45 protein-coding genes and 1 pseudogene (1 of these 46 running past the window's edge) are annotated in these 57,671 nt (G+C 40.3%); 4 read left to right on the top strand and 42 right to left on the bottom strand.

Going from position 1 to position 57,671, the window contains the following annotated elements:
- The 14 genes from B2V22_RS03710 to B2V22_RS03645 form a co-directional block, all read right to left on the bottom strand.
- Nucleotides 1-578, bottom strand: the 5' portion of a protein-coding gene (locus B2V22_RS03710; RefSeq protein ID WP_290490637.1) for a LysR family transcriptional regulator. The gene continues 367 nt to the left of window position 1, outside the view; the window shows 578 of its 945 coding nt (coding positions 1-578); the start codon lies at nt 576-578; its stop codon lies beyond the left edge, outside the window.
- Nucleotides 579-628: 50 nt separating this feature from the next.
- A complete protein-coding gene (locus B2V22_RS03705; RefSeq protein ID WP_290490636.1) occupies nt 629-1,414 on the bottom strand; it encodes an enoyl-CoA hydratase/isomerase family protein in 786 nt (261 codons plus the stop codon).
- 84 nt (nt 1,415-1,498) lie between these two features.
- Nucleotides 1,499-2,686 (bottom strand): thiolase family protein, encoded by a 1,188-nt coding sequence (locus B2V22_RS03700; RefSeq protein ID WP_290490644.1) that lies wholly within the window; start codon nt 2,684-2,686, stop codon nt 1,499-1,501.
- 30 nt (nt 2,687-2,716) lie between these two features.
- Nucleotides 2,717-4,975: a 3-hydroxyacyl-CoA dehydrogenase/enoyl-CoA hydratase family protein gene (locus B2V22_RS03695; protein ID WP_290490635.1), complete on the bottom strand. Its 2,259-nt coding sequence runs from the start codon at nt 4,973-4,975 to the stop codon at nt 2,717-2,719.
- A gap of 99 nt (nt 4,976-5,074) precedes the next feature.
- Nucleotides 5,075-6,280 (bottom strand): acyl-CoA dehydrogenase family protein, encoded by a 1,206-nt coding sequence (locus B2V22_RS03690; protein ID WP_290490634.1) that lies wholly within the window; start codon nt 6,278-6,280, stop codon nt 5,075-5,077.
- 368 nt (nt 6,281-6,648) lie between these two features.
- A complete protein-coding gene (locus B2V22_RS03685; protein ID WP_290490633.1) occupies nt 6,649-8,184 on the bottom strand; it encodes a class I adenylate-forming enzyme family protein in 1,536 nt (511 codons plus the stop codon).
- A gap of 240 nt (nt 8,185-8,424) precedes the next feature.
- Nucleotides 8,425-11,268 carry an FtsX-like permease family protein gene (locus B2V22_RS03680; protein WP_290490632.1) on the bottom strand — a complete coding sequence of 948 codons (2,844 nt, stop codon included), beginning with the start codon at nt 11,266-11,268 and terminating at the stop codon, nt 8,425-8,427.
- Nucleotides 11,269-11,278: 10 nt separating this feature from the next.
- On the bottom strand, nt 11,279-11,980 hold the full coding sequence (locus B2V22_RS03675) for an ABC transporter ATP-binding protein (protein WP_290490631.1): 702 nt from the start codon (nt 11,978-11,980) through the stop codon (nt 11,279-11,281).
- A gap of 350 nt (nt 11,981-12,330) precedes the next feature.
- Nucleotides 12,331-13,164, bottom strand: coding sequence for an S-formylglutathione hydrolase (fghA, locus tag B2V22_RS03670; protein WP_290490630.1), 834 nt, complete (start codon nt 13,162-13,164; stop codon nt 12,331-12,333).
- 6 nt (nt 13,165-13,170) lie between these two features.
- On the bottom strand, nt 13,171-14,286 hold the full coding sequence (locus B2V22_RS03665) for an S-(hydroxymethyl)glutathione dehydrogenase/class III alcohol dehydrogenase (protein ID WP_290490629.1): 1,116 nt from the start codon (nt 14,284-14,286) through the stop codon (nt 13,171-13,173).
- Between the two features lie 562 nt (nt 14,287-14,848).
- Complete coding sequence (locus B2V22_RS03660) at nt 14,849-16,069, bottom strand: class I SAM-dependent rRNA methyltransferase (protein WP_290490628.1); 1,221 nt, start codon at nt 16,067-16,069, stop codon at nt 14,849-14,851.
- On the bottom strand, nt 16,062-16,712 hold the full coding sequence (locus B2V22_RS03655; RefSeq protein ID WP_290490627.1) for a VanZ family protein: 651 nt from the start codon (nt 16,710-16,712) through the stop codon (nt 16,062-16,064). The genes B2V22_RS03660 and B2V22_RS03655 overlap by 8 nt, the downstream gene beginning before the upstream one ends.
- A 41-nt stretch (nt 16,713-16,753) precedes the next feature.
- On the bottom strand, nt 16,754-18,196 hold the full coding sequence (locus tag B2V22_RS03650) for a sensor histidine kinase (protein ID WP_290490626.1): 1,443 nt from the start codon (nt 18,194-18,196) through the stop codon (nt 16,754-16,756).
- A gap of 2 nt (nt 18,197-18,198) precedes the next feature.
- Nucleotides 18,199-18,924, bottom strand: coding sequence for a response regulator transcription factor (locus B2V22_RS03645; RefSeq protein ID WP_290490625.1), 726 nt, complete (start codon nt 18,922-18,924; stop codon nt 18,199-18,201).
- Nucleotides 18,925-19,185: 261 nt separating this feature from the next.
- On the opposite strand from B2V22_RS03645, the gene B2V22_RS03640 reads away from it, so the two are divergent.
- Together B2V22_RS03640 and B2V22_RS03635 are read left to right on the top strand one after the other, a co-directional pair.
- On the top strand, nt 19,186-19,566 hold the full coding sequence (locus B2V22_RS03640) for a single-stranded DNA-binding protein (protein WP_290490624.1): 381 nt from the start codon (nt 19,186-19,188) through the stop codon (nt 19,564-19,566).
- Nucleotides 19,567-19,735: 169 nt separating this feature from the next.
- The gene (locus tag B2V22_RS03635; RefSeq protein WP_290490623.1) at nt 19,736-20,161 is read left to right on the top strand and encodes a DUF1772 domain-containing protein; all 426 of its coding nucleotides are present in this window, start codon (nt 19,736-19,738) and stop codon (nt 20,159-20,161) included.
- A gap of 340 nt (nt 20,162-20,501) precedes the next feature.
- Here B2V22_RS03635 and whiA read toward each other — a convergent pair whose 3' ends face one another.
- The 28 genes and pseudogenes from whiA to B2V22_RS03495 form a co-directional block, all read right to left on the bottom strand.
- Nucleotides 20,502-21,446 (bottom strand): DNA-binding protein WhiA, encoded by a 945-nt coding sequence (gene whiA / locus B2V22_RS03630; protein ID WP_290490622.1) that lies wholly within the window; start codon nt 21,444-21,446, stop codon nt 20,502-20,504.
- A gap of 24 nt (nt 21,447-21,470) precedes the next feature.
- A complete protein-coding gene (locus B2V22_RS03625; protein WP_290490621.1) occupies nt 21,471-22,502 on the bottom strand; it encodes a gluconeogenesis factor YvcK family protein in 1,032 nt (343 codons plus the stop codon).
- Nucleotides 22,499-23,386, bottom strand: coding sequence for an RNase adapter RapZ (rapZ, locus tag B2V22_RS03620; protein ID WP_290490620.1), 888 nt, complete (start codon nt 23,384-23,386; stop codon nt 22,499-22,501). Before rapZ ends, B2V22_RS03625 begins: the two co-directional genes overlap by 4 nt.
- A 72-nt stretch (nt 23,387-23,458) precedes the next feature.
- Nucleotides 23,459-25,183 carry a phospho-sugar mutase gene (locus B2V22_RS03615; RefSeq protein WP_290490643.1) on the bottom strand — a complete coding sequence of 575 codons (1,725 nt, stop codon included), beginning with the start codon at nt 25,181-25,183 and terminating at the stop codon, nt 23,459-23,461.
- 223 nt (nt 25,184-25,406) lie between these two features.
- Complete coding sequence (gene trxB / locus B2V22_RS03610; protein WP_396159403.1) at nt 25,407-26,288, bottom strand: thioredoxin-disulfide reductase; 882 nt, start codon at nt 26,286-26,288, stop codon at nt 25,407-25,409.
- Between the two features lie 202 nt (nt 26,289-26,490).
- Nucleotides 26,491-27,363 (bottom strand): UTP--glucose-1-phosphate uridylyltransferase GalU, encoded by an 873-nt coding sequence (gene galU, locus B2V22_RS03605; protein WP_016897951.1) that lies wholly within the window; start codon nt 27,361-27,363, stop codon nt 26,491-26,493.
- A gap of 58 nt (nt 27,364-27,421) precedes the next feature.
- The gene (locus B2V22_RS03600) at nt 27,422-28,501 is read right to left on the bottom strand and encodes an NAD(P)H-dependent glycerol-3-phosphate dehydrogenase (RefSeq protein ID WP_290490618.1); all 1,080 of its coding nucleotides are present in this window, start codon (nt 28,499-28,501) and stop codon (nt 27,422-27,424) included.
- 5 nt (nt 28,502-28,506) lie between these two features.
- The gene (gene lgt / locus B2V22_RS03595; protein WP_290490617.1) at nt 28,507-29,349 is read right to left on the bottom strand and encodes a prolipoprotein diacylglyceryl transferase; all 843 of its coding nucleotides are present in this window, start codon (nt 29,347-29,349) and stop codon (nt 28,507-28,509) included.
- Between the two features lie 73 nt (nt 29,350-29,422).
- The gene (gene hprK, locus B2V22_RS03590; protein ID WP_290490616.1) at nt 29,423-30,349 is read right to left on the bottom strand and encodes an HPr(Ser) kinase/phosphatase; all 927 of its coding nucleotides are present in this window, start codon (nt 30,347-30,349) and stop codon (nt 29,423-29,425) included.
- Between the two features lie 317 nt (nt 30,350-30,666).
- Nucleotides 30,667-31,020 carry a phage holin family protein gene (locus B2V22_RS03585; RefSeq protein ID WP_290490615.1) on the bottom strand — a complete coding sequence of 118 codons (354 nt, stop codon included), beginning with the start codon at nt 31,018-31,020 and terminating at the stop codon, nt 30,667-30,669.
- Nucleotides 31,021-31,022: 2 nt separating this feature from the next.
- The gene (locus B2V22_RS03580) at nt 31,023-31,355 is read right to left on the bottom strand and encodes a PspC domain-containing protein (protein ID WP_290490614.1); all 333 of its coding nucleotides are present in this window, start codon (nt 31,353-31,355) and stop codon (nt 31,023-31,025) included.
- Between the two features lie 19 nt (nt 31,356-31,374).
- Nucleotides 31,375-31,563 (bottom strand): PspC domain-containing protein, encoded by a 189-nt coding sequence (locus B2V22_RS03575; RefSeq protein ID WP_111857554.1) that lies wholly within the window; start codon nt 31,561-31,563, stop codon nt 31,375-31,377.
- 2 nt (nt 31,564-31,565) lie between these two features.
- Nucleotides 31,566-33,029, bottom strand: a complete 1,464-nt coding sequence (locus B2V22_RS03570) for a DUF4097 family beta strand repeat-containing protein (protein WP_290490613.1) — start codon at nt 33,027-33,029, stop codon at nt 31,566-31,568.
- Between the two features lie 111 nt (nt 33,030-33,140).
- Nucleotides 33,141-36,314: an AAA family ATPase gene (locus B2V22_RS03565; protein WP_290490612.1), complete on the bottom strand. Its 3,174-nt coding sequence runs from the start codon at nt 36,312-36,314 to the stop codon at nt 33,141-33,143.
- Entirely contained in the window at nt 36,314-37,468 is a 1,155-nt protein-coding gene (locus tag B2V22_RS03560; protein ID WP_290490611.1) for an exonuclease SbcCD subunit D, read from the bottom strand. The genes B2V22_RS03565 and B2V22_RS03560 overlap by 1 nt, the downstream gene beginning before the upstream one ends.
- Nucleotides 37,469-37,571: 103 nt before the next feature.
- Nucleotides 37,572-40,391: an excinuclease ABC subunit UvrA gene (uvrA, locus tag B2V22_RS03555; protein WP_290490610.1), complete on the bottom strand. Its 2,820-nt coding sequence runs from the start codon at nt 40,389-40,391 to the stop codon at nt 37,572-37,574.
- 332 nt (nt 40,392-40,723) lie between these two features.
- Nucleotides 40,724-41,491, bottom strand: coding sequence for a phosphate ABC transporter ATP-binding protein PstB (pstB, locus tag B2V22_RS03550; protein ID WP_290490642.1), 768 nt, complete (start codon nt 41,489-41,491; stop codon nt 40,724-40,726).
- 32 nt (nt 41,492-41,523) lie between these two features.
- Entirely contained in the window at nt 41,524-42,339 is an 816-nt protein-coding gene (pstA, locus tag B2V22_RS03545; RefSeq protein ID WP_290490609.1) for a phosphate ABC transporter permease PstA, read from the bottom strand.
- Nucleotides 42,339-43,214, bottom strand: coding sequence for a phosphate ABC transporter permease subunit PstC (pstC, locus tag B2V22_RS03540; RefSeq protein ID WP_290490608.1), 876 nt, complete (start codon nt 43,212-43,214; stop codon nt 42,339-42,341). Before pstC ends, pstA begins: the two co-directional genes overlap by 1 nt.
- Before the next feature lie 212 nt (nt 43,215-43,426).
- Nucleotides 43,427-44,329, bottom strand: a complete 903-nt coding sequence (locus B2V22_RS03535) for a substrate-binding domain-containing protein (RefSeq protein WP_290490607.1) — start codon at nt 44,327-44,329, stop codon at nt 43,427-43,429.
- Between the two features lie 205 nt (nt 44,330-44,534).
- Complete coding sequence (locus B2V22_RS03530) at nt 44,535-46,388, bottom strand: sensor histidine kinase (protein WP_290490606.1); 1,854 nt, start codon at nt 46,386-46,388, stop codon at nt 44,535-44,537.
- The gene (locus B2V22_RS03525) at nt 46,388-47,155 is read right to left on the bottom strand and encodes a response regulator transcription factor (protein WP_290490605.1); all 768 of its coding nucleotides are present in this window, start codon (nt 47,153-47,155) and stop codon (nt 46,388-46,390) included. Before B2V22_RS03525 ends, B2V22_RS03530 begins: the two co-directional genes overlap by 1 nt.
- Nucleotides 47,156-47,304: 149 nt before the next feature.
- Nucleotides 47,305-48,415, bottom strand: a protein-coding gene (prfB, locus tag B2V22_RS03520) for a peptide chain release factor 2 (RefSeq protein ID WP_290490604.1) whose coding sequence is annotated in 2 segments (ribosomal slippage) — nt 47,305-48,342 and nt 48,344-48,415 — 1,110 coding nt in all. Because the reading frame shifts where the segments join, the coding sequence is not laid out codon by codon here.
- Nucleotides 48,416-48,516: 101 nt separating this feature from the next.
- Nucleotides 48,517-50,889: pseudogene (gene secA / locus B2V22_RS03515) on the bottom strand (preprotein translocase subunit SecA); the annotation flags it as partial.
- Between the two features lie 274 nt (nt 50,890-51,163).
- Nucleotides 51,164-51,748, bottom strand: a complete 585-nt coding sequence (gene hpf / locus B2V22_RS03510) for a ribosome hibernation-promoting factor, HPF/YfiA family (protein WP_290490602.1) — start codon at nt 51,746-51,748, stop codon at nt 51,164-51,166.
- Between the two features lie 121 nt (nt 51,749-51,869).
- Nucleotides 51,870-52,637: a ComF family protein gene (locus tag B2V22_RS03505; RefSeq protein ID WP_290490601.1), complete on the bottom strand. Its 768-nt coding sequence runs from the start codon at nt 52,635-52,637 to the stop codon at nt 51,870-51,872.
- The gene (locus tag B2V22_RS03500) at nt 52,630-54,003 is read right to left on the bottom strand and encodes a DEAD/DEAH box helicase (RefSeq protein WP_290490600.1); all 1,374 of its coding nucleotides are present in this window, start codon (nt 54,001-54,003) and stop codon (nt 52,630-52,632) included. The genes B2V22_RS03505 and B2V22_RS03500 overlap by 8 nt, the downstream gene beginning before the upstream one ends.
- Before the next feature lie 128 nt (nt 54,004-54,131).
- Nucleotides 54,132-54,995 (bottom strand): DegV family protein, encoded by an 864-nt coding sequence (locus tag B2V22_RS03495; protein ID WP_290490599.1) that lies wholly within the window; start codon nt 54,993-54,995, stop codon nt 54,132-54,134.
- 226 nt (nt 54,996-55,221) lie between these two features.
- Between B2V22_RS03495 and B2V22_RS03490 the strand changes: the two genes are divergently transcribed.
- Together B2V22_RS03490 and B2V22_RS03485 are read left to right on the top strand one after the other, a co-directional pair.
- Entirely contained in the window at nt 55,222-55,860 is a 639-nt protein-coding gene (locus B2V22_RS03490; RefSeq protein ID WP_290490598.1) for a YigZ family protein, read from the top strand.
- Nucleotides 55,861-55,962: 102 nt separating this feature from the next.
- Nucleotides 55,963-57,291: an FAD-binding oxidoreductase gene (locus tag B2V22_RS03485; protein WP_290490597.1), complete on the top strand. Its 1,329-nt coding sequence runs from the start codon at nt 55,963-55,965 to the stop codon at nt 57,289-57,291.
- The last annotated feature ends 380 nt before the right edge of the window (nt 57,292-57,671 follow it).

The following is a 57,671-nucleotide window of genomic DNA, read 5'->3' as shown; positions in this document are numbered from 1 at the left end:
TAGCCATCTAGATGTAACCATTTAAGTAGGCGTTTCGTCCTTAAAGGATGGTCTGGTCCCATAAAAGCCACAATTTCTGTTCTCACTAATTGATGTGATTCATATTTATTTTCATCTAATATCTCAGGTGGTACTAGGACTGCCATATGAATCATATTATCTTGTAGCATCTGGTATAAATCATTGGTCCCAGCTTCCACAATTTCAATGTGGGCATCTGGATTTTCAATGAGGAATTGTGGAATAAACTTATTAAAGAAAAACCTTAAGTAAGTTGGGTGAATCCCAATCTTGATGCGCCCCTTGTGGACGAGCGATTCTTTCTCAATCACTTGTTCTAGATTGCTGTATTGATTCAGGACCTTTAAGGCTGAACTATAAACGCGCATCCCCGATTCTGAAACGCTTACAATTCTTCCGTTCTTTCGGTTAAAGAGAGACACACCTTGCTGTTTTTCAAAGTTTTTAATAAATTGGCTTAGCGCTGACTGTGAGACAAAAAGGTTATCTGCGGCAACTGTTAAATTACCATTTGATTTTACAATTTCCACAAAATACTGCATTTGGTTGATGTCCATATTTATTGGCCCCTTTACGTTTCTTCTTGCCAATAGTTTAACATACCAGGCTATTTTCCTTTAAACTGAGGCTTTCTTTTCGCTAAGAAAGCAGTTACTGCCTCGCGGTGATCTTCAGTTAAGGAAGCCTTACGCATATATTTCGCTTCTAATTGGTTATTCTCTAAAGCTTGTGGATATTGTAGGTCATACATTATTGCTTTTTGATAAGCTATAGCTACAGAAGGACTAGCAACAAAACAACTAGCCAAGTCCAAAGCGGATGCTAGTAAATCTGCATCCGGCACTACTTGATAGGTTAGGCCATATTTTTCAGCTAACTCAGCTGTGATGGGTTCATTTAACATAACATGACGATTGGTACGGTAGGTCCCAATTGACTCACTCAAATTAAACAGTAAGCTAGTATCCCCTGGAAAAGCCATCTGAATGAAGGCTGTCACTAATTGTGCGTTTTCTCCCATCAGGATAAAATCACAAGCTAAGGCTAAGCCTAACCCAGCACCAGCTGCTACACCGTTTACAGCCGCAATCACTGGTTTAGACGACCTACGAACTGCTGCAACCATTTCTCCCGTTTTAATCACACCTGATTCGGGAATACCTTCACCAGACGCCGCCAAGTCTTTAAATTGGCGAATATCACCACCAGCGCAGAAGTATTTTCCAGCCCCTGTAATTACAATCGCCTTTACATCTGGGTTCTCTTCGACGGATGCTACAGCATCAATCACTTCCTGATAAGTTGTTTCAGAAAAGGCATTGCCGGAAGCTTCACGATTAAAGGTAATCCTTGCAATTTGGTTCTCGATGGTAAATAAAATTGTTTCAAACATTGATTTACTCCTTTGCAAAATGGGCGAAGGACTAGCCAAGCTAATAGAATTCCAATAACTTAGCGAGTCCTTATACCATCTTGTCTAGTGAATATACTCAAAGATACCAGCAGCACCCATACCAGCACCTATACACATAGACACCATGCCGTACTTACTATCTTCACGCTTGCCCATTTCAGCTAGTAACCTTGATGTTAAAATCGCACCTGTTGCCCCTAAAGGATGTCCCAGGGCAATCGCTCCACCATTCACATTGGTGATGGATTGATCAATACCTAATTCACGAATTGACGCTAAAGCTTGGGAGGCAAAGGCCTCGTTTAACTCAATTAAATCTAAATCATCTAAAGTTAAGCCAGTAAGTTCTAAGACCTCTGGAATGGCATAGGCTGGGCCAATCCCCATATATTTTGGATCAACGCCAACAGCCTTAAAGCCAACAAAACGAGCAATTGGTTTAACCCCTAATTCTTTAACTTTATCGCCTGACATTAAGACAACAAAACTTGCACCATCAGAAATTTGTGAAGCTGTTCCTGCTGTTACAGAGCCATCTGCCTTAAAGATTGTCCGTAATTTTCCTAAAGTTTCCATTGAAGACTCTGGTCGAATCCCTTCATCTTGATCAAATATTTTTTCTTCTACTCGTGGACCATGTTCTGTATAGCGCACTTTATGGGTAGTAACCGGTATAATCTCATCCTCAAAACGACCAGAAGTTTGTGCTTTGTGGGCCCGGCGATGACTTTCTACACCAAATGCATCCTGGTCTTCGCGACTAACCTTGTATTTACTTGCTACATTTTCAGCAGTTAACCCCATTGGATAAGACACACCCGAATCTTCTGTTTGTAAGGTTGGGTTATTTGTTGGTTCATTCCCACCCATCGGAACTGCACTCATAAACTCAACACCACCAGCTACTAGCACATCTGATTGGCCAGCCATAATAGCATTAGCTGCTATAGCAATTGTTTGCAATCCCGATGAACAATAGCGGTTCACTGTTTGACCAGCAACTGTATAAGGTAATCCCGCCCGTAAGGCAATTGTACGGGCAAAGTTCATCCCTTGCACACCTTCTGGAAAGGCTGATCCGACAATGACATCCTCAATTAAAGCTGGATCAAAGTCACCTTCAATACGGTCAATGACCCCTTTTAATACTTCAGCAGCAACATCATCTGGACGATCATTGGCTAGGGCCCCATTCGGCCGCCCTTTACCAATCGCTGATCGGCCATAAGAAACGATATAAGCATCTTGCATCATTCGTTCATTCCTTCCTAATTTCATCCACTAGTTTCGTAATGGTTTACGTGTTTCTAACATATAGGCAATCCGTTCATATGTTTTTTGGTTGTTCGCTAATCTAAGGAAATGCATTTTTTCTAGATGTTGTAACCAATCTTGGTTAACAAATGTTCCCTCAGGTAAGTCCCCACCTGTCATAATTTCTGCAACGGTTAACCCTAATTCCATATCATAGTCACTGATAAAATGGCCTAGTCGCATCGCATCTAATTGACCTTCCACAACCGCTTTGAAGCTAGTACCTAGAATTGGGAAGTTCACTTTAGTTCGTGGAATATAGTTCGTTTTAGCTAAATAAGTTAACTTGTCTAAGGCAATCTCCACTACGCTATCACTAGCTGCCACAATATCATCAGACTGTCTTAGATAGTATTTATCTCTGGCTTCATAAGCTGACATCGATACATCACCAGAAGCTACGCGCGTAATGACATCGCCTAGAATACGCATTTTCGCATCTTTTTGGATTGGCATATTCATTACACGTTCAGTTAATTCCGCTAATCCACCGCCACCAGGGATTAGACCAACACCCACTTCAACTAAACCAATATAAGATTCAGCCGCTGCTACAACATAAGGTGAAGCTAGAACTAGTTCTGCCCCTCCACCAAGTGCACGCCCACGGACAGCCGTTACAATTGGTTTTGATGCGTAACGAACGCTATTAACCGCTTTATGTAATTCACTAATCGTTTGGCCAATTAACTCATCAACCCCGTCAGATTCAATTGCTTCCTTCATCATATTCAAATTAGCTCCTGGACTGAAATGCGGCCCATTTGAATAGATCACCATACCAACATAGTCGCCAGACTCTAATTCATCGACTGCTTTAATCAATTCAGTCGATAAATCCCCTGTGATTGTGTTATTTGGTGTATGGAAATTAAATAATAACTGATCTCCATTTATAACACTTAAAGTAGATGCATCTGTTTGCCAAATATTTTCATCTGTTTTTTCACTCATTGGCGTAATATTCTCAAGTATTTCCCCTTTTTGGTAGAATGGCTCATCTCGATGATCTACCCATTCAGGTAGGGGACCAATCTCTTTTTCAATACGTTTTTTAACCCGTTCAAAGCCCATTAAATCCCAGAGTTGGAAGGGACCCATTTTCCAATTGTAACCCCAAACCATTGCCCGGTCGATATCTTTGTAATCTGCTGCCGCTTTAGGTATATTATTGGCTGCATAATAGAAGGTACTCGCTAAAGTTTCCCAAAGTAACTTACCAGCTGTATCTGTAGATTTAAAAATGATATCCATATTATTTTTTAAATTACTTGAAAACTCAGCTAAAATTGGTAAGTTAGGTTTTTCAACTGGTTTATAAGTCAATGTTTCTGGATCTACCACTAAACGTTGACGCCCTTCTTTCTTATAAAAACCATGACCAACCTTATTACCTAAAGCCCCTGCTTCAACCAATTTGCCAATTAAAGTAGGTTGGTTGAAATATGGTTGTTCGCTTGGATCTTGCGTCAAGCCTCCAACTACAAAAGTACCCACATCATTCCCTACTAAGTCGGATAAACCATAAGTCCCAGTGCGTGGTCGCCCAAGTACTTTTCCTGTTAAGGCATCTACTTCCGTGATTGACAAGCCGTCACGTTCAGCTCGGTACATAATGTCATTCATAGAATGGGTGCCCGTTCTATTAGCGATGAAGGCTGGTACATCATTGGCTATAACTACCCCTTTACCTAATTTTTTCTCAGTAAAGACTTTTAATTGATTAACCGTCGCTTCAGAAGTGAATTCAGTTGGAATCAATTCCACCAATTTCATATAGCGTGGTGGATTAAAGAAGTGCATACCTAAGAATCGTTCACGTTCAGCCCCTTTAAAAACTTTAGCAATTGCCTCAATTGGGATACCAGAAGTATTTGTCGCTAGAATGGCTTCTGGTTTAGCAACGGCAGCAATCTTTTCCCAAATTGCGTGCTTAATCTTGATATCTTCTTTAACTGCTTCAATAAAAATATCGGCATCTGAAGGTTCCTTTAAGTCATCATCAAAATTCCCGTAAGTTAAGTTACCTTGAAATTGACTTTGATATAACATCGGTTTCTTGCGGTCAGTGATACGGTCATAGCCAGACTTAGAAAGTTTATTGGGTTCATTTTCATCGATGACAACATCTAATAATTGTACTTTCAATCCCGCATTTACGAGTAAGGCGGCAATTTGACTCCCCATGACACCAGCTCCGAGAACGGTCGCTTTTGTAATTGTCATTGTATTTCCCTCCATCTTTGATCAATTTTCTAAAAATAAGAGATTGGGCAGATTATTTGAACTGTCTACCCGGCTCTTTATTATTGTCAGTTTAAATTACTAATTAAATGCTGCTTGTCCGGTTAAGGCACGACCAATGACTAAAGCATTTACTTCGTGCGTTCCTTCATAGGTGTAGACGGCTTCTGCATCTGCAAAGAATCGAGCAATATCATTGTCTACTACAATCCCGTTACCTCCACAGATTCCGCGTCCCATCGCCACTGTTTCCCGAAGTCTTAATGCATTCATCATTTTACCGACTGAAGTTACTACCTCGTTGTAGTCACCTTCCTCTTGTTGACGTGCAATTTGTGAACATAGAGCCATTGCAGCAGTTAAATTTCCTTGCATCATGGCTAATTTTTCTTGTACTAATTGATAATTCGAAATTTCTTTACCAAATTGCTTACGCTCAGTGACATATTTCAAGCTAGCTTGTAATGCCCCAGCCATCGCACCGGTGGCCATGTTGGCAACTCCTGCACGTGTTGAATATAAAACTTTCGCAATATCTTTAAATGAATTGATATTTTGTAGTCGATCACTTTCAGCTACTTCAACATCTTTCAAATGGATATTAGCATTTGGCACAATTTTTAGAGCAATTTTATTTTGAATTACATCAATATCCAAACCAGCTTGTCCCGCCTTAACAATGAAGCATTTTGGTTTCCCAGTTTCTTCATCACGGGCAAATACTGGAATCACATCAGCAACGGATGCCCCCCCAATCCAACGTTTCTCACCATTAATGATCCACTTATCTCCTTCACGTCTAGCACTCGTTTCTAGACCCCAGGCTACGTCAGAACCGTGGTTTGGTTCGGTTAAAGCGAAGCAAGTACGTAATTGGTGGCTAGCTAATTGTGGAATGTATTTTTGGACTTGCTCTGGGCTCCCACCAAATAGGAAGGTATTAAAACCTAAACCAGTATGTACACCCAATAAGGTATTCAAGGAAACATCAAAGCGTGATAGGGTAAAAGCGAAGAAGAATTGGAATAATTGACTAGTTGTCTTTTTACCTTCACGACCTTCAAATAACAGCGGGTTATCAAAATATCTTAATTTCCCCATATCTTCAAAGAATCCTTTTGGCTCCGTTTCACTTACCCACGCCTCATTTAATCCACTACGGTATTTACTTTCTAATAATTCAACCAACTGTCTTAAAATTTCAATTTCTCCATCAGTTAAACCACTTGAAATCTTTAAGATATCTTCTGGGAATAACGCTTTTAATACTGCTTCTCTATTTTCCATGAGGTAAACACTCCTTATTATTTATATATAGATCAATTGTCACGCTGGTTTTGCTTAATTGAATATTTTCTAGTAAAACTAACAAAGATGATATCGCTTACAAGTTCATGATAATACCAACAAGGTGTAAAGAAAAATAAGCCTCATTAATACGGACTATGAGCAATACTAATAGTTATTGTAAACGCTTTCTTAAAAGGCATTATTAACAATAGCTATAAGTTGAACTAATAATTATTATTAAAAAACGGAATACAAAATCCTCTATATAGTTGATTTTTACAAGCAATCATTATTAGATAAATTTAAAAGCAAATAAAAAAAGCACTAGGAAAATAAGCCTCCTAGTGCCTAAATGAATGTTTATTTTAGCTACCTGCGCTTGCTGTCAAATTTTCTTTAGCGTGTGCTGCCATCATACGGCTAAGTTCTAGACGGTCTGGTTTACCAACTGAGTTAACTGGAATTTCATCAATTTCCATGTAAAGTTTTGGTGTCTTATAACCGGCAAGTTTTTCCAAGCAGAATTGATCTAGTACCTCTTGGAACTGGTCTGCGCCTTCAACCTCTTTATTGACCATGATCGCTGCTGAAACAGATTCACCAAATTTTGGATGTTCAAATCCAAGTACAATAGCTGATTTAACCAATGGATGCTGGGTTAATACAGCCTCAACTTCAGACGGTAGGACATTTTCCCCACCAGTAATAATCAATTCTTTCAAACGATTGACTAAAGTCATTTCACCATGTTCGTTTAAGTAAGCTAAATCCCCAGTTCTAAAATAGCCATCGTGGAAAGCTTTGGCATTTTCTTCAGGCAGCTTCCAATAACCAGGTGTTACGTTCTTCCCTTTCACCAACAATTCACCAATTTCACCTTGCGGTAATGGGTGCATCTCATCATCTACAACGATCATTTCATCAAATAAAAGAGGAGAACCAATTGTAGCTGGGCGCTCATTAGCGCGTTGACTAGTATTAAATGTTAGTAAAGGCGCTTCGGTTAAGCCGTAGGCATTAATAATCATTTTACCCATTTGTTGGAAAACTTTTTGCACAGCTGGTAATGGTGGTGACCCCCCTGCGACTAATAAGTCTACGCTCATTAAGTTTTCTGGTTTAAAGTCAGGTGACGCGATAATACCGTAGTACATGGTTGGAATCATGACCAGTACATTTGGTTTGTAGGTACGGATCCAATCGTTAATGGTTTCATAGTTGAAGTAGCGTTCTAAGACTAATTGACCACCTACAACTAACATAGGTATTGCAATATCAATAAAACCTAAAATGTGGAACATTGGTGTTGACCCAATTGTTACCCAGTCTTCACTCATTCTCCAAGAAGTGATTTGATTAAATACATTATTTAAATAGCTTTCATGGGTATGGATGACACCTTTTGGACGACCAGTTGATCCGGAGGTATAAATTAATAAAATCGGATCTTGCCAATCAACAGACACACTATCAAAAGCTTGATGGTTACTTACATCCATCATTTGATTGTATTCAGCCTCGTCCACATTGTACTTGATGTAAGCGTCAGGTACTTCTGAAAGGCGGTCTAAATGGTTCGTGGCATATAAAATATATTCAATACCTGCATCTTCTACCACTCGGGCGATTTCTACTGGTTTTAACCGCCAGTTGAGTGGCACAAAGACTGCACCAATCTTAATTGCCGCTAACAACATATCAATAATAGCAATATCGTTAGGAGCAAAAGTGGCAATCCGGTCTCCCTTTTTGATGCCTGCATCCTCTACCAAGTGCCGAGCTAAAATTTCCGCTCGTTGATTTAAATCTTGATAGGTAAATTCCGTGTGTTTCAATGGATCAATCACCGCCACCTTTTCAGGGGAAGTAATTGCGCGCGTTTTAATCCAGTCCAAATTCATTGTTTATCTCTCCTTAAACATTAGAATTTGTAAGCGCTATCATCTTTTGTTACTCTCATTTTACTAAAAACTCAAGCCATGTCTAGAAAATCCTTTAATTTTTAAGGAATTAAAGGAGAAGATGAGACACAAAAGCCTAATATTAGGGGTTTACTTAAAACAATATTGTATGAAATTTGGTAGATTTAATGATTTTGCCCATAAAAAATAAGACCGGAATTAAATCCGGTCCTACTTTTATTAATCTTCTTCTTTTAGTGCTGATACCATTTCCACTTTCTTCAATTTGTAGTGCATGAAGATCATGACCACAAGGGAAAATGCTAAGGTAATCAGACTTGCGTATAGGTAAGATTGCCATTGTATCACAATCGGGAAGAATACTTGATCGATTGCCACTGTATTTAAGATATAGCCTAGTAAGCCGTAACCTAAGAAATTCCCAATGATAATCCCAACCATGGTTAAGAATAAGGTTTCTCGATAAACATACATGCTGACTTCAAGTGACCGGAATCCTAGCACCTTAACTGTCGCCAATTCGTGCATACGTTCTGACACATTAATATTGGTTAATGAGTAAAGGACGATAAAGGCCAAGCCTCCTGCAGAAATAATCAAGACGACGGTAACCAAATCAAGGGCTGATAGGGTTTCTTCAAAGTCCGTGATTTGACTAGCGTTTAAACTTGTCCCAATGACGCCAGCTTTTTCTTTGACTTGGTCAAAGATTGCGGATTGGTCGCTAGTGGATAAGCCACTATCAAATTGAACAAGGGCTGTGTTGTCTTCATTTTCTTCATCGAATACCTCTTGATAGTAAGCGTCTGTCATGTACATTTCATGACCTAGATAGTTGGTAATAACGCCTTTTATAGAAAATTCATAAGGATCGCTATTGGTATCCACTAAGGTCACTGTATCTCCTGCTTGAACGCCTAACAATGAGGCTAGTTTAGCGGTGATAAGGACACCTTCTTCAGGTAAGGATAATTGATTCTCAGTGTCTAATTCCTGCATTTGGAAGTAGTCATGGTAGTTGCTGTCTGATTCAAAGGCCATAACACTTACAATTTGTTGGGTGATTGAATCGTCATCGGTCATCAGAACATCACGAGTCAGTGGTAAAACGTCCTCTACGTCGTCATTAGCTGTTAAATCGGTCACTACTTGGTCGCGATCTTCTTGACTGGCAACCATATTAAGCGAAAGGCTCCCGTCATACATTTTCACTTGGCTAAATTGTTCGTCCGGTAGACCTGAAATAGAGTCAGATAGACCGAATCCAGTGACAATCAACATGGCACATCCGGCAACCCCGATAATGGTCATCAAGTTACGCCCTTTATAGAGAAAGATGTTCCGCCAAGTGATTTTGCCTTGGAAACTCAAGCGGGACCAAAACCCTTTAAGTCTTTCTAGGAAAATGTGTTGGCCATTCTTACCAGTAATAGGTTGCAATAAGCGGGCGGTCTTCTCGTTCAGAGTCGTTCTAGTGGTCAACCAAGCTGGTACAACAGTCGTCAACAAGGAAATCCCTACTGCGATTGAGATGTCCATAATTTGCCAAGTGTACATCATGCCAGGTAAGGCGACGGTATTGGAGAAGGCAGTCACAATGATATTCGGGAATAGATAGTTACCGATTGAAATACCGATGACCATCCCTAAAATAGCAGCCACTCCCGCATACATAATATACTTGGTTTGAATCGTTCGTGGGCTATAACCTAAGGCTTTATATGTCCCAATTTGAACCCGTTGCTCCGTTACCATCCGTTGCATGTTGGTAAAGGAAACTAAAGCTGCAATCAGGAAGAAAATAATTGGGAAGGCTTGGCCAATTGTCGCCATGTTATCTGCATTATTTTCCCAAGCGGTGTAGCCTGAGACGGCAGAACGGTCGTTAATCGTATATGTCGGTTTATCTAAATCAGCCACTGTTGATTTAGCGTCCGCAATATCTGCTTCAGCGCTAGACAAGGATTCTTCAGCTTCCTGACTTTCACTTTCATATTCATTTCTTGCTTGGTTTAACTCACTTTGAGTTGAATCAAGACTTGCTTGACCAGCTTGTAATTGAGCGGCCACACTAGACATACCTGCTTGTTCTAAGGATACACCTTCTGGTAGTTGCGACTCTACTTGACTTTTCTGTTGGTCTAGTTGACTTTGGTTGTCATCAATTTCTGATTGTGCTCGGTTTAATTCACTTTCGCCAGACGCTAATTCTGATCTAGCAGAGTCAATTTCCGCTTCTCCAGAAGAGATTTCTGATTCTGCTTCAGATACAGTCTGGTTATAGACTTCACTTGGTCGGTCGGCGAATACGTCTTCAATTTCTGATTGCTTGTCTGCGATGACTTGATTGTACTCGTCTGAATAGGCCTCTAAATCATCTACAGAGGTCACGTCAATAGCGATACTGGTATAAATATCCCCATTAATCGCTTCAGGTGCAACCACCGCAAAACCGTTTAATTGCCCGTCTCCAAGCACTGTCGCACCGCGGCTAACATTTGAAATTTGCAGGGGTGAGTTCACATATCCAACAATGGTAAAAGTCTCACCTGAAAGAGCTGGCGCACCACTTTCATCATCTTCTGAATCAACGCCTAAAGCAGTTAAACTGATCTCTTGACCAATTTGGTAGTCTTCCTCATTGGCTAATTGGTTATCAATGGCGATTTCATCGGTCGCTTCAGGTAACCGTCCTTCTTGGACATCAAATTGGTTGATATCTGATGTTTCATTGAAGTTTGGATAGAAACGGATTAAATCATGACTCGTAGCAATCTGACGGTCAACATAGGCATAAGGTTGATATTCAATATCTTCCACATCTTCCAATAAGGCTAAATCATCCTCGTCTAGCCCCATGGTTGACTGAATAGACATATCTTCTAAGTTGGTTTTGTTAAAATACTTATCCGCTATTGCAATCATATCTGGTGCAGCAGCACGGATACCCACGAAGAAGCCTGTTCCCAAGGCGATAATCAGCAAGAGCGCTAAAAAACGCCCCAGAGTATTCTTAATCTCGCGAAAGCCGTCTAACCATATTTTTCGATTCTTCATTTTCATCAAGCACCACCTACCATTCAATATCTTGAATTGGCATTGGTTGTGCATTTAATTCCTGTGACGAGACAGTGCCATCATTGATTTTGATGACACGGTCAGCCATCGGTGCAATCGCCTGGTTATGGGTGATGACAACAACAGTTGTCCCCTGTTCATTGGTTAAATCTTGTAAGAATCCTAACACCTTTTTCCCAGTTTCATAATCTAAAGCACCCGTTGGTTCATCACATAGTAATAACTTTGGATTTTTCGCAATCGCACGGGCGATCGATACACGTTGCTGTTCCCCACCTGATAATTGTGAGGGGAAATTGTCCTTGCGGTGGTATAAGCCAACTCCTTGCAATGCATCCTTGGCCGCTAATGAATTATCCGAAATTTCTTCAGACACCTCTACATTTTCAATAGCCGTTAAGTTAGGGATTAAGTTATAGTTTTGGAAAATGAAGCCCACTTCGTCACGCCGGTATTCGGTTAACCCTTTCTCGTCATATGAAGCGATGTTTTTATCCGCTACTAAAACTTCACCCGAAGTGACTGCATCCATCCCACCTAGAATATTTAAAAGCGTTGATTTCCCAGCACCAGAAGGGCCTAGAATGACAACAAATTCCCCTTCTTCAATTTCTAAATTTACGTGGTCATTGGCTAAAATTGCGGTATTCCCTGTTCCGTATTGTTTTACAACATCCTTTAAGTGAATGTAAGCCACTATACAACACCATACTTTCCTTTTTAAATTACCCTAATTCTTCGTCTTTTCGCCCAATTCCTTTTAATCATATACTATTTGGTCAGGCAAAATCAAAGAATCGAAACATTTAATTTAAGTTATCAAAAAATACGATCTCATGAATTTTATGATTTTTAAATTAAATATTTCGTTCAATCCCCGGGGTGGTTTGCCGGTTGGGATGCGTTTTGAGGTTGTCTTATCATATTGATTCTTTCTGTTTAACGATTATTCATCCGTCCGATTTGAGCTAGCCCCTCTTTTTCCCAATCAAAAAACGCCCCTAAAGTAGCTTGTTCAAGTCTACTTCAAGGGACGTCATTGTTATGTTATTTTAAATGTTGTTTGTGGAAGGCGAAGTGTTCTTCTAAGAATGTTGCGATGAAGTAATAGCTATGGTCATAGCCTGCTACTTTTTGGTAATTGACTACTTGACCATTTTCCTCGGCGTTTTTGAGGAAATGGCTTTCGTCTAATTGTTCTGGATAGAATTCATCTTGGCTACCTTGGGTGATTAGAATTGATGGCGCGTCAACGTCTTTAATCAGTTCTGTAGCGTCCCATTCTTTCCAAGCGTCTTGATTTTCACCAAGATAAGTCGTGAAGGCTTTGATTCCCCACGGCACTTGGCTTGGGCTTAGAATTGGTGCAAAGGCAGAGATTGCTTTAAAGCGGTCGGCGTTTTTCAAGCCAATAACTAAGGCACCGTGTCCACCCATTGAATGGCCCATGATACTTTCTTGACCCGAATAATGAGGGATTAAATCGGCTGCGATTAGCCCCAATTCATCCACAAGATAATCATACATCTTGTAATGGTTGGCCCATGGTTCTTGTGTGGCGTTCAAATAGAATCCTGCCCCTTGACCAAGGTCATAAGCGTCGTCATCGGCAACATCGTCTCCGCGTGGTGATGTATCTGGAATCAAAACAGCTACTTGCTCTTTTTCAGCTAATCTTTGGAAACCACTTTTTTGACTAAAGTTATCGTCCGTACAAGTTAAACCAGATAAAAACCAAACGAGTGGGATTTCTTGCCCCTTTTCATTAGAGGGCAAGAATAGACTAAAAGTCATGTCGCATTGTAAGGTATTTGAGAAATGGCGGTATTTACGGTGTTCACCGCCAAAGGCACGATTGCTAGCAATCATTTCTAAAGTCAATTTTCATCACTCCCCGTAAGTCAACATGGTACGGATAGATTCACCTTTATGCAGCAGGTCAAACGCCTCATTGATGTCTGTGAAATCAAGGTTATGGGTGATAAACGAATCGATATCAATCTCACCGTTCATGTAATCTTGAACCATACCTGGTAGTTGCGTTCTACCTTTCACGCCACCAAAGGCAGACCCGCGCCATACACGACCTGTAACTAATTGGAAAGGACGTGTGTGGATTTCTTTACCTGCACCGGCAACTCCGATAATGACGCTTTCACCCCAACCTTTATGACAAGCTTCTAGGGCTGAACGCATCACGTCAACGTTTCCGATACACTCGAAACTGTAATCTACCCCACCGTCTGTCATTTCAATGATGACATCTTGGATTGGTTGGTCGAATTTAGATGGATTTAGGAAGTCAGTAGCACCCATTTTTTCAGCTAATTCAAACTTATCTTCGTTTAAGTCGATTACAATAATACGACTTGCTTTCGCTTGCACCAAACCTTGAATAGCCGCTAATCCAATAGCACCTAAACCAAATACAGCCGTCACAGCGCCTTCTTCTACTTTAGCGGTGTTATGGACTGCACCGATCCCAGTTGTGACACCACAACCAAATAGACCGACTTTATCAAGTGGCGCTTCCTTATCAATTTTCGCTAATGAAATCTCAGGAACGACTGTATACTCACTAAAAGTACTTGTCCCCATGTAATGGTAAATAGGCTTGCCATTATAAGAGAACCGCGTAGTACCATCGGGCATTAATCCTTTACCCTGCGTTTCACGGACAGCACTACATAAGTTTGTTTTACCAGAACGACAGAATTTACACTCCCCACATTCAGCCGTGTATAGCGGAATCACGTGGTCCCCTACCTCAACTGACGTCACTTCATCACCTACAGCAACAACCACACCAGCACCCTCATGGCCTAGTACAGCAGGGAATACACCCTCTGGATCATCACCCGATAAGGTAAAAGCATCCGTATGGCAAACAGAAGTATATAAAATCTTCACCAATACCTCTTTCGCCTTTGGTTCTTCAACATCAATTTCAACAATCTCCAGCGGTTCACCTGGATTAAATGCAACAGCAGCTCTACTTTTCACTCAAATTCCTACTTTCTGTTGTGTTTTTTCAGTTATTTATATTGTTATAATTACATACTACCATTTCTAGCACAATACTGACATTTATATCACTATCTCATTTTTTGGCAAAAGGGCTTCCGGATTTGAAGCTGATGAGTCATTTTACGAGAATTGAAATTGGTCAAGAATTGAGTCATTTAACCGACAACAATCTCTGGCCATTAATTTTACCCGGTACTTTCTAATGATGCACAAAAGTTCGCAAGCCAAAACGCGCTTCAAAATTTTTGAGCAGGTAATTTTCTACAAATTATATTTTAATTGAAACTTTTATGAGTAATTTTACCTTCAAGCTTAATCAAATGATAGTGTCTTTCTAGCCAAAGGATGAAGCTTTCCTAGCATGCCTTAACAGTGAAGACTCCAAGGTGCGAGAGCCGACGTCCAGAATGAGTCGTCAGAAAAGCCCTCAGAAATTTTTTCTGAGGGCGGTCCCACTACTAGTTGAGCTCTCTTCAAACGCATAGACATCCATATTCCCTACGTTCTGATTACAAATCTAGCAATGACTGAATGCTTATTATAATTTTTGGAAGATTTCTACTTTTAGGTAGTCACTTTCCGGGTTACCTTTTGGTGCCGGGAAGTCTACTGGTAAGCCAAAGTCAGCTACTGGCATGATGTCCACGCGTGCGTCATCTGAACCTTCACCAATTTGTTTAATGAAATCTTCTTTGGTCATGTTTGCGGCATTTGTTGAACTGACAAGGTAACCACCAGTATTTAAGATAGTTAAAGCTGAAGCAACTAAGTCCCGGTAGTCTTTGCTGGCTTGGAAAGTGTGTTTTTTCGTACGTGAGAATGAAGGTGGGTCAAGAACCACGATGTCAAAACGTAGATCATGTGTTTTTGCATAATCTAAGTAGTTGAATACATCCATCACGCGGACTTTATGTTGGTCACCGATTTCTAAACCGTTGGCTTGGAACTGCTCTTGAGTTAATTGTAGGCTTCGTTTTGCCACATCAACACTCATCGTTTCAGCTGCCCCACCTAGTGCTGCAGCGACAGAGAAGGCCCCTGTGTATGAGAACAAGTTCAGCAATGATTTGCCTGGTGCAATTTCAGTTTGAATGTAGTTACGAACGTTACGTTGGTCTAAGAAAATCCCTGTCATCCAACCATCATCAAGGCGAACGATGTAATTTACGCCGTTTTCTTGGATGGTTAAGGTTTCAGGAATGTCGCCTGCTAAAACTTCTGATTGCTTGGCGCTGCCTGTACCGTCTAAGTTGAATCTGTTTTTCCCAACAATGCCTTTAAGTTCTGGGAATACGTTGTTTAGGGCTTCAAGGATAATGTCTTTATAGCGGTAAATCCCTTCTGAATACCATTGAATCAGGGCGTAACCTGCGTACCAGTCGATTGTGAAACCGCCGATGCCGTCACCTTCACCGTTGAAAATACGGAAGGCAGTAGTCATGTCGTCGATTAATAGGGCCTGGCGTTGGTTCTTGGCTTCTTGTAATTTCGCTTGTACGAAATCAAGGTCACCAAGTAAGCCTGTGTCAGCGTTTTGGTCAGTTGTTAGGATCCAACCCACACCTTTATGTTGTTTGGCCATGTAGCCGTAGCCTAGGAATTCGTGGTCGATTCCGATGATTTCGACTAGTTCACCTTCAGTAAATGATGGTGGATTAACGAAGTCTTTTTCAGTTAAAAGGATTTGTCCTTTTTTCACTTGGGTGGTTGCCCATTTACGTAGTTCCTTTTTTGGTAATTGTGTGTTTTTTTTAGCCATTTGTATTTTTTCTCCCTTTTATGTACCTGTTGCTGATTTTCAAAATGTCATAGATCAGATAACCGATAATTACCCCTGCGCCATTAAAGATGACGTCATCTATATGACTCACGCCTGTTTCTAAATAAAATTGCATGGTTTCAATTGATACGGAAAATAACAATCCCCAAAGTAAAGTGATGAAGAAGGCACGCTTCATCTTAAAAATATAGGGGAACATCATTCCAAATGGAAAGAACCAAACAACATTTCCAAAGAAGTTATACCAGAAGGAAAATGCGGACCCATTTCTTAACTTAATAGTATCAACCAGTGGTACCCAATTTAGTTCATCCAGCGACCGTTCAAAATTAAAGGACGCCTGCCACCATTGCCAATCATAACGTAGTACGGTTAAATGTACCAACAATATTAAATATGTGGCAAAGGTAAATTTGATTACTTCTCTAAACCAGTCAATCGAATAATCTGTATTCTTAGACCGTTTATAGAAAATGATTCCTGCTTGAATAATCAGTAACGCAATCATATATAGAATGGTTTTATCCAAACTAAACAATGACAACTCTACTAAATGGAAATTTAAAATTCTTCCTGCAGAAATGTCTTCTAGCCATGTAAGTAACGGCCCTAAAAAATACATCTTGTTTCAATCCTTTTGTTACCAGTCGGATAGGTTAAATCCTAGTCGACCTTATTTTTTTCTGCTAGTGTTTCACGGTCGTAAAATACTAGGGTAAATATTGTCCCAACCCCAGCTTCACTTTCCACATGGATAGTGGCTTGATGTAGTTCAACGAGTTGTTTAACAATCGATAAACCTAAGCCAGATTCACCGAATTCGTTATTTTTCCGGGATATATCTGCTTTATAGAATCGCTCCCAGATATTTTCGACTTGTTCTTTCGTCATGCCCATACCTGAATCTTTTATTTTAATATAAGTTTCCCCATCTTGAAAGGCGCTGGACATAAAAATTTCGCCATAATCGGTAAATTGTACCGCATTTTGGGTGATATTGAAGATAATTTGGTGGAACCGGTCATAATCAGCATAAATTGGCACTTCGTCTGGCATATCTAATTCAAACTTGGTGTGCTTAGCTTTGGCTGTTTCTGATAATTGCAATGAAATATCCCTTAATACTTCGGCTGCATTGAATTTTGATTTCTTCAATACGATTTCATTAGACCGGATTTTTTCAATGTCCAAGTTTTCGTTGACTAGACGATTTAAGCGATTAGCTTCCTTGTACATCAAGTCCACAGACCGGTCGATTTTATTTTCTGGCAAAACTTTTTGTCTTAATCCTTCCAATAAACCAATCATAGTCGTTAGTGGGGTCCGGATTTCGTGGGCCACATCCATCATCAATTGACGGCGGATGTTTTCTTGCCGGTCGATTTCCACTTCAGCCTCCCCTAAGGCAACCGCCATTTGGTTAAAATCTTTGGCTAAATCGTCAAATTCATCAATATTATTAACCTCTAAACGAACGGAATAATCACCTTGGGCAATTTTTTGAGTGGCCTCTTGGATCCGGCGAATCCGTTTATTTTGATAGCCCGCAATAATGACTGAAAAAATGACCGCTATAATCAAGGCAATCATAATGCCTTTGACCACATTTTGCACCAGATTATCAATGATCGCATCGGATTTGCTAGAAGGCACCCCAATGACTAAGTAACCCGCAAAGGTCTGGTCTTCCGCATTGGTCAGCGGCATGAAGATTGCTAAAGCATCTCCGTCTTTTTCCGTAAAGCCCATTTCAAAGGTCCGTAAATTCAAATCGTGACCATTTTCAAGGGACTTCAATTCTTCATCAGTCAACTGATTGTTTGGAATAGTCTCCGCTTCATCGAGTGGATAAATCAATTTATTGTCCGCATTGAAGTATAATAATTTCATATTGGACGACTGGAGTAAGGGTTCCATTGAAGTTAAGAATTCCGTTGAAATGGTCTGCCCTGAAATAAATTGGGCAATGTCATTCAATTGTTGTTCTTGCCGTAGGAGCACTTGGTCCCTAGAAAAAGAAAACAAAGTCACCCCCATGGCTACTATGGTCATTCCAATAACCACTAGAAAGCTGAGGATTTGTTGGTAAAAGAAGTTCAATTTCATTGTTAAACACCAGTTTCGTCGAATTTATAGCCTACTCCCCAGACTGTTTGAATAAGTTGTGGCCCATACTCTTCCATTTTTTGACGTAGCTTTTTAATGTGGGCATCTACCGTACGCTCATCCCCGTAGAATGGATCTTCCCATAGCGTGGTCAGTAAGTGTTCCCGGGTAAATACTTGTTTTGGACGACCAGCCAATAATTGTAGGATTTCAAATTCTTTTGGCGTTAAGTGTTGAATTAATTGGTCGTTATAGAAGGCTTCACGGTTTTGGCTGTTGATCCGGATAAACTCTGTTTGGATGTCAAATTGGTCCGCCTTGCCCTTTTCCTCTGTGGCTTCAACTGAAGATTCAGTTAATTGGCTACGGCGGTATAGTGCACGCATCCGGGCCATAAAGGTGATTGGGTCAAAGGGTTTGGTCACGTAATCGTCTGCACCAAGGCCTAAACCAAGGACTTGCTCACTTTCTGCGTCTCGGGCAGTCAACATGATAATCGGCACTTGTTTATTTTGTTGGCGGATGTCACGACAGATTTGGATCCCATCTTTACTTGGTAAGTTTAAATCCAAAATCACCATTTCAATGGTCTCCTCGTTGGCTAAATAGTGTTGCCAGCCTTCTTCACCATCTTGGATAAAGGTCGCTTCCCAGTCTTTTTGTTGTTCAAAAAACATACTCATCATCTCTGCAACACTTTCGTTATCTTCAATCATCAAGATGTTCATGTTTTCGTCCTCCTTATAAGTCAAATTATTCCTTTAATATTTAGTCCAGCGCTACTATTGGGTGGTTTAGGGCAGCATTTCTATTCTCTTATATTGTACCCTAAAATCCATTACGACCGGCTATCTTTACCTATCTTTTGCCCTAATTTTATAAAATATCAAAAATTTGTGAACTTTTTGGGGGGAATTAGCGAATAAATACGTATGTAATAGATTGGAGGGGTAACCTCTATTGAGCCAGAAACATTAGGAGGATGAAAAATGAATCAAGTGCAATTAATCGGACGTCTAGCCAGAGAAGTCACTCTAACTGAAATTTCAAACAATCGACAAGTGGTCAATAATGCAGTAGCCATTAACCGCAAAGGGAAAGATGGGGCTGACTATGTCGACTTTATTCCTATTACCGCATGGAACGGGACGGCTAAACTCATTGATGCCTACATGCAAAAAGGCGATGAATTAGCGGTTGTTGGTCAATTACGTATGCGTCAGTTTGAAAACAAACAAGGTCAAAACGTTTCAACAATTGAGGTTCAAGTATCTGAAGTGACTTTCCTCCGTAAAAAAATCGGCGTTGATCAACCGCAAAACCCTGACGAACAATTAGTGGCCAATATCGAAACCCTGATTTTAGATTAATCCAGTAGCAAATTAGACTAGCTCAACTTAAATTTGGCCCCATCCTGATTTATCGAGCTCCCACTTTCCAGCAGAAACTTGTTCCAGTACAATAGACTTAATGATAGGCTATTAAAAATAGCTATTTGAAAACTATTGTAGCTAGGTTTTGGTTAGGGGGAAAGCGAGTATGTCTATTTTTCAAATTGTTTATGTCTTTTGCCTGGCCATCCAACTAGGCTTCTATTTTTCTTTCTCCAACACCATCATGCCCGTGCTTGGCAAACAAGCCAGAAACGTTGGGCAAAGAATCATGCAAGACATCAACAAACAGATTGAAAACGACCGATTTCTAGGCAGTTTTTTTGCACCGATATTTTTATTCATTGCGATGATTTTGCTAGGCAACCCCATTGGCTGGCAAATGTATCTGAGCTTTGTGATTTATTTTGTCGGCGTCATCGGTGTAACTATCGCCTACAATATGCCACTGAACCGCCAACTAGCTAACCGGAAAATCCGAATCGATTGGACTGACTTTGTCCAACAATGGTCTAGGTGGAACCATGTGAGAACTGGGTCTGCCCTAGTCGCCTTAGCCCTAGCCATCATCTAATAATTAGAGATACCACCAACTAATTATTCACTAAACCACTTCTAGTACCAGCTGGTCACCTGCACATGCATCAGCTATAGAAAAGGCCTTGTGGGTGAAGATTATGTTCACCCACAAGGCTTTTATCGTAAATTTTTTTAAACGTTTCTCCTGAGCAATCGTCTGGCTGAATGATTAGCCGATATTATGTAATACAAAGGAAAAAAATGACCAATACTGAATTTTGCCCCCTACTATAACCAACTGATTGGATACACGTAAATTGCAATCAAAAAAAGCGATTTTCAAGCAGTCACCCACTGTCAAATCGCTTCATTCTATCTATTCTTCTAAATTTATTCTATTGTGTCATTGCTGTATTTCTTAATTGCTCAGCGTATTGGTTAATCTTACGTAGTCGGTGGTTGACACCTGATTTAGAAATCGGTTCACCGTCAACCAGTTCCCCTAATTCTTTAATAGATGCCTCTGGGTTTTCCAACCGCAGTAAGGCAATCTCTTGTAATTTTTCAGGCAATTCACCGATCCCAACGGTTGATTGAATTAATTCGATATTTTCAACTTGTTTGGAGGCTGCCGTCACCGTCTTATTCAAGTTGGCATTCTCACAATTGACAATCCGATTGACAGAATTCCGCATGTCGCGAACAATCCGAATATCTTCAAACTTCAGCATAGAAGAAGTGGCCCCGATTAGGGCTAAGAAGTCAGCAATCTGTTCTGACCCTTTTAAATAGGCGATATAACCAGACCGACGTTCGACTGACCGCGCATTTAAATTAAACTGGTTCATCATCGTCACCAAGTCTTCGCAATGCTCTTCATATACTGAGTAAATTTCTAAATGATAAGCTGATTTTTCTGGATTATTCACTGACCCACCAGCCAAGAATGCCCCACGCAAGTATGACCTACTCCGTTGTTCATTTTCCATCATCTCGGCTGAAATATTTGGATTGATGACCAAATTATCTAGAATTTCTAAATCCTTCAAAATCTCCTCAACTCGGTCTTTCACCCGCACAATATAGATATTATTCTTTTTTAATTTCATTTTCTTCCGAACAACCAACTCACCGTGGGTATGAAAAAATTCCTTCAACAGTGAGTAGATTCGTCGTGCAATTGCGGCATTTTCTGTCTGTACATTTAAGATTAAATTTCCATCCATAATAGAAATTGATCCATTCATACGTAAAATGGCTGCTAGCTCTGAACGCGCGTGCTCATAGTCCACTGTTAGCTGAGTGAGTTCTTTCTTTACATCTCCTGCAAATGAAGCCACCAGCTCACCTCTTTCTTATTCACTTTATTTTATGCGATCATTCATGACATCCATAATAGCGCCCACTAATTTATCTTGGTTATGATAGACCCCACTCTTTTCAAGATTTAAAAAGTCACAGCCAACCACCTGACATTTTTGGTCTGCCAAGCCTTGACGGTCTTGCGTGATTTGAACTAAATAGTCCTTCTCACTGGCACCCTCCAAATATTCAAAGGGTACTGGGGTTTTATTCAATAGCACCGTGTCTATTGCTTTAGCCCCTAAGTGTTCGTTAATTACACGTACATGATCTGCATCTGAGAAATGCTCAGTCTCGCCAAGTTGTGTCATGATATTACAAATATAGACAACTTTAGCGGGCGTGTCAACAATTGCGTTTCGAATTTCCTCAATTGCCACGTTCGGCAAAATAGACGTGTATAAAGAACCCGGTCCCAGAATAACCATATCGGCCTGCATAATTTCTGACACCACTTCGCGCCCAGCACGCGGATTGGTGATTGGATTACCCAACTCATCCACTTGCGGTCGGTCATTGGCCAAGCGAACAGTCACTTCTTGAATTTGGTCAGGGTAGGCTACTACAGCTGTTTCCCCTTCAATCATAGTCCCATCTGCAAAGTGCCCTTGTAAAACAAGCGCCTCCTCACAAGCTGGCAAGACCTTGCCATCCACTTCCATCATATAAGAAAGTAAACGCATAGCGGCAAAGGTATCACCCCGCATTTCAGCAATGGCTGCAATGATTAAGTTCCCAATCGCGTGACCAGAAAATTCTTTATCTTCTTCACTAAAACGGTATTGAAATACATCCTTATATATTTTCTTCATGTCCGATAGTGCAACTAGGCAATTACGGATATCTCCTGGAGGAATTGTACTGACTGCATTACGTAAAGAGCCACTCGACCCACCATCATCAGCCACTGTGACGATGGCTGTGACATTACAATCAGCGTTCTTTAGCCCTTCCAACAAGATAGGAAGACCCGTTCCGCCTCCGATGACCGCAACCTTTGGTCGTCTACCCGGATGTGGATTCTTATTTATCACGATAGGTTCATCGACTCTTTTCTTTTTGTGCGATCACGGTGGATGATGTTGACCTGGTAACCTAGGTCTTGGATATGGTGAGCAACACGTTCAGTCAAGGCAATTGACCGATGCTGACCGCCTGTACAACCGATAGTGATCGTCAGACTAGACTTCCCTTCTTTTTCATATAAAGGTAATTCAAAATCTAATAAATCAGTAAATTTACGGTAGAAAGTCTCTGTTTCTGGTTGAGACATGACGTAGTCATAAACTGGTGCATCCAGCCCTGTCATTGGGCGTAGCTCATCGATATAATGCGGATTTGGTAAGAAACGGACGTCCATCACGATATCTGAATCAATGGGCAAACCATATTTGAATCCAAATGACATAACATTAACAGTGAAAGTTCCCTCATCTTCAGATTGGAATTCAGTCAACAATAACTCGCGGAATTTACGCGGTGTTAAGTTAGTCGTATCAATCACTGTAGATTCCTTACGAATATCATTTAATAAGGTTTTTTCTTTTTGAATCGCTTCTAAGACAGACACCCCATCTTTTTGAAGTGGGTGGGCACGGCGTGTTTCTTTATAACGAGCCACTAAAGTCTGATCATCCGCTTCTAGGAATAATACGGACATTTCAATGGTGTTCGTGTTGTCCATGCCATTAATCTCTGTTAATAACTCATCAAAGAATGAACGTGACCGTAAATCAATCACTAAACAGATTTTACTGATTTTACCTGTTTCTTTGATTAATTCCCAGAATTTAGGTAATAGTGACGGTGGCATATTATCCACGCAGTAGTAACCCATATCTTCAAAACTTTGTAGGGCGACCGTTTTACCGGCACCGCTCATACCTGTGATAATGACTAATTTTAGTTGATCATTCAATTTGTTTTTTCCTCCTTAAAGGGGAGATGCAAGGTTGCCCTTTTGTCGATAAAGTTGCCAGACAGCAAACGCTTAAGCCGTTAAGTCGTTTAAGGCTGCCTCATATGCCTTAACTTTTGCTTGAGTTGCTTCCAGTGAATCAGCGACCACCCCAATATAGAACTTAATTTTTGGTTCAGTACCTGATGGTCTGACGGCAATCCATGTTTCATCTGCTAGATAGTATTTCAATACATTCGATTTGTCCATGCCTAAGGCTTCAGTGGTACCGTCAGCAAATTGGCGCGTGTCCTGCAGGTAGTCTTCAGTTTCAACAACTGCTTGGCCAGCAATCTCGCTTAAGCCTTCCCCACGCAAATTATTTAGGATGGCTTCAATTTTCGCTGCACCCTCTTGACCTGGTAAGCTTACAGAAATTGTTTTTTCTTGGTAGGTACCGTATTCAGCAAACAAGTCTTGTAAGCCGTCGTAAGCTGTTTTACCTTGTTTCTTATAGAAGGCAGCTACTTCAGCTAATAGTAAAGTCGCTTGAACGGCATCTTTATCACGAACGAAGGCTTTCACTAAGTATCCGTAACTTTCTTCGAAACCAAATAGGAAAGTCTTGCTGCCGTCAGCTTCATAGTTTTTGATTTTTTCAGCAATAAATTTGAATCCAGTTAATACTTCAACTGTTTCAACACCAAATGATTTGGCAATCGTTGTTGGCATTTTACTTGATACAATTGAATTTAAAATCACACCGTTATCAGGTAATGTACCAGTATTTTTCTTAGCGGTTAAAATATAATGCGTCATTAAAGCAGCAATTTGGTTACCAGTAATCACTTGGTAGTCACCGTTTGGCAATTTCACAGCTGCACCCATACGGTCCGCATCCGGGTCGGTCGCGATTAAGATATCCGCGTCATTGTCCTTACCGTACTTTTCAGCCACTTCAAAAGCACCCGCTTCTTCAGGGTTTGGTGATTTAACCGTTGAAAAATCAGCATCCGGTTCTTTTTGCTCAGCCACATAGGTGACATTGGTAAACCCCGCGTCAGCTAAAGTCCGCTCCACCAACATTTGGCCAGTACCATGTAGCGGTGTATAAACGATAGATACTTGGTCAGCCATCTCGTCGATTACAGCTTGGTCTACTACAACAGACTTCATATTGTCTAAGTATTTTTGGTCGATTTCTTCACCAATAATGGTAATTGTCCCGTCAGCTTTAAGCGCTGCTTCATCGCCCACTTCAACAGTTAATGGGTTTTCAACCGCACGTACGTTAGCTGTTACAGCATCCGCGTCCACTGGTGGCATTTGTCCACCATCTTCCCCGTAAACCTTGAAACCGTTGTAGTCAGCCGGGTTGTGAGAAGCTGTAATCATAATCCCCGCAAAGGCATTTAATTCACGGACTGCAAATGACAATTCAGGCGTTGGGCGTAATGATTCAAATACGTAAGATTTAATTCCATGTGCCCCCAAAGTTTTCGCCGATTCCATAGCAAATTCAGGTGACATATGACGAGAATCGTAAGCAATCGCAACCCCACGGTCCTTCGCATCTTGACCATAATCTTCTAGTAAGTTAGCCAATCCTTCAGTCGCTTGACGAATGGTATAAATATTCATCCGGTTAATGCCGGCACCTAAAATCCCGCGCATACCAGCTGTACCAAAACTCAATGGTTGATAGAAAGCATCCTCAAGCAATTTTTCGTCAGCTTCAATAGACGCCAAATCCTCTTTCAAAGCACCATCTAAGTTCTCAAAATTACGCCATTGTAAGTAAGTTTCTTTCCAGTTCATCATATAGCCTCCCTAGTTTTAAAAGCGATAACATCTTAATCTTATTGTATCAAATTTTATGAAAAAAGATATATCAAAGACAAGCTGACTGGTAATTTCATATAGGCTGCTAACTTAAGCGAAGATTGGTCCCTTTTCAATAAAAAGGAGGTAGACCAAAGCCTACCCCCTTCAAGCTAACGCACATTCTCCTTGCTTTAGCTGTGTTATATGATGTTTATAACTAGTCGTTTAGTGCTTCAATGTAATTGAAAGCTTCTTGACCACCAATGGCACCGTCACCGACTGCTGTTGAAATTTGGCGTAATTTCTTTTGACGAACGTCTCCAATGGCGAAGATACCAGGAATATTTGTTTGCATATCTTCATTTGTGATGACCCAACCTTCTTCATCTGTGATGTTTAAATCAGCAAATGCTTCGGTATTTGGAATCAAACCAACATAAATGAAGACACCATCTGTATCCACGTCTGTGATTTCACCAGTTTTCACGTTTTCAACGGCTAAACCAGTGACTTTCATGTCGTCCCCTTTGATCTCCTTCACAACGGTATCCCATGTGAAATCAACCTTATCGTTAGACATGGCACGGTCTTGTAAGATTTTTTGAGCACGTAATTCGTCACGACGGTGAACGATATTCACGTTTTTACCAAATTGTGTTAAGTAAGTCCCCTCTTCAACGGCTGAGTCGCCCCCACCGATTACACGAAGGTCTTTATCCCGGAAGAAAGCCCCGTCACAAACCGCACAGTAAGATACACCGCGACCTGAGTATTTGTCTTCACCTGGTACACCTAATTTACGGTGAACAGAACCAGTTGCGATAATGATTGCTTTAGCTTGGTAAGTTTTCCCCATATCTGTTTCTAGTACATGTGCTCCTTCATTCGGCGTTACTTTAGTGACCGTCCCAAATTCGTGGACCACACCAAATTGCATTGCCCCTTCGTACATTTCATTGGCCAAGTCTGGTCCTTGAATGTTTTTGAAGCCCGGGTAGTTTTCGACATCCGCTGTATTGACCAATTCGCCCCCAGGGATTCCACGTTCTAATAATGCTACAGACAAGTTAGCCCGTGATGCGTATAAGGCAGCAGTCATACCTGCTGGTCCTGCACCAACCACAACTACATCAAATTTTTGAATTTCTTCTGCCAAATTGTACACATCCTTTCTTGTAATTTTTCATTTTTATAATCAATTGCTTTTCTTAACATCGCTTACCATTCTAACACGATTTAAGGGAAAAAGGTTGTAACTAGCTCAAGCTAATTACAACCTTTCACAAAAATTCTCTAATGAATTAAAGTTCATCTTCAATGGATAGTAAGTACTCTTTCAAACCTTCTTTGATATCGTCTTGTTCAAGACCGTATTCAATGCTTGTTTGCATGTAGCCCAATTTATTCCCAACATCATAACGACGACCAGTAAACTCATACGCAAACACGCGTTGCGTTTTATTTAAACGGTCAATGGCATCTGTTAATTGAATTTCGTTACCAGCACCCTCACCTTGTGTTTCCAACAAGTCAAATATTTCTGGTGTTAACAAGTAACGACCGATAATAGCCAAGTTTGATGGCGCATCTTCTGGTTTTGGTTTTTCAACGAATTGTTTTACATTATAGATTTTTTCAGAAAATTGCGCTTCAGGATCGATTACCCCGTATTTATCTGTATCTTCATGTGGTACAGGCATTACCGCAATGTTAGATGCTTTTGTGACATCATAAGCGTCAATCAATTGTTTCGTTAATGGCACTTCGTCAACCATCAAGTCATCCCCAAGCATTACGACAAAAGGCTCGTCACCAACAAAGGCTTTTGCTTGTAATACCGCGTCTCCTAACCCTTTTGGATAAGATTGACGTTTGAAGAATAGGTTTAACCCGACAGTTTCCCCGATGATTTCAAGCAAGTCATCGCGACCCTTATCTGCCAAGTTAGACTCTAACTCTACATTTGAGTCAAAGTGGTCTTCGATTGGTCGTTTACTTTTTCCAGTAACAATTAGAATATCTTCAATCCCAGAAGCCAAGGCCTCTTCTACGATAAATTGAATCGTTGGTTTATTAACAATCGGCAACATCTCTTTCGCCATTGCCTTTGTTGCAGGTAAGAACCGTGTACCTAGCCCTGCTGCAGGAATAATCGCTTTTCTTACTTTCGCCATGAATGAATCCTCCATTTATCTACTAAATTTTCTAACTTCATTATAACTCAAAGTGCCCTTAAAAAATATCCTTCAAGTCATCTTCAAATTGCAATTCACCTTTGCGTTCTCTAGCCATTAAAGTGGCAATCACATCTTGAATAGTAGCCTCACCTTGAATCACCTTGTAAATTGCTTGGGTAATCGGCATATCAACGCCCTCTTGTTGGGCCAATTCATAGGCTGAAACAGCTGTCGCAAACCCTTCAACAACCATACCCATATGGTCTTCAACAGCTTTAACCGCTTGACCTTGACCAACTTGTTGACCCGCCCGCCAGTTTCTTGAGTGGACACTGGTGGCAGTAACGATCAAGTCACCGACTGCTGAAAGGCCCATAAAGGTTAAGGGATCAGCCCCCATAGCTACTCCTAACCGGGTAATTTCAGCAAGCCCTCGGCTGATTAAAGCCGCCTTGGCATTGTCCCCATAACCTGCACCTACTAAGGCACCTGCACCTAAGGCGATAATATTTTTCAATGATCCTGCCAGTTCAACTCCGATGATATCCGGATTGGTATAAACCCTAAAGTAGTCATTCATGAATACTTCTTGGACTAAGTGGCAGGCCTCGTCATCAATTGAAGCCGCTGTTATGGCCGTAATATCATGTTTGACCACCTCTTCTGCATGACTTGGTCCGGATAATACCACCACCCGTGCTTGGGCGATTGGCTGGAAGACTTCCGTTAAAATCTCAGAAATCCGCAAGTGAGTGCCCTGCTCTAATCCCTTAGCCGCGTGCATTATGACTGGTAATTCATGCACATTTTTCTCCTGCAAAATAGCAACCACCTGGCTTGCTACCTGCCGTATGGCCTTGGTGGGCACGACGAAGTTGATTAAGTCTGCCTGGTCCAAGGCTTTGGCCATATCGTTTGTTGCAATGATATTCTTCGGCAACACTAGATCAGGTAAATAATGGTCATTTTTCCCAGTGGTTTGAATCTCACGGGCCTGGTCTGGATTATGGGTCCACAAGGTCACCTGATGGCCATTTTCTGCAAGGACCATGGCAAGTGCTGTTCCCCATGAACCAGCGCCTAGTACGGCAATATTTTTGGACGTCACGTCATCACTTCTCCAATCTATTGACATAATTTCTATTTACTTGATTTGTAAGCCGGACCGTTGTGTTCAGAGTAGTATTCATAATATTTGTCGTTGATGCGGCGTGCAGCAAAAATCAATAATGCGCCGATGAATAAGACGGCGGCTAATACTTGGCTGACACGGAATGGTCCCCACCACAAACTGTCTGTCCGCAACCCTTCGATGAAGAAGCGGCCAAATGAATACCAAATCAGATAAAGTAAGGTGGTGTCGCCAATACGCAAGGTTTTATTACGTGAACGTACGAATAATAGGACGGCAACCCCAAGGATATTCCAGACTGATTCGTAAAGGAAAGTTGGATGGTAGTAAGCCCCGTCGATGTGCATCCCGTCTACGATAAATTGTGGTAAATGCAAGGTATCTTGTAGGAATTCTAAAGTCACTTCCCCACCGTGGGCTTCTTGGTTAACGAAGTTACCCCAACGACCGATGGCTTGCGCTAGTAATAGGTAAGGTGCTACCGTATCCGTTACAAATAAAGGATCCATTTTCTTCGATTTAGCGTAGAAGTATAGGGTTAAACCTCCGGCGATCACACCACCATAAATGGCAATCCCACCGTTCCAAATTTGTAGGATTTCGCCTGGATTTTGTAGGTAGTAGTCTAATTCAAATAGGACGTAGTAGACGCGCGCGCCGATAAAACCGATTAGAATGGTCCATACAGCTGCGTCTAAAATAAATTCTTCATCCCAACCCTTACGACGAAAATCTCTTGAAGCAAATGTAAGGGCTAGTAAAATAGCAACCCCGATAAAAATCCCGTACCAACGGATTGGCCAGCCAAATATGTCAAAAGCGACTGGATCTATTGCAGCTATATTCATCATTTTGTTGTTTCTCTCCTATTGTTAATGGCAGTTGTTCATCCCTTTTACTATTTATTGTCACAGTATAGGGCTTTTATAATTTATTTTTGTCGATAAGTTTCGTTAAACGATCGTTAAACATTTGTGCAGCGTCAAATCCCATTGATTTGGCTCTAAAGTTGATAGCTGCTACCTCGATAATACTTGAAATGTTCCGCCCAGTTTGGACAGGAATGGTAATTTTAGGAATCGCCACCTCTAAAATTTGTTCACGCTCTTCCGCAGTACCCAGGCGGTCAAACTTCGCATCCTTCTTCAAGTCTTTCAAGTCGATAATCAGGTTTAACTGTTGCTCTTTACGGACTGCACCCGCCCCGTAAAGTGTCATCACATCGATAATCCCAAGTCCGCGAATTTCCATCACATTCCGTAGAATTTCAGGGGCTTCGCCCATGATGGTGGTATCGTCGCGCTGATAGAAGTCAACCCGGTCGTCAGCAACCAGGCGGTGACCACCTTTCACAAGTTCTAAAGCGGTTTCTGATTTACCTACACCAGAATGGCCAGTAATCATAATACCTAGCCCATATACATCCACGAATACCCCGTGTTTAGAGACCCGTTCAGCTAGACGGGCATGCAACATCTCCGTTAAGTTACTAGATAAACGAGTTGTTGTCGTAGTTGAACTCAATACGGGAATATGATTTTCTTTAGCTGCTTGAATCACTTCATATTCAGGTTGCAAGCCTCGTGAGAAGATGAAGAATGGCGTGTCTTCCCTTGATAAACGGCGCATAATCAATAGCCGCTCGTCTGAAGTCATTCTAGACAAATACGTATGCTCAGCACGTCCAAATAATTGCACACGCTCTGATGGATAGTAGTTAAAATAGCCGGTAATTTCCAAACCAGGTCTCGAAATATCACTGGTAATGATCTCGCGGTCTAGATAATCTTCACCACAAAGAACCTCAAAATCAAATTTTTCGACTAAGTCTTTCACGGTTACCTTTGTCATATACGGTTTCCTTTCTTAACAAGTCACTTTGCCCCTATTTTACCATACTAGACCCATATGGACAGATGGTTAAGCTGTAATTTGTGAAAAAGAAAAATCCGCCCGTCAATCTGGCATTCAGATCAACAAACGGATTAGGATTTAAAATATAGATTTGACTGCGTTAGCTCTCGCACCCTAGTCGGCTCTCGCACCCTTATTTAGTCGAACTCAAAATGTCAGACGCATGTAGCTTCGGACATAAGATGTGTGATGTACCGTCACTACACTTATGCCTTCCAACGTTACGCGTCTAATGACATTTTTTATAGCCTGTTTTATTTCCCAGCTTCGATAAATTTCTCAAAAAACCAATGGTACATTGAGAACAAGAAAGCTGCGGCCATTGCGTAAAAGAAGTTTGCGAATACGAAGGATGTTGGGAAGAACAATCCTACGATAATAAACATAAAGCCATTTACGACTAATCTAAACAAGCCGAATGTTAGGATATTTAATGGTAATGCCAACAAGTTTACGATAGGACGGATAATTGAGTTCACAATACTCAATACGATAGCTACTAAGATTGCTGACCAAAAATCTGCCACATATACATTCGGGTCAAGAAGCCATGAAATAGCCATCAAGCCCAAAGCATCAATCAGTGTTGCTAATATAAAACGTCTCATAATTAGAAATCACGCCAACTTTCTTCCTCATCAGGATTATCTTTTGAATCTTTATAATAGTCAGATTCATTATAGTCGTCCTGATCTTCACCATCAAATGATTTAGTTTGACGGTATTCGTCACGGTCATCTCTATCTACACGTCTACGCCCTTCATCCCTAGGCAAAATCAATGCCAACAATAGATAAATCAGTACTCCAGCTCCGCCAGAAAGTGTGACGAAGACAAAGATTACACGAACAATCGTCGGATCAATTTCAAAATATTCGGCGATTCCTGCACAAACACCATCTACTTTTACGTCATTACGTGATTTTGTTAATTTCTTAGCCATTCTATTCACTCCTACCTTCTTAGTGGCTTCTGTTTGGCATTACAAAAATTAAAATAATGTAGATTAGCCAAACTGGAAACTGTGCCAAACTGAATAATACTGCGATGATACGGACTAAATTCCCAGAAATACCGAAGTATTCACCAATACCACCACATACCCCAAATAAGTATCTATCTTTTCTTGACTTCATTAATCTCCCTGACATAATTAAATCTCTCCTCTATGCATATCAGCATCATCTTTCACGCGAATATTACCACGCATTGTCTTCAAGTTCACTCGATAAGCCTTTTCTTCAGCTACATCGTAGTAAAATGCTTTTTGTTTGTTAAATTGATCGTTGACTTGTGATTGACTCTTAATTAAATCTGAACGGAACATAATTTCACCTTGGTTGGTATGGGCTAACCCATCAACTGCTGTACCTGCTGGCATATTCAATTTAATATCGCCATTTTTTGTTTCTACTTGAGCACGAACTAACGGTTTTGCGTTCATCGTAATCACGATGTCCCCATTTAATGTTTCCATCAATACATTTTCTACGTGACCTTTTAATCGTTGGCTACCATTCAATGATTTCACCACTAAATCTAAAGCTTCCACATCGTTTAAGGTTAATTGACCATTTTTCGTATCCACTTCAATCATCGAAGCTGTAAAGTCTTCGATATTAATCGCGCCGTCAACTGTTTGAATATAGATATCATTCGTATCCATATGCTCAACCGTTACAGGGCCTGAAATTGTTCTCGCTTTAATAAAGTCTAAGCGGTCTTTTGGCACTTGTACCACAATATCTGTCTTGATGAAACGAGAAATCATGTTCAAGTTTAAAGCCCCGTCAACAAATTCTAGGTTTGCTCTTTTTTCAAAAGCAGTTTGCGCATCTTCTTCCTCGAAATCGCCGTATAACTTACCAACGACTGTTAATTTCGTAGTTGGTTGGTCCCAGGAGGTTAACTCGATCTGACCAGCCGCGATTTGAATATCCACCATTGATAATGGTTCAGTGTATTCATAGATTGCTTCAAAATCATGGGTAATCAATTTAGGCATTGGAATTGATCCGCTACCTTTTTCAAATTTCACTGTTTTTGATACCTTATCTTGCACTTGGTCTAAAACTGACCGTGTTTTAGTGAAGAAGTCGCCAACGATATTTTTGTAGTCGTATGCATTTGCTTCAGCTTCTTCCTCAATCGATTCGCTTTCGTCAACTTTTGAATCTGCTGGTGTTGTCGCTCTTGATGGTCTTGGATTTGCCGCATCGATTTGAATAATATCTTCTTTTAATTGGTGGATTTGCTCGGTCAATTGGTTGATTTCTTCAGTCAAACGGTCAATTTCAATATGTGTCACTTCAGATTTTTCTTCTTGGTTAACCAAATTTTGACGCTCAGTTAACTTGGTTGCGAGTGATGCTTCCAAGTCTTTTTGAATAGCCACTTTTTGTGTGCGGCCAGTAATATCATCTTGATTTACCGCTTGGTCATTTTCCCAATCAGCATAAAAGTCATCTAAGATATCTTTCTCTGCCTCAACTTGCGTTTGTGTTGTAGCGTTTGATTCAGCTTGTTTCGCTCTATTTTCTAATAAGATAATCGCTTCTTCATTTGTTAAAATGCCTTCTTTAACTAAGTTTAAAATACGTTCTTTATGATTCGTCATTGTGACAACCTCCTAGTTGCTTAGCTTTCCTTTGTTATCTATATTCTGCCAACTTTGGAGGTAAATGTCATAGGTCTATGGACCTAAATTCATAATTGTTTGATTTTAGCCCTATTGAACCCCTGTAAAAAAGGCTTTGGACCCGTCGTTGCTGGCGGACACTTGTAAATGGACTGAAATTTGTTGTTTCAATTCAGCCACGTGAGAAATAATCCCAACAATACGGCCGCTCGCTTGTTGCAAATCAGTCAAGGTTTCAATCGCTTGTTGCAAGGATTCTTGGTCTAAGGTACCAAAACCTTCGTCAATAAAGAGCGTGCCAATTTCAATACCCCCAGCATCATTTTGAATCACATCAGACAAACCAAGGGCCAAGGCTAAGGAAGCTTTAAAGCCTTCTCCACCAGATAAGGATTGGACCGACCGCTCCCCACCAGCTTGGTAATCAAAGACAGCTAGGTCAAGTCCTTTAGCCCCTGCACCAGACTGACCTTCGACAATCCGTCTAAATTCATACCGCATTTGAGTCATGGCCATCAAACGTTCATTCGCATATTGAAGGATTTCATCAAAATACAAACCTAAAATATAACGCTCAAAAGAAATATAGCCATAAGCCTTCTCTTTCCCGTTGGCTACCTTATTTAATAGAGACAGTTCCCCAAAGTGACGCCCTTTCTCTTGGTAAGCTGCAAAACTATCCTTAAATAGGTAAATTGCATGGTCTAATTGGGCTTTGACCGAAATAATTTGATCTTTTGCGTCTTTAAATTCATTTAATTTAAGGCGTTCTTGGTCAATATACATCTGATAAGTATCCGCTTTTTTATCCAAACCAGCTGATGCCATTTGCTTTTGGTTTGCTGCATTATTTTCTTTAAAGGCATAAACCTCATTGTCAAAACGCTGAATTTCACTTTCAATACCTTGCCAATCTTCTTGATTTTCATGGATATGACGGATATCTTCCTGGCTTTCTTGACAGTCGGCCATCGCCTCATCCAAAGCAGTTTGATTAGCTTTTAATTCAACTTGCCCTTGCTCGATTTGATCTTTATATCCTGCAATCTGTGTAGTTAGCTGAGCAACTTCTTGCTGGTACTTATCTAATTGAGACTTCAACTCTTGGTCTTTAGCTGTAATTTCTGCTAAGGTCTTGTTTTTCGCTTGGTATTCAGCTGTGACAACAGCTTTAGAATCCCCCACCAATCGCCCTTTTAATTGGTCAATCTCAGTGCGTAACTCTTCTACCGCACTTTGATTAGATTCTGATTGTCCTTTAAGGGTAGACGCCTCAATTTGCTTATTATTTAAAGCTTTTTTGGCATCGTCTACTTGCTTACTCGTCTCATTAATTTGCTTGTCCAAGTCTTGTTTGGTTTGGCTTAACTTATCTAAATGTGCTTTAGCTTGTTGAATATCTGCTGCTTCTTTATCAAGTTGGGTCTGCCATATAGCAAGTTTTTCTTCATTACTTGTCGCCTCTGCCGCTAATCCTTTAATATTTTGGTCTGAAACCATTTGGTCAAAAGTCTCCTGAATAGCAGATAGACGCTCTGCTTTACTTGAATATAGCTGGAAAGCTGCTTGAGTAGCCTCCACCCCTGCCTCAACCATTTCTTTGGTCACCGCACCCTCGTGCTGCACTGCGGGTGCTGGATGATGAATAGAACCACAGACCAAACAAGGTTGTCCTTCAACCAATTGACTAGCTAATTCGCCCGCTAAGTTTTGGCTATAAGCCAATTCCAAACTGTTTCGGTCGTCTACTTTTGCTTGATAGTTTTTTTGGTCCGCTTCAACTTGAGTAGAGAGTTCTGAAATCTGTTGGTTGGTTTTAACCATGTCTTGATAACTTTTCACTAACAAGTTATATTGATAGCTTTTATTATCCATTGAGGCTTGTTGCTGGCTAATATCGCCTACTTTGTCTAATTCTGCTTGTAGTTTTTTTAGTGATATTTCCCCAGCTTCGACCACTTTTTCCTGAGCTTGAATCTGACTGGTTAATTTTTTCGTTTGTTCTGCCAAACTTTGGCCATGAGCCACCTGCTTTATGAGATTACCTTCTTGCATTAAATAGTTATCCCATTGATTTTCTTGGATAGCTAAATCTTGCAATTCTGCCCGTAGACTATCTACTTGGTCAATCCGGTCTTGCCAGTCAGCTTGTTCAGCTTTGACAGCTTGTAAACGACCATCTGCTTCTTGTAATAAGTTCATTTTCTCATTCATCAAGACCTGTAATTGCTCTTGTCTATCCGTCAACTTTTGAATCTGTTGGATTAACCGATAAGCGTCTTGAGTGGTCCGATATTGGTTTAACGCCTGACGTTTACCAACAATTGCTGCCTCTCGTTCTTTAATAGAAGCTTCTTGTTGAGCCAATTCATCTTGTCTAGTGAGCAGTTGAATGTACCCTTCTAGCTTTTGAATCCTAGCTTCTGATGCTGTGATTTCTTGGCTTAATTGTGCACTCTCTTGGCTGAATTCACTAGATTTTCGCCCTGCCCATTCAGACAGCGCCAGATAGTCTTCTTGGTCCACCCAATTTTGAACGCGGTCTTTTTCTGTTAGCGCATTTTCAGAAACCTCAGTTTGATTGCCAACTTTTTCTTTTGCTTGCTCAATCTTATTATCCACAAAGGTCACGAATGATTGGCTATGTTGGTCTACTTGTTTCTTCAAAGTGCCCACTTCTTGGTTGGCCTGTTTAAACCGTTCAGCTATAGCTTGTTGGAACCGGTCTAAATAATCAGTGTGGAATATGGTCCGTAAAATAGCTTCCTTTTCGCTCGAGCTAGCTTCCAAGAGTTTTTTAAACTCACCTTGTGGCAACATGACAATTTGTCTAAATTGATCTGCTGACAAACCAAGAACTTCAACTAACTTATTATCCACTTCTTGGGTTTTACTTAGGGAGAAATCTTCTCCTTCTAAGGTTACTTCCGCATTTTGCTCTCGAATTAAGCCCCTTTTAGTCGGCCGTTTTTGCTTGGGAATCCGTTTCACCGTAAAGGTTTTCCCGTGTATCATAAAGGTTAGCTGTACATAAGCAATACTTTCATCTTCAGCTAACTGCGACTTTAATTCATTAATATCACGCGATGAACCAGAAGTCTTTCCGTATAAGGCGTAAACAATGGCATCAAAAATGGTCGTTTTACCAGCACCAGTAGACCCTGAAATCAAGAATAAGTTCTGATCCCCTAAGTCTGTAAAGTCTAGGCTCGTTTTTTCTTTATAGGGTCCAAAAGCCTGCAATTCAAGTTTAATAGGTCTCACTATACCTTATCCTCCTTTAGGGTTGATTGGAAAATATCACGGACAATTTCCGCTTGGAATGCTGATAATTCTTGGTCCGTATTATTTTGATAAAACTGGGCAAACTGGTCCCATACAGGTGTTGCTTGCACTTCGTGACGTTTGGTTTTCAAGTCTTGTCGCTGTTTATTTTCTAAAGCTACATACTCTATGCTCATGGCATTTGGGTACCGTTTCTTCAAACGGTTCATAGCTTCATGCTGAGCGTAGGCATCCGTTAGTTCAAAGAAAATATAGTCATCTGATTGCCCTTGTAACAATTCTTCAAATTGACCACGAATAATCCGCATATCCTTATCAGCCTTTAATTCATGCTTCACAACTTCAATGGTTTCTGCTTCTTTATCTAAGTCAATCTCTAAAAAGCCTTTATGATGATGGGCTTCTGACTTAGAAAACTTCAAGGGTGACCCTGAATAGCGAATTCGCGGACTACCTACTTGTTGCGGTCCGTGTAAGTGACCAAGCGCCACATAATCAAAACCATCAAAGACAGTATGAGGTACATATTCACTAGTACCAATGGATAAGGGACGTTCTGAATCGGATTTTTCTAAGTCTTCCCCTGGGCCTTCAATGGACCCGGCTGTTACATAACCATGGTAAAGAAGGATGTTGACCCGACTAGGATCCCATTTGTCCTTAATTCGCCCTACCTGTACCTTAGTTGCATCCTCGATACTATGGATAGTTTCTTCAGGATATAGATGTTTAATCGTTAAATGATCACTAAATGGTAATAGATAAACGTCTGCGTCCCCCACTTCAACCTTTTGAATCTCAGTGCTAGAGACACCAGCCATATGTAAGCCTTGTCCTGATAGTAATCCTGCAACATAACCTACACGTTCACCTGAATCATGGTTTCCAGCGATAATACAGATGGGACAAGCTAGTTCTTGTGACATTTTCGTTAGCGTTTCATTGACTAACTGAACCGTTTCACCACTAGGTAAAGTTCGGTCATATAAATCGCCTGCCATAATCACCAAATCAGGCTTTAAAGCGACGGTTTGCGCTAGCCAATCATCTAATATGGCCTGTTGGTCTTCTATTAGAGAGTGGTTATTGACCACTTTTCCAATATGCCAATCCGCTGTATGTACAATTTTCACTACTATCCCACTTCCTTCTCATAATCTTTCATCTTAAAGAAAAACACTATGCTTCAGGATGAATGTAATATTTATCGTCAACATAGTGTTTTTCTACTTTATTCTATTTTTTCAATAATGGTTTTAAGTATTTACCTGTGTATGAGCCTTTCACTTTAGCAACCTCTTCAGGTGTACCAGAAGCAACAATCTTACCACCTTGAGCACCACCCTCAGGGCCTATATCCACAATATAGTCTGCTGTTTTAATCACATCTAAATTATGCTCAATCACGACAATGGTGTTACCAGCATCTACTAGACGTTGTAAAACGCCAATTAATCGCTTGATATCTTCAGTATGTAGACCCGTAGTTGGCTCATCTAAAACATATAAGGTGTTACCAGTTGCTACACGTTGTAACTCAGAGGCCAATTTCATTCGTTGCGCTTCCCCACCTGATAGCGTTGGCGCTGGTTGACCTAATGTCACATAACCAAGACCTACATCGACGATGGCTTGTAATTTACGGCGAATTTTTGGTACTGCCGCAAAGAATTCTAAAGCTTCTTCAATACGCATATCTAAAACTTCCGCGATATTTTTACCTTTATATTTTACTTGTAAAGTTTCTGAATTATACCGGGTACCATGACAGACTTCACATGGTACATATACATCAGGTAAGAAATGCATTTCTACCTTCAAAATCCCGTCACCCTTACATGCTTCACAACGGCCCCCTTTAACATTAAATGAAAAGCGTCCTTTACCGTATCCACGTAGTTTGGCTTCATTAGTTTGCGCAAAAAGATCCCGAATATCATCAAATACAGAAGTATATGTTGCTGGGTTAGATCGTGGCGTACGACCAATCGGGCTTTGATCAATATCAATAACCTTATCTAACGATTCAAAACCTGAAATTTCATCTACTTTTCCATAAGGCATCTTTGCTCTATTTAGTTCACGTATCAGATACTTTTTCATGACCTCATTAACTAATGAAGACTTACCCGATCCTGAAACTCCTGATATAACGTTCAAACGACCAATTGGAATATCCACATCAACATTTTTCAAGTTGTTTTCACTAGCGCCCTTAATATGAATGGCCCCTCTATCCTCTTTACGTCTTTTTTCTGGTAAGTCAATTTTACGGGCACCTTTTAGGTATTGGCCTGTGATAGAGTCTTCATTGTTTGCCACTTCATCCGGTGTACCTGCAGCCACGACTTCGCCACCATATTGACCAGCACCAGGTCCCATATCAATTAGATAATCTGCTTCACGCATAGTTTCTTCATCATGTTCAACGACAATCAAGGTGTTCCCTAAATCACGCATACGTTTCAATGATTTTATCAGACGGTCATTGTCTCTTTGATGTAATCCAATTGAAGGTTCATCCAAGACATACATGATGCCAGAAAGGTTTGATCCAATTTGAGTAGCTAGACGAATACGCTGCGCTTCCCCACCTGATAAGGTACCTGCAGAACGGTCTAAAGTTAGGTAGTTTAAGCCCACTTCTTCTAGGAAGTTTAACCGTGATGCAATTTCACGCATAATCGGTTGAGCAATTGTCGTATTTTGTTCAGATAAATCTAACCCCTCGAAAAATTCAATGGTATCCACTATCGCTTTATGGGTTACTTCAGCAATATCTTGTCCACCAATTTTAACTGATAAGGCTTGACGATTTAACCGTTTACCGTGACATACAGGACACTCTAATTCAGTCATATATTGACCCATAGCTTCCCGCATAGCCTTAGATTGACTAGATTGATGACGGCGACGTACATTAGGAATTACACCCTCAAATACGCGCATTTTATCTTGAACAGATCCGAACTCATTTTGATAATAGAAATGGAATTCTTCTTCGCCAGACCCATATAAAATCAGGTCTTGTTGTTCCCTTGTAAGTTCTTTAAAAGGTACATCCATTGGTATCTTGAAGGCAGTAGCTGCTTGTTCCAACATGGTTGGGTAGAAAGCAGAACCTTTTGAATCCCAAGGAACAATTGCCCCTTCTTTTAATGTTTTATTTTTATCTGGCACAATTAAATTAGGATCAGCTTCAATTTTTGAGCCTAAACCAGTACACTCCTCACAAGCCCCATAAGGCGCATTAAATGAGAATAATCGGGGTTCTAACTCCCCTACTGTAAATCCACAGTGGGGGCATGAATAATGCTCTGAAAAGAGAATTTCGTCCCCATCAATTAAATCACACACTGCATACCCATCGGCCAATCTCAAGGCTGCTTCTAAAGAGTCTGCTAGACGCCCTCTAATATCTTCTTTAATCACCAAACGGTCGATCACAATGTCGATTTGGTGTTTTTTATTTTTTTCTAATTCAGGTACATCATCAATGTCATAGATTTCGCCATCAATACGCACACGGACATACCCCTGTTTACGGATACCGTCAATGATCTTTTTATGTTGACCTTTTTTACCATAAACAACTGGAGATAGAATTTGCACTTTAGTTCGTTCAGGTAAACTTAAAATCCGGTCTAACATTTGGTCTAATGATTCACTTGTAATTTCTGTCCCATCATTTGGACAGATGGGTTGACCAACACGGGCATATAGTAAACGAAGATAGTCATTGACTTCAGTAATGGTCCCCACAGTTGAACGTGGGTTTCTTGAAGTAGTCTTTTGGTCAATTGAGATGGCTGGACTTAATCCTTCAATAGAATCTACATCTGGCTTTTCTGTGTTACCTAAGAATTGACGCGCAAAGGCCGATAGACTTTCCACATATCGTCTTTGACCTTCTGCATATAAGGTATCAAAGGCTAAAGTACTTTTCCCAGATCCTGATAAACCAGTTACAACGACCATTTGATCGCGGGGAATATCAATATCAATATTCTTTAGATTATGGGAACGAGCGCCCCTTACTTTAATTAAATCTCTCAATCATGCCACTCCTTATTGTTATACCTCATTACTAAACCTGAATTGATGTTTAGCAAATAACGATTATACCTTATCACTTATATCTACTCATCTATTATGACATAGTTCGCATTTGTTGCGAATAATTTGACTTAAATACGCTTCTATTTTAACACAAACGTATGTTCGTTGTACAATATTCACCCTAGGATATCGGCAAAAATATCCTATTTGTAACAAACCAGGTCGCTAAGAAAAGTCCCTACCCTCCACTAGCTACTTGATTTGTGCATAAAGAAAAGCCACCGACACATACCGATGGCTTGAAAAGGTTATTTCGTTTGGGGTTTGGATTAACCAAAACGTCCAGCAACGTAGTCTGCTGTTTGTGTGTTTGTTGGGTTGTTGAAGATTTGGTCAGTTTCACCAAATTCAATGATATGTGATCTACCTGGGCCAGTTTCTGGGTCAGCGTAGAAGAAGCCTGTGTAATCAGATACACGCGCAGCTTGTTGCATGTTGTGCGTTACGATCGCGATTGTATAGTCATCACGTAATTGTTGTACTAACTCTTCAACTTTTAAAGTAGAAATTGGGTCTAAGGCTGAAGTTGGCTCATCCATCAACAATACGTCAGGTTTAACTGCTAAGGCACGTGCGATACATACACGTTGTTGTTGCCCACCAGAAATAGACATACCATTTTTGTTTAAGTCATCTTTCACTTCGTCCCAAATCGCTGCACCACGTAATGATGTTTCAACGATTTCGTCTAATTCGTTTTTGTCACGGACACCGTGTGTACGCGGACCATAAGCGACGTTGTCATAGATTGACATTGGGAATGGGTTCGGTTGTTGGAAAACCATACCAACATTTTTACGTAACATGTTTAAGTTCATGTCACGGTCGAAGATGCTTTTTCCGTCTAATGTAATTTTACCTTCGATACGACAACCTTCAACGAGGTCATTCATACGATTTAAAGTTTTCAAGAAAGTAGATTTACCTGATCCAGAAGGACCAATTAATGCTGTTACTTGTTTTTCGTAAATTGGCATGTTGATACCTTCTAAGGCTTTAAAGTTACCATAGTAAAGGTCCATGTTTTCTGCTTGCATTTTAATTTTAAGATTGTTGTTTTCAACCATGATTAATTTTGTCCTCCTTTTGTAAATCGTTGTGATAACCATGTAGATAAGCCGTTGACCACTAATACAACTAACAATAGTATTACACCAGTAGCATTTGCTTGATCACGGTGTAAACCTTCACTTGATAATACATACATATGTAATGCTAATGTACGACCAGATGAGAAGATTGAATTAGGTAGTGATGTTGATGTACCTAATGTATACATCAAGGCTGCTGTCTCACCAACGATACGTCCGATAGCAAGGATGATACCTGACAAGATACCAGGCATAGCGATTGGTAATACGATTCTAAAAATAGTACGTAATTTACCAGCACCTAAACCAAAACTTGCTTGTCGTAGATTGTCTTTAACTGACATTAAGGCTTCTTCAGTATTACGGATAATCAAGGGTAATACCATGATTGCCGTTGTAAGAATACCTGAAATTAATGAATATTGGAATCCTGCTGCGGATACAAAGGCTAGCATACCAAACAAACCAAATACAATTGATGGTACCCCTGTTAAGGTATCTGTTGCAATACGGATACCTTCAACCCATTTGTTATTTTTGCCAGCATACTCTACTAGGTAGAAACCAGCAAATACACCTAATGGAATAGCAAGAAGTAATGAACCGCCAATTACATAGATTGTTGTGATAATTGAAGGCATCATAGAAACGTTATCTGTTGAGTACTTCCATGAGAATAAGTCAGCTGTTAAGTGAGGGACACCTGAAACTAATACGTAACCGATGATCCATACTAAGGCCGCAAATGTAACTGCAGCAAAGAAATATGTGAATCCACGTAATACTTTAGACATTAGTTATTTACCCCCGTTCTCTTAACATACGCGAATATACCATTGATAATCAAAATAATTACAAATAACACCGCACCTGTTGCAATCAAGGCACTTTGGTGAGATCCAGTTGCATAAGCCATCTCTAAAATGATATTAGCGGTCATTGTACGTGCACCTTGGAATAAGCCACGTGGGAAAATTGCTTGGTTCCCTGCAACCATGATAACTGCCATTGTTTCACCAACAGCTCGCCCAATACCTAATATGATAGAAGAGAAAATCCCTGATCTAGCAGCCGGCATCATGATAACATAAGACGTTCTATCATGATCAGCGCCTAATCCAACTGAGGCATTATAGTAAGTTTTTGGCACTGCACGTAACGAAGATTCAGACATGGTAATAATAGTAGGTAAAATCATAATTGCTAAAACAATACCCGCTGTCATGATACTCATACCATTTGATGCAATTCCTAAAGATCTTGAAAAAGTTCGAACTCCCGGAACCAATACTTGTAAACCAAAATAACCAAATACAATAGAAGGAATACCAGACATTAAGTTCATCGCTGGTTTCAAAATTTTATGTAATTTGGGAGGGCAATAAAATGCCATAAACATCGCAGTAAATACTCCTGTTGGCACGCCCAACACGAATGCGATTAAGGTTACGTATAGTGAACCTACTAGCATTGGTGCTAACCCAAAAATTTCTTGAGATGGTTGCCATTTGCTACCAAATAAGAATTGACCAAAGCCATAATCAGCCATAAAAGGTAATCCTCTTGCAAATATAAAGTAACAAATCGCTAACAAGGCAAGAATTGAAGTGAAAGCAGCTAACATGAAAACGTACTTCATTACCGTTTCCAACATATTATTTTGTTTCATGTGTTCTCCTTATTAAATTCAAATTCACTATAAAAATGTGTCCAAGGGAAATTATAACTTATCTATCCGGTTTTAAAAACCCATAAATTCACAATTGGTTAGTTGAACTTTGAATAATTCAAAATACCCTCAAAATATAAAAGGAGTTGCTACTATATAGGAGTAGCAACTCTAATAAGATAAACCCTTGGTTGTTACTTAACTAGTCAGAATTATTGAGCAGTGTCTTCCCAGTTAGTAGTTTCGCCAGTAAAGATACTTGCGACTGTATCTAAGCTTAAGTCAGAAACGCCATTCTCAGGGTTAACGATTACCGCAACACCATCAGTAGCAATTGCTTCTGCAGTTACATCAGTTTCATCGTCCGCTAAAGCACGAGAAGCCATACCTAAGTCTGCAGTTCCATCAGTAGCAGCCTTAACACCTGCAGATGAACCATTAGAAGTAATATTAATTTGAACACCTGAGTTTAATTCTTCATAAGCTTCCGCTAATTTTTCCATTACTGGAGAAACTGAAGTAGAACCGACAATGTTGATAGTTCCTGATTGAGAGCCGTCACCTGCATAAGCTTCCGCATCAGCTTTAGCTTGTACAAAACCTTCATCTAAAACGATTGCTTGACCTTCTTCAGAGAAGATGAAGTCGTGGAAGTCAGCTACTACACCTTCTAATTCGCCTTGATACACGATGTTAAATGGACGAGAAATGGCGTAATCACTTGATGCAACGTTTTCTTCCGTAGGTTCAACACCATCAATAGAAACAGCAGTGACTGTATCGTTTAATGAACCTAAAGAAATATATCCGATTGCATTTGGATCATCAGCAACAGCAGTAATTACTTGGTCTGTACCATTCATGATGGTAGCTGCAGCAGTAGTATTATCCACATCATCAGCCATAACGCCTGTAGACTCAACGAAGGCATCACGCGTACCAGAACCTTCTTCACGAGAGATAACTGAAATAGGTCCTGTAATTGCTGCCGCTTCTGTTGTCGAATCAGAACTCGTATCCGTTGAGTCATTACTAGAGTCACTGTTCCCACATGCAGCTAAAGCAGCTGAAGCACCTAACGCTAAAACTAATTTTGAAAGCTTGCTAAAAGTCATTTATACTTTCCACCTTTTCTTTTTCTTAATCCACATAACCATATTCCAAACGATTACAGGATTATTATATAAAATGATTGTAAATATCTAAGTCGATAAAATGTAAATTACCGTCAGTTGTGTAAATATATTGTAAAGATTGTGTAAATTCCATTGGTAAATTCTCATTTAATGTCCCTTAGCGACCAAATTTAGTATGACTTTATTATTCTTCAATTTCATCTTCTTCATCTAATTCCAACGGTTCCAGCTTAGGTATATAGACGGTAAAACTTGTGCCTTTACCAAATACACTATCTACTTCAATCGTACCGCCCATGTGTTCTAATATATTTCGAACGATAGATAAACCTAAACCTGTACCACCAGACGCAGTCGACCGGTCTTTACTCACCCGGTAGAATCGTTCAAATATTCGTGGAAGGTCCTCTTGTGGTATTCCAATACCATTATCTGAGATCTTAAATTGAATGAAACTTTCTGATTCAGCAATTGACACCTTAACAAAACCATAGGGATTGTTATAAATAATAGCATTATGAATAAGATTCGTAAGCACCTGTAACACCCTGCCCCTATCTCCTCTAAAAGATATACCCGGCTGAGATGTATCATCTTTCACTAAATCAATATGTTTCTCTTGTGACCGTCCACTTAAATGTTGGAATACATCTTCCACTAGCTCGTCAGCCTCTAACAATTCACTAGTTTGTTGTACTTGATCCTGTTCAATTTTTGCCAGATCTAAAATATCCTTAATTAAAGCGCCTAGTCTATTGCTTTCTTTTTGCATAATTTTAACAAATTCTACCGCTGTATCATGATCTTCAATGGCCCCATCTAATAATGTCTCAGTAAAGCCTTGTAAAGCGGTGACTGGTGTTTTTAGCTCATGAGAAGCATTAGAGATAAAATCACTGCGGACTTTTTCCAAATGACGTATTCCTGTAATATCATAAATCAAAAGGATGATTTGTTCCGAATCATTTGGGTTCGTTAGTTCTTCATTGGATTCAGTATCAAAGTAAGCAGCCATTTCTTCATAGCTTAAATGAATAATATTCACATCCAAAATAACTTCTCTTGGATAATATAAATAAATTTCTTCATTTATCTTCTTTTTTGTTTTAGAAGCTTGGTTTAACATCTGAATCAAACGATAACTTTGTAATACTTCTTCAAATCGACGACCTTCTATCTGTTCCTCTAGCCCTAAAATTTCATAAATAGCTGGGTTAGCTAAACGTACAATATGGTCTTTATCCACCATCACAACACCTAACATCATGGCATCTACCAATTTGTTCATTCGTTGTGTTTGATTTGTAATTTGAAATTCTTGAAGTGCCAGCTCATTGGATAGATCATTAATATTTTCACCAATTTCATCAAATTCTTCAATGTCTACGGGTGTATACTTTGTCGCATAATCATTATTTGCTATATGATTTAATTGGCGATTGATGGCCAAAATAGGCAAGTGTATTCTGCGGTTAAAGTGTACAAAAAAGCCCACCAGTAAAATAACCGCCCCAAGAGCCAATACCACGGCAATAAAGATAATATTTTCTTTAATCGGACTATTCAGAGGGAAATTTCTCAATACTTGAATATACCCGAGTACATCTCCTTTCGAGTTAGAAATTCGTTCAGAGTAAGAATAAATAATCGTATTCTTTTCTGTTTCTTCTTGTCTAAACCTATTATCCATATTTTCTTCATAGTCTCTAAAGGCAGCATCATTTAACAACTGGTCATTACCTACAGCGTAAACTTTGTTGCCGTCAGCGTCATAAATTAATATCCGGTCATTTAAATTGACCATAGGTTGAATGGTTCGTTTAACGTCCCGAAATTCAGCTGTATTACCAGTGATATCAACCGGATCTAAAGACCTGAAACTTGGTCGAATAGTAGATACCACATTGATTAAAGTATTTTGTACCTCATCGTTTACGGTTTCCGACACAAAGTGATTGACGGTAAAGGCAAATATCACACTATATAAAATAAACAACAGTGCAAACACTGTTGTTATACTTCGAATCAATTTTTGCATCAGTTCGGCACCTCGAATTTATATCCAAAGCCACGAACGGTAATGATATATGCAGGATTTTTGGTGTCTAATTCGATTTTTTCACGTAAATGACTCACATGCACATCCACAATACGGGTTTCACCTGCATAATCAAAGCGCCATAATTTTTGCAATAGCTGTTCACGAGACAATGTCCGGTTGACGCGACGGGCCATATAAGTTAATAACTCGAACTCTTTAGGCGTCATTTCAATCGACTCTCCACGCACGTATACTACATAATCATTCACATGAATTTCGATATCGCCAGCTTTAATGATTTCAACATCTTCATCTTTAAAATTCCCTACTGAATCTTTCGTTAGGGTGATTTTATGCTTTTCTTCCACGCCATTTTCCACATCCACTGAAGACACAGAATATGTCGCACGACGTAAGATAGCCTTCATACGGGCCAATACTTCACGCGGACTAAATGGTTTGGTCATGTAATCATCAGCACCCAGTTCCAAACCAATAATTTTTTCTAATTCATCATCTTTTGCTGTTAGCATCAAAATCGGTGTATTCACCTTGTTCTGGCGTATGTTTTTACAAACGTCCATCCCGTCCATTTTTGGCAACATCAAATCAAGAATGATGAAGTCTAGTTGATTATTCAAGGCCAATTCTAAACCTGTCTGTCCATCTTCTGCTTGAATAACTTCGTAGCCTTCTTTTTCTAGACTATATTTTAATAATGTTAATATTGATTGTTCATCATCCACTATTAATACTTTTTTCATATATTTCCTCCACATAAAATTTTGGGAAATCTCATTCACGCTCAAAAGTAGCCACCTACCCTAAGTGCCAGATACAAGCTGAACTTCACTCACAATTATATAACTTTTTAAGTGTATTTTAAAATACACTCCGTTAGAAAAAGTAACTTCTAATTTTCGTCACTCAATTGATTTTTTAAATACGCGTCAATAAAACCATCCAAGTCGCCGTCCATGACGCCTTGTACATTGGCTGTTTCATGGTCAGTTCGGTGGTCTTTTACCATATTATATGGATGGAAGACGTAGGAACGAATTTGTGAACCCCAGGCAATTTCTGATTTCTCACCGCGGATTTCGTCCAACTCTTTAGCATTCTTTTCAGCCAATAAATGCGCCAACTTGGCTTGCAACATCTTCATAGCTGTGTCCCTATTTTGGAACTGTGATCGCTGACCTTGGGAAGCCACGACTATACCTGTTGGCACATGGGTCAACCGAACGGCTGAAGACGTTTTATTAATATGCTGTCCACCGGCACCTGAAGCGCGGAATACATCCATTTCAATATCTGATTCGTCAATTTCAATCTCGGTATTTTGGTCCAATACGGGCATAATTTCAACTGAAGCAAAAGAGGTATGACGACGTTTGTTGGAATCAAATGGTGAAATACGCACCAAGCGGTGGATCCCATCTTCCGATTTCAAAAAGCCGTAAGCATTCAACCCTTTGATTTCTAGTGTAACAGACTTAATCCCCGCTTCATCACCGTTTTGAAAATCGAGTGTTGTCACTTGATAATCATGTTGGTCTGCCCACCGTTGGTACATACGAAGGAGCATTGAAGCCCAATCTTGGGACTCAGTACCCCCGGCACCTGGATGAATTTCTAACAAGGCGTCATTGTGGTCATATTCCCCACTTAGTAAAATATTCCGCTCATAAGCAGAGATTTTACTTTGAAAGGTTTGAATTCGGTTAACCAATTCGCTAGCTAATTCAGGATCTGGTTCTTCTTTAACCATGTCGTTTAACAGTACTAATTCCTCATATTCATCCGCTAGATTGTTGAACTCATCGTAGACCTTTTTCAAGGCATTATTGGCGTCAATCACAGCCTGGGCCTTGACTGAATCATCCCAGAAACCTGGTTGCACCATATCGGCTTCGTATTCTGCTAAATCAGCTTCCATCTTCTCTAAGTCAAAGAGACCCCCTGAAGCTGTCAATTTGGGTTTTATTTTGTTCTAGTAAATTATTAATTTCATATTGTTCCATCTTATATCGCTCCTAATAAAAACACGGGACAAACGTGCATGATGATCTTAGTCGGTCAATGCCTTGTTCGTCCCTATGTTCATGATATTTACCTATTTCGCTTGTTTACGCTCTAAGTTTTGACGAATTTCTGATTGCATGAACATGCGTGTTGCATCATATTCAATACCGGCAATCATTTCGTTGAAACGGTCGAATCCTTCTGATTGGTATTCTACCAATGGGTTATTTTGCGCGTAAGCTCGTAGTCCAACCCCTTGACGTAATTGGTCCATAGCGTCAATATGGTCAGTCCAGCGAGAGTCAACTGCGCGCAGGATAACCACCTTTTCAAATTCTAGGGCCATGTCTTTGTTATTGATTGAATCAATTTTTTGGTTGAAACGGTCAGCCGCTTTGTCTGTAATGTAGGCAATGATTTCTTTTTGGTTTTTACCCTCTAAGTTGTCAATGTCTACTTGCGTATTGCGGTATAAGGTTGTTTCGGCAAAATCAGCCAGCGCTTCTAAGTTCCACTCAGAACGGTCACCAGCAGTGTACAATTCTACTTGGCGTTTAATGGTCCGCTCAATCATTGGCCACATCACGTCATCCAATGACTCTTCAGCTGAAATCACTTCGAAACGTTGTGCGTAGATGACATCACGTTGTTGACGCATCACTTCATCGTATTCCAGGACGTTTTTACGGGTATCGTAGTTATTCCCTTCAACACGAATTTGCGCGCCTTCAACTTGTTTAGTAATCATACGAGACTCAATCACCATATCTGGATCATCTTGGTCTACGTTTAATCTTTCCCATAATTGTTGGATACGTTCAGAACCGAAACGACGCATCACGTCATCTTCAAGTGATAAGTAGAAACGTGAGTATCCTGGGTCTCCTTGACGTCCAGCACGCCCACGTAACTGGTTGTCGATACGACGAGACTCGTGGCGTTCAGTACCGATAACGGCTAAACCACCTAGTTCTTTTACTTCGGGGCTCAATTTAATATCCGTACCACGTCCGGCCATGTTAGTCGCGATAGTAACCGCACCTCTCTGTCCAGCGTCAGCAACGATTTGCGCTTCACGTTCATGGTTTTTGGCATTCAATACGTTATGACGGATCCCTAATTGTGTTAAGGCATCTGATAACATTTCAGAGGTTTCAACAGCAACCGTACCTACTAATACTGGTTGACCAGCTTGGTGGCGCGTTACAATGTCCTTTACAACCGCGTTGAATTTAGACTTCAAGTTGGGGTATAAAACATCTGGTTTATCTTCCCGGATAACTGGTTTGTTGGTTGGAATTTGAATAACGTTCATATTGTAAATTTCACGAAATTCTTCTTCTTCAGTTTTAGCGGTACCTGTCATACCAGATAATTTTTCATACATTCTGAAGTAGTTTTGGAAGGTAATTGTCGCCATAGTTTTCGATTCATTTTGAATGTCAACATTTTCTTTCGCTTCAATCCCTTGGTGTAAACCATCAGAGAAACGACGACCTTCCATGATACGACCAGTAAATCCATCAACGATCTTCACTTGGCCGTCAACCACTACATAATCAATATTTAAAATCATGATGTAGTTGGCACGTAAAGCTGTATCGATATGGTGGATTAAACGACCATTTTCGATATCGTATAAGTTCTTCACATGGAATACATCTTCTGCTTTTTCAATCCCCGCTTCAGTAAGGGCAATTGTTTTAGACGACACATCAATCACATAATCCTCGTCTTCATTTAAGCTCTTGGCAAAATAATCCGCCCGTTGGTACAAGGCAGTTGATTGCTCAGCCTGGTTTGAAATGATAAGTGGCGTACGTGCCTCATCAATTAAGATTGAATCCACTTCATCGACAACCGCAAAGTATAAAGGACGTTGCACCATCTGCCGTTTGTATACGACCATGTTGTCACGCAAGTAGTCAAATCCAAGCTCATTATTTGTTGAATAAGTAATATCTGCCGCATATGCCGCACGTTTTTCGTCGTTGTTCATACCTGCTTTATTCAAGCCTACTGTTAGGCCTAAGAAAGTATACAACTCACCCATTTGCGCAGAGTCACGGCTAGCCAAGTAGTCATTGACTGTCACTACATGTACCCCTTTACCAGTTAAGGCGTTTAGGTAAACCGGCATCGTTGCTGTTAAAGTTTTACCTTCACCAGTTTTCATCTCTGCAATGTTTCCGTAGTGTAGGGCCAAACCACCCATAATTTGTACGTGGTATGGGAATAATCCAAGGACACGGCGTGCACCTTCTCTAACTGTCGCAAAAGCTTCCACTAAAATATCTTCCAAGTCCTCGCCTAATTGAAGTCGTTCTTGGAAAGATTTGGTCATATCTTTTAATTGATCATCTGTATAGTTTGCAAAACGGTCCTCTAATGCTTCAACTTTTTTTGCAGTTTTATCAAATTTTTTCAAATCTTTTCTTTGGTTATCAAAAACCTTTTTTAAAACATTTGCCATTATTTTCTCCTTTGGTTCAGAAAATTATATAAATCTTGGGCTAGGGCACATAATTCTACTAGATAATATGCTGTAAGCCTTGGCACCCACTATCCCCAATATATTTATCGTCCTATACATGATAGCATTAAAATTTTGTCATTAAAACAGGAAACGGCTAGCCTAAGCAGAAATTATGAGATTTTTACAATCTTTTTTTGGAAAAATGACTAAACCCATTAAAAAAGCCCCGGCAATCACCGGAGCTTGTCATTTGATCAGAATTTTTTCTTGGTTATGCGTCTTCTAAGTCATCTTCAATGGCAATTAAACCATATGAACCTTTACGACGAGCGTATACCAAGGCACCTTTACCAGTTTCAGCATCTTCAAAGATGAAGAAGTTGTGACCTAGCATTTCCATTTGCAATACTGCTTCTTCTGCAGTCATCGGCTTCACAGATAAGGTTTTACGACGCACAATCTTAATTGGGTCATGTCCTTCTTCAGCCTCTTGCTCAACGCGGTCAGCTTGTACTTGTGTTTCCACAGCACCTGGTAAACCAGCACTAACACGAGGTTTACGATTCATTTTTGTTTTGTATTTACGTACTTGCCGTTCCAACTTATCAACCACAAGGTCAATAGAACCGTACAAGTCTTGAGATGTTTCTTCAGCACGTAAAGTCAAACCACCTGTTAAAGGAATTGTAACCTCTGCCTTAGCATCCTTATTCGGATAAACTTTCGCATTTACATATGCAGTAGCATCTGGTGAATCAGTGAAATACCGTTCAATCTTAGAGATTTTCTTTTCAGCGTACTCTCTGATTGCTGGTGTGATTTCAATATTCTCACCGCGGACGTTGTATGTAAACATAATCTTTCATCCTTTCTACCAATAATAAATTACTGGTGAAGCTCCTATAGCTTCTTTCTTAGTACTTTAATTATAATAGAAACCGCTTACCGATACAAATAATCCACACTGGAAAAATACATTATCTTGCAAGGGTCAGCCCGCTAACTTGACTAAAGCCCGCTAATTCAAGTGCCTTATAAGCTGAAAACATAGTGGTACCAGTAGTATAGACGTCATCGAATAGAATAATCGGACGGTTTTTATCTATGTTTTCTAGGTCCTTTTTCACCTTAATTTTACTTGTATCTTGCAAACGGTCATGGCGGTTTTTATAGGCCTGCTTCCCCCCACTCCCCTCACTCATCAATAGGTCTTGAAAGGGGATGACTGCTGCCTCAAGTATCAAACGCGTCTGGTTAAAGCCACGATTCGCTACCTTCTCACTGGAAGAAGGCATAGGTACCCAGATAGCCTCCATATGCTTTCGGTAGACTGCTTTTAAGTCCTTGGCAAACAGATGACGCCCACGAATATCGCCCTGCCCTTTTAAGACTACCAGCCAATCTTTAAAGACACCATTGTATTGATAGAAAGCCTGGTTGGTAAAATGCCAACCATGGTAAGTATGCCAACTTAGACAGTCTCCACAAAAACCTTTTTCATCTACTTGACCTGCCGATTCAATAGTCATATCTCGCCCGCATTGTTTACAGGTTGTTTTTGGATCAATCGCGATTAGGCCATTCAAACATTCCTGGCAAAAAAGTGGTGGTTTTATTGGGCTCAGTGACAAGATATCCGCCAAAGTTAGTTGGTTATCCAAAGTATTATGACAGATTACACAAGTAGATGGCCCAGTCGCCTCAGTGAGTCCACCATCCATCACGTCCCTAAATAAACTAATCATCAATTAAACCTCGTTTTCTTGCTTGGTCATTCATGGATTGAATTTGCCGAATAGCTGCAATAGATGCTTTAGTCTTACCGTAATGTAGAAAATAAACTGACCCTGATGGCCATTTGGGTTTTCGGCCCACTCGGCCTGAAATCTGGACCAGAGCTGCTGTAGTAAAGGTCTGGTCCTCACTACCTAATACGATGACATCAATATTGGCAAAGGTAACGCCACGCTCCAAGATAGTCGTTGAAAATAAAAAATCATAATGACCATCTCGCATATTTTGTACCTTGATTATCCGGTCTGGGTCTTTTGACGACACGGATTCAAACCGGTAATCAGCAAATACTTGCCGGCAAGATTTTACAAAAGTTAGCATTAAATCAATGTTTGGCATGAATACCAAAACTCGTCGCCCTTTGGCCAGTAGCCCCCCTAATAGTCGTTTAAAAACACAGGGTACTTTACCTGCCTGAATAAGACTTTGCCAGTCGCCTACCCATTGGTGGACGGGGACTGGTAGATGGTGGCGGTGGTAGCGGGCTGGCAGAATGGACACGGGTAGCTTGCCTTCTTTGATCAATTTCTCCTGACTTGGATTTGGCGTTGCCGTCAGCAAAATCTGGGCCCCTGTCTTTTTGACGGCACGGTCTGAAGCGAAATAGAGCATAGGGTCGCCGTCATAAGGAAAGGCATCAATTTCATCAATAATTAACAGGTCAAAAGTTGCTTTAAAGCGGATGAGTTGGTGGGTGGACCCGATGGTAAAAGGTGATTCAGCATAGGTTTCTTCAGATTGACCGTGGAGTAACTGGATAGTCACTTCAGGAAAGGCTTCTTTAAAGCGTGGGGCTAGTTCATTGGCCACATCAATTCGGGGTGTGGCTAGGGCTACTTTCCAGCCAGCCATCAGCGCTTGGTTAACAGCTTCAAAAACCATTTCTGTCTTACCTGCACCTGTAACAGCCCAAACTAGACGTTGACCGCCTGTTTGGTAGGTCTGATAAATTTCTTTGGAGGCTTGGGCCTGCTGGTCTGATAAAGTGCCAGTCCAAGCCAAATAAGATTGGTTTCTTTGCCAGCTATAAGGTTCAGTCGCTTCAGCTATGTGATATAACTTGTCGCAGGTCCTTAGTTTACCGAAGTTGAGACATTTTAAACAATAGACGCAGTCTGCCAGGCCACATTGACAGCTATTTTCTTGAAAGGTGGTTTGATTTCCGCAACGACGACAGGTTAAGCGCGAGCCTTCTTTTTCCAGGGCGGGGAAGATTTGTAATCCGGGTATATCCAGTAAGTTGATGGCTGCATCGGTCTGGCTTATTTCCTTGGCGGTGACGAGACGACCTCTTAGTAAGTTGCTGACTGCTTCCATTCTTATCCCCCCTCTTATGAAGTTTATACGAAAAAAATGTCAAAATGCGCAAAAAAAAAGACCAGGAAATTTCCTGATCTCAAAAATATATAAATAATAGCGATTTCAATTAAATTTAAGGTCGGAACCTACTGGATATCCGTGTTTTGCCACCATGCTAAGGCATAGGCAGCAGGGCCAAGATGTGTCCCAATCACGGGACCAATTGGCGTCCGTTGTAATTCCAAATCGGGGTGGTTTTCATTCATATAAGCCACTAAATTCTGGACTTGCGGGGTATCATCTTCCCCTACAATAGCAACCCTTAATCGTGGATCTGCTTGATAAGCTTGTTCAAATAAATCAAGCATGCGTTTCACTGTCTTTTTATGGGTACGAACTTTTTCAAAAACCTCAATTTTACCCTGTTCAAAATGCAAGATTGGTTTTACTTGCAGCAAGTTGCCAATACCCGCAGCGCTGGCTGAGATACGGCCTCCTTTAGCTAGGTGTCCTAAATCTTCCACTGAGAAATATGCGTCAGCAGTTAGCTTCAAGGCGTCTAGTTTAGGTAGAATGTCCATCAATCCTAACCCTTGGTCACGCAATTTAACGGCTTCTTGAACGAATAACCCTTGACCAATCAAGGAAATGCCTGAATTATATACAGAAATTTGAACGTTTTTCTCTTCTGCAACTTCATTTGCAATCATATTAAAGGTCTGGAAGGTACCAGAAATACCTTTTGATAGGGTCACAACCAAAATTTCATCATGTGTCTCAGCAAGTCGTTCAAAGGCTTCTGTGACAAGTCCTGGCGCTGGTTGCGAACTTGTTGGGATCTCATCTAAGGTCGCCATCTTGGCATAAAATTCATCAATCGTGATGTCGATATTGTCACGGTAAGATCCGTCTGAAAATGTGATTGTTAATGGCAGAACTGTAATATCGTGACGACTAACAAATTCGTCTGAAAGATAGGCAGTACTATCCGTTACAATGGCAAGTGACATATAATTTTCTCCTCTAATCCCTGTACTTTACGGATTGCCACTTGAAAATGATCAACTGACAATAACTTTAGTGCCATTTTATCAAACATCTGGATAAAATTCGACAAGTTTATCTAATAAAGCGCTTCAACTTTGTGAAATATACACAAAAGACAGACAAATAGCTAAAAATAATAAAATATGCTACTCTCAAAGGAAAGAAATGATTAAAAAGGAGGCAAGTCATATGATTGAATACCGGACTGTAGTTGAAGGCGGTGGTAGCCACGAAATTGAAGTAAAAGGGTCCAGGTTTATTTGCCATGCACAACGAGTCTTCAATGAAGAGGAAGCCAACGCATTTATCCAAAAAATTCGTAAAGAACACTACAAAGCAACTCACAATTGTGTAGCCTTTCAAATTGGCGAAAAAAATGAGATTCAACGAGCGCTAGATGATGGCGAACCATCTGGAACAGCGGGCGTACCCATGTTAGAAGTTCTAAAACAGCGGAATTTACAAAATATTATCGTAATTGTTACCCGCTATTTTGGGGGGACTAAACTAGGGGCTGGTGGCCTTGTCCGTGCTTATTCTTCTGCTGTTTCTGAGGGATTAGATGCCATTGGTCAAGTAGAACGGAAACTACAAACCCAATTAGACATCAAAGTTGCTTACCCATTAACTGGTCAATTAGAACATTGGATCGCTGAATCGCCCTACAGCTTATTAGATACAACTTATCTAGCTGACGTAACGTATCATTTAGGTGTCCCGTCTGATTTAGTAGATCAAGTTCAAGCCGACATCGTTAATCTAACAAGTGACCAAGCTGACTTTGCTATTGGGCAACAAATCTATGTAGATGTACCAATTAGCTACTAGTAATCTGTTCGTGCACAAAAAATAATAGAATAAATCACCTTGCATTTTTAAGGTGATTGGAGGACAATATATTTGTAAACCCTTACAAATGGAGGTCCTAATATGGAAATTGAAAAAAAAGTTGCAGACAAGTATTTGAAGACATACATGGTTGAAAAAGATCCAGGATCAGCATCTTTAATTGCTTTCCCCACTTCCACTGAAGAAGTGGTCGCATTTATCAAGGATGCCAATGCGAGAAAGCAACCCACGATTACTATCGGTAGTCAAACTGGATTAACGAGCGCAACTTATCCTATCAATAATGCTTGGTTGCTAAGCTTGGAGAAAATGAATAACATTATTTCATTAGATGAGCAAACGCTGACTTTAACTGTTCAAGCAGGTGTAACCCTATTTCAAATCCGTGATTATCTAGCAAATACGCCTTATTTCTATGCTCCTGACCCAGGTAATAAAAATGCATCAGTAGGTGGGAATGCATCTACAAATGCTGGTGGTATGCGAGCGATTAAATACGGGGTGACCCGTGACAATATTCGTGGTTATGATGTGGTATTAGCTAATGGAGACTTGATTCACGTTGGGTCTTTAAATAAAAAAGATGCAACAGCTTATGATTTGAAAGACCTATTTATCGGTGCTGAAGGAACACTCGGGGTAATCACAGAGTTACAATTGAAATTAACCCCACGTCCAGCTTTTGAGAAATCTGTTATTCTAGGTTTTAATTCTTTAGATGGTGTGTCAGACGCGATTTTTGAAGTTGTGAAGTCACCTGTTCAACCAATTGCTTTAGAACTTTTAGAAGAATCTGGTATCCACTATTCTGAACAATTTATCAACAAGAAAATGCCTGAAGTTCACGGCGAAGCTTTCTTATTGGCAACCGTAGCGGACAATGCGGCAGACGGGTTAGCCTTCCAACTTGAAGCAATTCAAACCCTTGGGAAAAAGGCTGGTGCAATTGAAGCCCGCGAACTTTCTAATGATGAAGCAAGCGAAATGTGGGCCATTCGCGATAATATCTTGAACGGCATCGTTTCTAAAGGTGACTGGAAAATGTATGACCCGGTTGTTCCTAACCACTTGTTTACCGACTTAGTGAAAGAAGGTAAACGTTTAGGAGATAAGTATAATGTCCAAACTGGATTTTTCGGTCACGCAGGAGACGGTAATATTCATATTTGTGTCTTACGCGGTGATCAGGATGATGAAACTTGGGAACAAATTAAACACGACTATGAAAATGATTTATTCCCATACGTTGCTGAACAAGGTGGCTTATTATCTGCAGAACACGGTGTTGGTTTAGAGAAAAAGGCCTATCTACCTTATTTCAAAGACGAAGCATATATGGCAGTATTGAAGTCCATCAAACATGCTATGGATCCGAATAACATCTTGAACCCAGGAAAAATGTTTGATTAGAAGTTAGAGATAAGTATTGAAGCCTTTCGGCTTCTACTTACCTATCATTGCCTTAAAAGCAGTGGGACCGCCCTTAGAAAAATTTCTAAGGGCTTTCCTGACGACTCATTCTGTAAGGGGTGCCCCCTAACAGTCTGATGTGGGTCAGAAATCCTTGTTCCACTGCTAAGGCATGCTAGGTAGTTCCAGCCTCTGACTTTAGTTTTAATACACAATCACTATCCGAATTGTGCATTTATTCTTGTTTAATTTTATTGGTATTTCGAATAGGAAACGCCGTACAATTTAATATTGTTATAGAAAGAGCTTTTTCACTAAGTAGTGTTATAAGATTTTTAAAGAAAAAACGCCCTACAATTTTATAGTGGACCCCAAAAGTT

The organism is Aerococcus sp. UBA6277 (assembly GCF_002440555.1).
GTDB lineage: Bacteria > Bacillota > Bacilli > Lactobacillales > Aerococcaceae > Aerococcus.
Note: the sequence above shows the minus strand (reverse complement) of the source record. Positions and strands in the feature narration are given on the sequence as shown.

What these genes read in the sequence shown, in the direction of transcription:
- B2V22_RS03705 (WP_290490636.1), bottom strand. Translation starts at nt 1,414, where the DNA reads ATGTTTGAAACAATTTTATTTACCATCGAGAACCAAATTGCAAGGATT.
- B2V22_RS03700 (WP_290490644.1), bottom strand. Translation starts at nt 2,686, where the DNA reads ATGCAAGATGCTTATATCGTTTCTTATGGCCGATCAGCGATTGGTAAA.
- B2V22_RS03695 (WP_290490635.1), bottom strand. Translation starts at nt 4,975, where the DNA reads ATGACAATTACAAAAGCGACCGTTCTCGGAGCTGGTGTCATGGGGAGT.
- B2V22_RS03690 (WP_290490634.1), bottom strand. Translation starts at nt 6,280, where the DNA reads ATGGAAAATAGAGAAGCAGTATTAAAAGCGTTATTCCCAGAAGATATC.
- B2V22_RS03685 (WP_290490633.1), bottom strand. Translation starts at nt 8,184, where the DNA reads ATGAATTTGGACTGGATTAAAACGCGCGCAATTACTTCCCCTGAAAAG.
- B2V22_RS03680 (WP_290490632.1), bottom strand. Translation starts at nt 11,268, where the DNA reads ATGAAAATGAAGAATCGAAAAATATGGTTAGACGGCTTTCGCGAGATT.
- B2V22_RS03660 (WP_290490628.1), bottom strand. Translation starts at nt 16,069, where the DNA reads ATGGCTAAAAAAAACACACAATTACCAAAAAAGGAACTACGTAAATGG.
- B2V22_RS03655 (WP_290490627.1), bottom strand. Translation starts at nt 16,712, where the DNA reads ATGTATTTTTTAGGGCCGTTACTTACATGGCTAGAAGACATTTCTGCA.
- B2V22_RS03650 (WP_290490626.1), bottom strand. Translation starts at nt 18,196, where the DNA reads ATGAAATTGAACTTCTTTTACCAACAAATCCTCAGCTTTCTAGTGGTT.
- B2V22_RS03645 (WP_290490625.1), bottom strand. Translation starts at nt 18,924, where the DNA reads ATGAACATCTTGATGATTGAAGATAACGAAAGTGTTGCAGAGATGATG.
- B2V22_RS03640 (WP_290490624.1), top strand. Translation starts at nt 19,186, where the DNA reads ATGAATCAAGTGCAATTAATCGGACGTCTAGCCAGAGAAGTCACTCTA.
- B2V22_RS03635 (WP_290490623.1), top strand. Translation starts at nt 19,736, where the DNA reads ATGTCTATTTTTCAAATTGTTTATGTCTTTTGCCTGGCCATCCAACTA.
- B2V22_RS03615 (WP_290490643.1), bottom strand. Translation starts at nt 25,183, where the DNA reads ATGAACTGGAAAGAAACTTACTTACAATGGCGTAATTTTGAGAACTTA.
- trxB (WP_396159403.1), bottom strand. Translation starts at nt 26,288, where the DNA reads ATGACTGCTGCCTTATACGCATCACGGGCTAACTTGTCTGTAGCATTA.
- galU (WP_016897951.1), bottom strand. Translation starts at nt 27,363, where the DNA reads ATGGCGAAAGTAAGAAAAGCGATTATTCCTGCAGCAGGGCTAGGTACA.
- B2V22_RS03600 (WP_290490618.1), bottom strand. Translation starts at nt 28,501, where the DNA reads ATGTCAATAGATTGGAGAAGTGATGACGTGACGTCCAAAAATATTGCC.
- lgt (WP_290490617.1), bottom strand. Translation starts at nt 29,349, where the DNA reads ATGATGAATATAGCTGCAATAGATCCAGTCGCTTTTGACATATTTGGC.
- hprK (WP_290490616.1), bottom strand. Translation starts at nt 30,349, where the DNA reads ATGACAAAGGTAACCGTGAAAGACTTAGTCGAAAAATTTGATTTTGAG.
- B2V22_RS03585 (WP_290490615.1), bottom strand. Translation starts at nt 31,020, where the DNA reads ATGAGACGTTTTATATTAGCAACACTGATTGATGCTTTGGGCTTGATG.
- B2V22_RS03580 (WP_290490614.1), bottom strand. Translation starts at nt 31,355, where the DNA reads ATGGCTAAGAAATTAACAAAATCACGTAATGACGTAAAAGTAGATGGT.
- B2V22_RS03575 (WP_111857554.1), bottom strand. Translation starts at nt 31,563, where the DNA reads ATGTCAGGGAGATTAATGAAGTCAAGAAAAGATAGATACTTATTTGGG.
- B2V22_RS03570 (WP_290490613.1), bottom strand. Translation starts at nt 33,029, where the DNA reads ATGACGAATCATAAAGAACGTATTTTAAACTTAGTTAAAGAAGGCATT.
- pstB (WP_290490642.1), bottom strand. Translation starts at nt 41,491, where the DNA reads ATGCAAGCAGAAAACATGGACCTTTACTATGGTAACTTTAAAGCCTTA.
- pstA (WP_290490609.1), bottom strand. Translation starts at nt 42,339, where the DNA reads ATGTCTAAAGTATTACGTGGATTCACATATTTCTTTGCTGCAGTTACA.
- pstC (WP_290490608.1), bottom strand. Translation starts at nt 43,214, where the DNA reads ATGAAACAAAATAATATGTTGGAAACGGTAATGAAGTACGTTTTCATG.
- B2V22_RS03535 (WP_290490607.1), bottom strand. Translation starts at nt 44,329, where the DNA reads ATGACTTTTAGCAAGCTTTCAAAATTAGTTTTAGCGTTAGGTGCTTCA.
- B2V22_RS03530 (WP_290490606.1), bottom strand. Translation starts at nt 46,388, where the DNA reads ATGCAAAAATTGATTCGAAGTATAACAACAGTGTTTGCACTGTTGTTT.
- B2V22_RS03525 (WP_290490605.1), bottom strand. Translation starts at nt 47,155, where the DNA reads ATGAAAAAAGTATTAATAGTGGATGATGAACAATCAATATTAACATTA.
- hpf (WP_290490602.1), bottom strand. Translation starts at nt 51,748, where the DNA reads ATGTTTACATACAACGTCCGCGGTGAGAATATTGAAATCACACCAGCA.
- B2V22_RS03505 (WP_290490601.1), bottom strand. Translation starts at nt 52,637, where the DNA reads ATGATTAGTTTATTTAGGGACGTGATGGATGGTGGACTCACTGAGGCG.
- B2V22_RS03500 (WP_290490600.1), bottom strand. Translation starts at nt 54,003, where the DNA reads ATGGAAGCAGTCAGCAACTTACTAAGAGGTCGTCTCGTCACCGCCAAG.
- B2V22_RS03495 (WP_290490599.1), bottom strand. Translation starts at nt 54,995, where the DNA reads ATGTCACTTGCCATTGTAACGGATAGTACTGCCTATCTTTCAGACGAA.
- B2V22_RS03490 (WP_290490598.1), top strand. Translation starts at nt 55,222, where the DNA reads ATGATTGAATACCGGACTGTAGTTGAAGGCGGTGGTAGCCACGAAATT.
- B2V22_RS03485 (WP_290490597.1), top strand. Translation starts at nt 55,963, where the DNA reads ATGGAAATTGAAAAAAAAGTTGCAGACAAGTATTTGAAGACATACATG.